The 57,671-nt window shown below is 60.8% G+C and carries 50 protein-coding genes and 3 tRNA genes (2 of these 53 cut by a window edge); 32 read left to right on the forward strand and 21 right to left on the reverse strand.

From position 1 onward, the window contains the following. From DNK10_RS17000 to DNK10_RS17015, 4 genes are all read left to right on the forward strand, one after another. Positions 1-187, forward strand: the 3' portion of a protein-coding gene (locus tag DNK10_RS17000) for a carbohydrate ABC transporter permease (protein WP_131181739.1). 677 nt of this gene lie to the left of the window's left edge; 187 of the gene's 864 nt are visible here — the last part of the coding sequence; its start codon lies beyond the left edge, outside the window; it ends in the stop codon at positions 185-187. Positions 188-194: 7 nt separating this feature from the next. Continuing rightward, a complete protein-coding gene (locus DNK10_RS17005; protein ID WP_131181771.1) occupies positions 195-995 on the forward strand; it encodes a carbohydrate ABC transporter permease in 801 nt (266 codons plus the stop codon). A gap of 11 nt (positions 996-1,006) precedes the next feature. Further along, positions 1,007-1,279, forward strand: coding sequence for a DUF2160 domain-containing protein (locus DNK10_RS17010; protein ID WP_131181738.1), 273 nt, complete (start codon positions 1,007-1,009; stop codon positions 1,277-1,279). A 67-nt stretch (positions 1,280-1,346) separates the two neighbouring features. Next, positions 1,347-3,089, forward strand: a complete 1,743-nt coding sequence (locus DNK10_RS17015) for an ABC transporter substrate-binding protein (protein WP_131192375.1) — start codon at positions 1,347-1,349, stop codon at positions 3,087-3,089. 37 nt (positions 3,090-3,126) lie between these two features. Here DNK10_RS17015 and folD read toward each other — a convergent pair whose 3' ends face one another. Continuing rightward, the gene (folD, locus tag DNK10_RS17020; protein ID WP_131181736.1) at positions 3,127-3,981 is read right to left on the reverse strand and encodes a bifunctional methylenetetrahydrofolate dehydrogenase/methenyltetrahydrofolate cyclohydrolase FolD; all 855 of its coding nucleotides are present in this window, start codon (positions 3,979-3,981) and stop codon (positions 3,127-3,129) included. A 267-nt stretch (positions 3,982-4,248) separates the two neighbouring features. Between folD and DNK10_RS17025 the strand changes: the two genes are divergently transcribed. The 9 genes from DNK10_RS17025 to DNK10_RS17065 all read left to right on the forward strand — a co-directional run bounded on the left by DNK10_RS17025 (position 4,249) and on the right by DNK10_RS17065 (position 13,182). Further along, positions 4,249-4,325 (forward strand) — tRNA-Arg (locus tag DNK10_RS17025). Positions 4,326-4,364: 39 nt separating this feature from the next. After that, positions 4,365-4,440, forward strand: a tRNA-His gene (locus DNK10_RS17030). Between the two features lie 60 nt (positions 4,441-4,500). Beyond that, positions 4,501-4,585: transfer RNA gene (locus tag DNK10_RS17035), tRNA-Leu, on the forward strand. 127 nt (positions 4,586-4,712) lie between these two features. After that, the gene (gene tig, locus DNK10_RS17040) at positions 4,713-6,023 is read left to right on the forward strand and encodes a trigger factor (protein WP_131192376.1); all 1,311 of its coding nucleotides are present in this window, start codon (positions 4,713-4,715) and stop codon (positions 6,021-6,023) included. Between the two features lie 94 nt (positions 6,024-6,117). Then, positions 6,118-6,759 carry an ATP-dependent Clp endopeptidase proteolytic subunit ClpP gene (gene clpP, locus DNK10_RS17045; protein ID WP_070887516.1) on the forward strand — a complete coding sequence of 214 codons (642 nt, stop codon included), beginning with the start codon at positions 6,118-6,120 and terminating at the stop codon, positions 6,757-6,759. A gap of 109 nt (positions 6,760-6,868) precedes the next feature. Continuing rightward, positions 6,869-8,149 carry an ATP-dependent Clp protease ATP-binding subunit ClpX gene (gene clpX, locus DNK10_RS17050; protein WP_131181734.1) on the forward strand — a complete coding sequence of 427 codons (1,281 nt, stop codon included), beginning with the start codon at positions 6,869-6,871 and terminating at the stop codon, positions 8,147-8,149. Between the two features lie 149 nt (positions 8,150-8,298). Continuing rightward, positions 8,299-10,695 (forward strand): endopeptidase La, encoded by a 2,397-nt coding sequence (gene lon, locus DNK10_RS17055; protein WP_131181733.1) that lies wholly within the window; start codon positions 8,299-8,301, stop codon positions 10,693-10,695. Positions 10,696-10,831: 136 nt separating this feature from the next. Continuing rightward, a complete protein-coding gene (gene hupB, locus DNK10_RS17060) occupies positions 10,832-11,104 on the forward strand; it encodes a nucleoid-associated protein HU-beta (RefSeq protein WP_003239952.1) in 273 nt (90 codons plus the stop codon). A gap of 218 nt (positions 11,105-11,322) precedes the next feature. After that, positions 11,323-13,182 carry a SurA N-terminal domain-containing protein gene (locus DNK10_RS17065; protein ID WP_131192377.1) on the forward strand — a complete coding sequence of 620 codons (1,860 nt, stop codon included), beginning with the start codon at positions 11,323-11,325 and terminating at the stop codon, positions 13,180-13,182. Between the two features lie 145 nt (positions 13,183-13,327). On the opposite strand, the gene DNK10_RS17070 is transcribed toward DNK10_RS17065, so the two are convergent. From DNK10_RS17070 to gloB, 7 genes are all read right to left on the reverse strand, one after another. Beyond that, positions 13,328-14,941, reverse strand: coding sequence for an ABC transporter ATP-binding protein (locus DNK10_RS17070; RefSeq protein ID WP_131192378.1), 1,614 nt, complete (start codon positions 14,939-14,941; stop codon positions 13,328-13,330). 1 nt (position 14,942) lies between these two features. Further along, entirely contained in the window at positions 14,943-15,962 is a 1,020-nt protein-coding gene (locus DNK10_RS17075) for an ABC transporter permease (protein WP_131181730.1), read from the reverse strand. Between the two features lies 1 nt (position 15,963). After that, positions 15,964-17,052, reverse strand: coding sequence for a microcin C ABC transporter permease YejB (locus DNK10_RS17080; RefSeq protein WP_131192379.1), 1,089 nt, complete (start codon positions 17,050-17,052; stop codon positions 15,964-15,966). After that, positions 17,053-18,903, reverse strand: coding sequence for an extracellular solute-binding protein (locus DNK10_RS17085; RefSeq protein WP_131192380.1), 1,851 nt, complete (start codon positions 18,901-18,903; stop codon positions 17,053-17,055). Then, positions 18,900-20,732, reverse strand: a complete 1,833-nt coding sequence (locus DNK10_RS17090; protein WP_131181727.1) for an extracellular solute-binding protein — start codon at positions 20,730-20,732, stop codon at positions 18,900-18,902. The genes DNK10_RS17085 and DNK10_RS17090 overlap by 4 nt, the downstream gene beginning before the upstream one ends. A 107-nt stretch (positions 20,733-20,839) precedes the next feature. Beyond that, positions 20,840-22,408, reverse strand: coding sequence for a lytic transglycosylase domain-containing protein (locus DNK10_RS17095; RefSeq protein ID WP_131192381.1), 1,569 nt, complete (start codon positions 22,406-22,408; stop codon positions 20,840-20,842). A 100-nt stretch (positions 22,409-22,508) separates the two neighbouring features. Further along, on the reverse strand, positions 22,509-23,282 hold the full coding sequence (gloB, locus tag DNK10_RS17100) for a hydroxyacylglutathione hydrolase (protein WP_131181770.1): 774 nt from the start codon (positions 23,280-23,282) through the stop codon (positions 22,509-22,511). Positions 23,283-23,356: 74 nt separating this feature from the next. Between gloB and DNK10_RS17105 the strand changes: the two genes are divergently transcribed. The 7 genes from DNK10_RS17105 (at position 23,357) to nudC (ending at position 31,264) form a co-directional block, all read left to right on the forward strand. Continuing rightward, the gene (locus DNK10_RS17105; protein ID WP_131181725.1) at positions 23,357-24,118 is read left to right on the forward strand and encodes a class I SAM-dependent methyltransferase; all 762 of its coding nucleotides are present in this window, start codon (positions 23,357-23,359) and stop codon (positions 24,116-24,118) included. A gap of 30 nt (positions 24,119-24,148) precedes the next feature. Further along, a complete protein-coding gene (rnhA, locus tag DNK10_RS17110; RefSeq protein WP_131181724.1) occupies positions 24,149-24,601 on the forward strand; it encodes a ribonuclease HI in 453 nt (150 codons plus the stop codon). Continuing rightward, a complete protein-coding gene (gene dnaQ / locus DNK10_RS17115) occupies positions 24,594-25,337 on the forward strand; it encodes a DNA polymerase III subunit epsilon (RefSeq protein WP_131181723.1) in 744 nt (247 codons plus the stop codon). Before rnhA ends, dnaQ begins: the two co-directional genes overlap by 8 nt. Positions 25,338-25,452: 115 nt before the next feature. Beyond that, positions 25,453-27,735 carry an Orn/Lys/Arg family decarboxylase gene (locus DNK10_RS17120; protein WP_131192382.1) on the forward strand — a complete coding sequence of 761 codons (2,283 nt, stop codon included), beginning with the start codon at positions 25,453-25,455 and terminating at the stop codon, positions 27,733-27,735. 189 nt (positions 27,736-27,924) lie between these two features. Continuing rightward, positions 27,925-28,737 (forward strand): crotonase/enoyl-CoA hydratase family protein, encoded by an 813-nt coding sequence (locus DNK10_RS17125; protein WP_131192383.1) that lies wholly within the window; start codon positions 27,925-27,927, stop codon positions 28,735-28,737. Positions 28,738-28,775: 38 nt separating this feature from the next. Continuing rightward, positions 28,776-30,434: a FimL-related protein gene (locus DNK10_RS17130; protein WP_131192384.1), complete on the forward strand. Its 1,659-nt coding sequence runs from the start codon at positions 28,776-28,778 to the stop codon at positions 30,432-30,434. After that, positions 30,434-31,264, forward strand: coding sequence for an NAD(+) diphosphatase (gene nudC / locus DNK10_RS17135; RefSeq protein ID WP_131192385.1), 831 nt, complete (start codon positions 30,434-30,436; stop codon positions 31,262-31,264). The genes DNK10_RS17130 and nudC overlap by 1 nt, the downstream gene beginning before the upstream one ends. Here the strand turns inward: nudC and DNK10_RS17140 are convergent. Beyond that, the gene (locus tag DNK10_RS17140) at positions 31,232-32,017 is read right to left on the reverse strand and encodes a TSUP family transporter (protein ID WP_131181718.1); all 786 of its coding nucleotides are present in this window, start codon (positions 32,015-32,017) and stop codon (positions 31,232-31,234) included. The genes nudC and DNK10_RS17140 overlap by 33 nt on opposite strands. Positions 32,018-32,115: 98 nt before the next feature. On the opposite strand from DNK10_RS17140, the gene DNK10_RS17145 reads away from it, so the two are divergent. Beyond that, a complete protein-coding gene (locus DNK10_RS17145; protein WP_131192386.1) occupies positions 32,116-32,763 on the forward strand; it encodes a hypothetical protein in 648 nt (215 codons plus the stop codon). A gap of 24 nt (positions 32,764-32,787) precedes the next feature. On the opposite strand, the gene DNK10_RS17150 is transcribed toward DNK10_RS17145, so the two are convergent. The 4 genes from DNK10_RS17150 to DNK10_RS17165 form a co-directional block, all read right to left on the reverse strand. Further along, complete coding sequence (locus tag DNK10_RS17150) at positions 32,788-33,555, reverse strand: SDR family oxidoreductase (protein WP_131181716.1); 768 nt, start codon at positions 33,553-33,555, stop codon at positions 32,788-32,790. Between the two features lie 27 nt (positions 33,556-33,582). Beyond that, complete coding sequence (locus tag DNK10_RS17155; RefSeq protein WP_131192387.1) at positions 33,583-34,650, reverse strand: phosphotransferase family protein; 1,068 nt, start codon at positions 34,648-34,650, stop codon at positions 33,583-33,585. 198 nt (positions 34,651-34,848) lie between these two features. Beyond that, positions 34,849-35,160: an SCP2 sterol-binding domain-containing protein gene (locus DNK10_RS17160; RefSeq protein ID WP_042552596.1), complete on the reverse strand. Its 312-nt coding sequence runs from the start codon at positions 35,158-35,160 to the stop codon at positions 34,849-34,851. A 58-nt stretch (positions 35,161-35,218) separates the two neighbouring features. Next, positions 35,219-35,917, reverse strand: coding sequence for a histidine phosphatase family protein (locus tag DNK10_RS17165; protein WP_131192388.1), 699 nt, complete (start codon positions 35,915-35,917; stop codon positions 35,219-35,221). 209 nt (positions 35,918-36,126) lie between these two features. Between DNK10_RS17165 and sohB the strand changes: the two genes are divergently transcribed. The 3 genes from sohB to DNK10_RS17180 all read left to right on the forward strand — a co-directional run bounded on the left by sohB (position 36,127) and on the right by DNK10_RS17180 (position 39,725). Beyond that, positions 36,127-37,146, forward strand: a complete 1,020-nt coding sequence (sohB, locus tag DNK10_RS17170) for a protease SohB (RefSeq protein WP_131181713.1) — start codon at positions 36,127-36,129, stop codon at positions 37,144-37,146. Positions 37,147-37,183: 37 nt separating this feature from the next. After that, positions 37,184-38,176 carry a YhdH/YhfP family quinone oxidoreductase gene (locus tag DNK10_RS17175; protein WP_131192389.1) on the forward strand — a complete coding sequence of 331 codons (993 nt, stop codon included), beginning with the start codon at positions 37,184-37,186 and terminating at the stop codon, positions 38,174-38,176. A gap of 124 nt (positions 38,177-38,300) precedes the next feature. Continuing rightward, positions 38,301-39,725, forward strand: coding sequence for an IS1182 family transposase (locus DNK10_RS17180; RefSeq protein ID WP_131192390.1), 1,425 nt, complete (start codon positions 38,301-38,303; stop codon positions 39,723-39,725). Between the two features lie 128 nt (positions 39,726-39,853). On the opposite strand, the gene DNK10_RS17185 is transcribed toward DNK10_RS17180, so the two are convergent. The 3 genes from DNK10_RS17185 to DNK10_RS17195 all read right to left on the reverse strand — a co-directional run bounded on the left by DNK10_RS17185 (position 39,854) and on the right by DNK10_RS17195 (position 42,916). Next, positions 39,854-40,351, reverse strand: coding sequence for a DUF934 domain-containing protein (locus tag DNK10_RS17185; RefSeq protein ID WP_131192391.1), 498 nt, complete (start codon positions 40,349-40,351; stop codon positions 39,854-39,856). Continuing rightward, positions 40,335-41,993: a nitrite/sulfite reductase gene (locus DNK10_RS17190; protein ID WP_131192392.1), complete on the reverse strand. Its 1,659-nt coding sequence runs from the start codon at positions 41,991-41,993 to the stop codon at positions 40,335-40,337. The genes DNK10_RS17185 and DNK10_RS17190 overlap by 17 nt, the downstream gene beginning before the upstream one ends. A 458-nt stretch (positions 41,994-42,451) precedes the next feature. Then, positions 42,452-42,916: an OsmC family protein gene (locus DNK10_RS17195; protein ID WP_131192393.1), complete on the reverse strand. Its 465-nt coding sequence runs from the start codon at positions 42,914-42,916 to the stop codon at positions 42,452-42,454. A gap of 117 nt (positions 42,917-43,033) precedes the next feature. Here DNK10_RS17195 and DNK10_RS17200 point away from each other — a divergent pair, with 117 nt between their 5' ends. From DNK10_RS17200 to DNK10_RS17210, 3 genes are read left to right on the forward strand one after another with little or no spacing between them, the layout of a single operon-like run. Next, positions 43,034-43,963 carry a ZIP family metal transporter gene (locus DNK10_RS17200; protein WP_131181708.1) on the forward strand — a complete coding sequence of 310 codons (930 nt, stop codon included), beginning with the start codon at positions 43,034-43,036 and terminating at the stop codon, positions 43,961-43,963. 57 nt (positions 43,964-44,020) lie between these two features. Then, positions 44,021-44,815, forward strand: a complete 795-nt coding sequence (locus DNK10_RS17205; RefSeq protein WP_131192394.1) for a substrate-binding periplasmic protein — start codon at positions 44,021-44,023, stop codon at positions 44,813-44,815. 39 nt (positions 44,816-44,854) lie between these two features. Further along, a complete protein-coding gene (locus DNK10_RS17210) occupies positions 44,855-45,157 on the forward strand; it encodes a DUF1883 domain-containing protein (protein ID WP_131181706.1) in 303 nt (100 codons plus the stop codon). A gap of 97 nt (positions 45,158-45,254) precedes the next feature. Here the strand turns inward: DNK10_RS17210 and DNK10_RS17215 are convergent, their stop codons facing one another. Genes DNK10_RS17215 through metH form a run of 3 tightly spaced genes read right to left on the reverse strand, consistent with a single transcriptional unit; the run spans position 45,255 to position 49,819 of the window. Beyond that, complete coding sequence (locus DNK10_RS17215) at positions 45,255-45,767, reverse strand: hypothetical protein (RefSeq protein WP_131192395.1); 513 nt, start codon at positions 45,765-45,767, stop codon at positions 45,255-45,257. A gap of 30 nt (positions 45,768-45,797) precedes the next feature. Next, positions 45,798-46,112: a DUF5629 family protein gene (locus DNK10_RS17220; protein WP_131181704.1), complete on the reverse strand. Its 315-nt coding sequence runs from the start codon at positions 46,110-46,112 to the stop codon at positions 45,798-45,800. After that, the gene (gene metH, locus DNK10_RS17225) at positions 46,109-49,819 is read right to left on the reverse strand and encodes a methionine synthase (RefSeq protein WP_131192464.1); all 3,711 of its coding nucleotides are present in this window, start codon (positions 49,817-49,819) and stop codon (positions 46,109-46,111) included. Before metH ends, DNK10_RS17220 begins: the two co-directional genes overlap by 4 nt. A 207-nt stretch (positions 49,820-50,026) precedes the next feature. On the opposite strand from metH, the gene DNK10_RS17230 reads away from it, so the two are divergent. From DNK10_RS17230 to DNK10_RS17250, 5 genes are all read left to right on the forward strand, one after another. Next, positions 50,027-52,306, forward strand: coding sequence for a fatty acid cis/trans isomerase (locus DNK10_RS17230; protein ID WP_131192396.1), 2,280 nt, complete (start codon positions 50,027-50,029; stop codon positions 52,304-52,306). Between the two features lie 139 nt (positions 52,307-52,445). Beyond that, on the forward strand, positions 52,446-53,477 hold the full coding sequence (locus DNK10_RS17235; protein ID WP_131192397.1) for an acyltransferase family protein: 1,032 nt from the start codon (positions 52,446-52,448) through the stop codon (positions 53,475-53,477). A gap of 59 nt (positions 53,478-53,536) precedes the next feature. Then, positions 53,537-54,121, forward strand: a complete 585-nt coding sequence (gene nfuA, locus DNK10_RS17240; RefSeq protein WP_070883354.1) for a Fe-S biogenesis protein NfuA — start codon at positions 53,537-53,539, stop codon at positions 54,119-54,121. A 206-nt stretch (positions 54,122-54,327) separates the two neighbouring features. After that, positions 54,328-55,329, forward strand: a complete 1,002-nt coding sequence (locus DNK10_RS17245) for a response regulator (RefSeq protein ID WP_131192398.1) — start codon at positions 54,328-54,330, stop codon at positions 55,327-55,329. A 5-nt stretch (positions 55,330-55,334) separates the two neighbouring features. Further along, complete coding sequence (locus tag DNK10_RS17250; protein WP_131181700.1) at positions 55,335-56,291, forward strand: sensor domain-containing diguanylate cyclase; 957 nt, start codon at positions 55,335-55,337, stop codon at positions 56,289-56,291. A gap of 4 nt (positions 56,292-56,295) precedes the next feature. Here DNK10_RS17250 and DNK10_RS17255 read toward each other — a convergent pair whose 3' ends face one another. Continuing rightward, a complete protein-coding gene (locus DNK10_RS17255) occupies positions 56,296-57,459 on the reverse strand; it encodes an MFS transporter (protein ID WP_242674727.1) in 1,164 nt (387 codons plus the stop codon). After that, positions 57,446-57,671: the 3' portion of a DUF1272 domain-containing protein gene (locus tag DNK10_RS17260; RefSeq protein ID WP_131192399.1), read on the reverse strand. It continues 26 nt past the right edge of the window; the window shows 226 of its 252 coding nt (coding positions 27-252); the start codon falls outside the window, past its right edge; it ends in the stop codon at positions 57,446-57,448. Before DNK10_RS17260 ends, DNK10_RS17255 begins: the two co-directional genes overlap by 14 nt.

Genomic DNA, 57,671 nt, shown 5'->3' on the forward strand with positions numbered 1-57,671 from the left:
CTTCGTGCTCACCGGTGGCGGGCCGGGCAACGCCACTACCTTCCTCAGTCAGACGCTGACCAAGATGGCCATCGGTCAGTTCGACCTGGGCCCGGCGGCGGCTTTCTCACTGGTGTACTTCCTGATCATTCTGCTGGTGTCCTGGCTGTTCTACACCGCCATGACCCATGACGACGAGCGCCGCTGAGGAGAACATGGGCATGCGCAAGGGGTTGCTGCTGACGCTCTATATCCTGTTCCTGCTGGTACCGGTGTACTGGTTGCTGAACATGTCGTTCAAGACCAACACCGAAATTCTCGGTGGCCTGTCGCTCTGGCCCCGGGAATTCACCCTGGACAACTACCGGGTGATTTTCACCGATCCGGCCTGGTACGGCGGCTACCTCAACTCGCTGTACTACGTCACCCTCAACACCCTGATATCCCTGGCAGTGGCTCTGCCGGCAGCTTATGCCTTCTCGCGTTACCGATTCCTGGGCGACAAGCATCTGTTCTTCTGGCTGCTGACCAATCGCATGGCGCCGCCAGCGGTGTTCCTGTTGCCGTTCTTTCAACTGTATTCATCGATCGGCCTGTTCGACACCCACATCGCTGTGGCCCTGGCCCACTGCCTGTTCAACGTGCCGCTGGCGGTCTGGATTCTCGAAGGCTTCATGTCCGGGGTGCCCAAGGAAATCGACGAGACCGCCTATATCGACGGCTACAGCTTCCCGCGTTTCTTCGTCACCCTGTTCATCCCGCTGATTCGCTCCGGCATCGGCGTCACGGCGTTCTTCTGCTTCATGTTCTCCTGGGTCGAGCTGCTGCTGGCGCGCACCCTGACGTCGGTGGATGCCAAGCCGATCGCGGCGGTGATGACCCGTACCGTATCGGCCTCCGGCATCGACTGGGGCGTATTGGCCGCGGCCGGAGTGCTGACCATCCTGCCGGGCGTACTGGTGATCTGGTTCATACGCAATCACGTGGCCAAGGGCTTCGCCCTTGGTCGGGTGTAAGGAGGCTACGCATGCAGTGGATGGCCTGGACTCTGCCGACCGCCGTGTTCTTCGCGTCGGTCGGATTGTTGCTGGTGCTCATGAGTGTGTGGGAGCTGCGTTCGCCGAGTGTCAGGCGCAAGGGCTTCCTGCCCATTGCCACGACCCGTGGCGATCGGCTGTTCATCGGTCTGCTGGGCAGCGCCTATCTGCATCTGCTGGTTATAGGTGCGACCGACTGGCCGGTATGGATCGCGTCCGTGGCGGCGCTGGCCTGGTTGCTGCTGGTGATGCGCCGGGGGTGAACGGCCCGGCCGGGCGCCGCCAAGGCGCGGCTGGTCGGGCTATGTCTGATAATCAATGGAGGTGTCTATGTTCGACGATAACAACAAGATTCGACAGGGCATGGCGTTGTCGGCGCTGCTGGCGTTGTGTGCCAGCGTGCCCCAGGCCTGGGCTGACGCGCACGAGGATGCGGCCCGCAGCTGGATCGGCAAGGAGTTCACCCCATCCACGCTGACCCCGGAGGAGCAGTTCAAGGAGATGCAGTGGTTCATCAAGGCCGCCGAGCCGTTTCGCGGCCTGTCGATCAAGGTCGTCTCCGAGACCCTGACCACCCACGAATACGAGGCCAAGGTGCTGGCCAAGGCCTTTACCGAGATCACCGGCATCCGCCTGACCCACGACCTGATGCAGGAAGGCGACGTGGTCGAGAAGCTGCAGACGCAGATGCAGTCCGGGCGCAACATCTACGATGGCTGGGTCAATGATTCCGACCTGATCGGCACGCACTTTCGCTATGGCAAGACGGTGTCGATCACCGACATGATGGCCAACGAGGGCAAGGACGTGACCTCGCCAACCCTGGATCTGCAGGATTTCATCGGCATTTCCTTCACCACCGGCCCGGATGGCAAGGTCTACCAGCTGCCCGACCAGCAGTTCGCCAACCTCTACTGGTTTCGCGCCGACTGGTTCGAGCGCCCGGAGCTGAAGTCCAAGTTCCAGGAACTCTACGGCTATGAGCTGGGTGTACCGGTGAACTGGTCGGCCTACGAAGACATCGCCGAGTTCTTCAGCAAGCACGTCAAGGAAATCGACGGCAAGCGTGTCTACGGCCACATGGATTACGGCAAGAAGGATCCGTCCCTGGGCTGGCGCTTTACCGATGCCTGGTTCTCCATGGCCGGTGGCGGCGACAAGGGGCTGCCCAACGGCCTGCCGGTGGACGAGTGGGGCATTCGCGTGGACGGCTGCCGCCCGGTGGGCTCCAGTGTTGCGCGTGGTGGCGACACCAATGGGCCGGCGGCGGTCTACGCGACCCAGAAATACGTCGACTGGATGCGCGCCTATGCGCCGTCCGAGGCCCAGGGCATGACCTTTTCCGAATCAGGGCCAGTACCCGCCCAGGGGCACATCGCGCAGCAGATATTCTGGTATACGGGCTTCACCGCCGACATGACCAAGCCAGGCTTGCCCGTGGTGAACGAAGACGGCACGCCGAAGTGGCGCATGGCGCCATCGCCCAAGGGGCCGTATTGGGAAGAAGGGATGAAGCTCGGCTATCAGGACGCCGGTTCCTGGACGTTCCTGCATTCCACGCCGGAGAAACAGCGCCTGGCGGCATGGCTGTATGCCCAGTTCGTGACGTCGAAGACGGTATCGCTGAAGAAGACCCTGGTCGGCCTGACGCCGATCCGCGAGTCGGACATCAACTCCCAGGCCATGACCGACGTGGCGCCCAAGCTTGGCGGATTGGTGGAGTTCTACCGCAGCCCGGCCCGCGTGCAATGGACGCCTACCGGCACCAACGTACCGGACTATCCGCGTCTGGCGCAGCTCTGGTGGCAGTACATCGCCGAAGCTGCCAGCGGCGACAAGACGCCTCAGGAAGCCCTCGATGGCTTGGCCGAAGCCCAGGACACCATGCTGGGTCGTCTGGAGCGCTCCAACGTGCTGGGCGAGTGCGGGCCCAAGCTCAATGAACCACGTGATCCGCAATACTGGTTCGATCAGCCGGGCGCGCCCAAGCCGAAGCTGGCAAACGAGAAACCGAAGGGCGAGACGATTGCCTACGAGGAACTGCTCAAATCCTGGGAGCAGGCACGCAAGTGAAAGAGCAGGGAGCGGCAGAGGCTGCCGCTCCCGATGCTCAGGCGTGCAGGTGTTCGGCCGCGTGCAGGGTGTTCTCCAGCAGGCAGGCGCGGGTCATCGGGCCGACGCCACCTGGAACCGGAGTGATCCAACCGGCGCGGGGCAGGGCAGTCTCATAGATCACGTCGCCAATCAGCTTGCCGTCGGTCTGACGGTTGATGCCTACGTCGATGACGATGGCGCCTTCCTTGATCCACTCGCCCTTGACCAGCCCGGGCTTGCCCGCCGCGACCACGACGATGTCAGCCTGGCCTACATGACCGGCCAGGTCCTTGGTAAAGCGGTGAGTCACGGTCACGGTACAGCCACCGAGCAGCAACTCCATCGCCATGGGGCGGCCAACGATATTGGAAGCACCCACTACCACGGCATGCAGGCCATAGAGGTCGACGCCAGTGCTGGCCAAAAGGGTCATGATGCCTTTGGGTGTGCAGGGGCGCAGCAGCGGCATGCGCTGGGCCAGGCGGCCGATGTTGTAGGGATGGAAACCGTCCACATCCTTGTCCGGGCGGATGCGCTCCAGTAGCAGGGATGAGTCGAGGTGCGCCGGTAGCGGCAACTGCACCAGGATACCGTCGATGGTCGCGTCTTCATTCAGTGAGTCGATCAGGCTCAGCAATTCGTCCTGGCTGGTTTCGGCGCTCAGGTCATAAGCGCGGGAAACGAAGCCGACTTCCTCGCAATCCTTGCGCTTGTGCGCGACATAAACCTGAGAGGCGGGATCGCTGCCGACCAGGATCACCGCCAGGCCGGGGGCGCGCAGTCCTTGCTGACGCCTTTCGGCGACGCGCTGGGCGATCTGCTGGCGGATATTGGCGGCAATCGCTTTGCCATCTATCAGTTGTGCGGTCATTGCGCTCGGTTAACCATTGAAAGGGAGTGAAAAAGGACGCGCATTCTCGCATGGCATTAAGGAAGGGCAAAGGCGCCAGACAGCAGATTTGGTGTAACTCCTTTATCTAACTGAATTTTTTAGATTTGGGTGTTGACGACTCAGGGGTGCCTCTATAAGATGCGCACCACTTGGCGAGCACAGCAAGTGACAGGGTAAAGCGGCAAAGGCAGCAACGAAAGTGGCCGCTCTAGCCGAAACTTGAAGTCTGCTCTAGTGGATGGATAAGTGCCCGTAGCTCAGCTGGATAGAGCATCCGCCTTCTAAGCGGATGGTCGCAGGTTCGAGTCCTGCCGGGTGCGCCACTAGGTGAATCGGCACAAGTAAAGCAGCAAAGCAATATGGTGGGCGTAGCTCAGTTGGTAGAGCACAGGATTGTGGCTCCTGGTGTCGAGGGTTCGATCCCCTTCGTCCACCCCATATTCTGAAACGCCAGGCCCTTAAAAGCCTGGCGTTTTTGTTTGTAAAAGGTATTGCCACGCGGACGTGGTGGAATTGGTAGACACACTGGATTTAGGTTCCAGCGCCGCAAGGCGTGAGAGTTCGAGTCTCTCCGTCCGCACCATCTTTAAGCGCCCCTCCCGTTTGCCACCTGCATCTAGGGTGACTTCTGCAACACCTCCCTCTAGAATGCATGCCCTTAAATGGGGTCGGTAAACGGCCGGCATACGTCTGTGCAACGAGGAATATCCATGCAAGTTTCTGTTGAAAGCACTTCCGCTCTCGAGCGCCGCATGAGCATTACTGTGCCGGCCGAGCGTATCGAGACTCAGGTCAACAAGCGTCTGCAGCAGACTGCACAGAAGGCCAAGATCCCTGGTTTCCGTCCTGGCAAAGTGCCAATGAGCGTGATTCGTCAGCGTTTCGAGGCTGATGCGCGCCAGGAAGCTGTAGGTGATGTCATTCAGTCCTCCTTCTATGAGGCCATTGCCGAGCAGAAGCTCACTCCTGCTGGTCAGCCTTCGGTCGAGCCGAAAGTGCTGGAGAAGGGCAAGGATCTGGAATTCATCGCTACCTTCGAAGTGTTCCCGGAAATCAAGGTTGGCGGCCTGGAAGGCATTGCCATCGAGCGTCAGCAGGCTGACGTGGCTGACTCCGATGTCGACAACATGCTGGATATCCTGCGCAAGCAGAATACCCGCTTCGAAGCTGTCGAGCGTGCTGCCGAGAAAGACGACCAACTGAACATCGACTTCGTTGGCAAGATCGACGGCGAGGCCTTCGCTGGCGGTTCCGCCACCAGCACCCAGCTGGTGCTGGGCTCCGGCCGCATGATCCCGGGCTTCGAAGACGCCCTGATCGGCGCCAAGGCTGGTGAAGAGCGGGTGATCAATCCGACCTTCCCCGAGGACTATCAGAACCTCGATCTGGCTGGCAAGACTGCCGAGTTCACCGTAACCGTGAACAGCGTCTCCGCTCCTCAGCTGCCAGAGCTGAATGACGAGTTCTTCACTCTGTTCGGCATCAAGGAAGGCGGTCTGGAAGGCTTCCGCACCGAAGTTCGCAAGAACATGGAGCGTGAGCTGCGCCAGGCGATCAAATCCAAGATCAAGAACCAGGTAATGGACGGCCTGCTGGCTGCCAACCCGGTCGACGTGCCGAAAGCGCTGATCGCCAACGAAGTGAACAATCTGCGCGTGCAGGCCGTTCAGCAGTTCGGTGGCAACATCAAGCCTGATCAACTGCCGGCCGAGCTGTTCGAAGAACAAGCCAAGCGCCGCGTGTCCCTCGGCCTGATCGTTGCCGAAGTGGTCAAGCAGTTCGAACTCAAGCCAGATGACGCCCGCGTCCGTGAGCTGATCCAGGAAATGGCTTCGGCCTACCAGGAGCCAGAGCAGGTCGTGGCGTGGTACTACAAGAACGACCAGCAACTGAACGAAGTTCGTTCGGTTGTACTGGAAGAGCAAGTTGTAGATACTGTTTTGCAGAAGGCCAATGTGACTGACAAATCGGTCTCTTACGAAGAAGCAGTCAAGCCGGCAGAAGTTCCGCAGGCCGCCTGATTCCTTCACCTCGTTCGAGAACACCATAAGCCAGCCTCAGTGCTGGCTTATGCGTCTTCGAGACATGACTTTTATTAGGGAGCGAGTGCTGGAAATGTCGCACAATCCTTTCATGCAGCAAATGTCCGATATCCAGGCCGCAGGCGGTCTGGTTCCCATGGTCGTCGAGCAGTCCGCACGTGGCGAGCGCGCCTACGACATCTATTCGCGTCTGTTGAAAGAGCGGGTGATCTTCCTGATCGGCCCGGTCGAAGACTACATGGCCAACCTGGTGGCCGCGCAACTGCTGTTCCTTGAGGCCGAAAACCCGGACAAGGACATCCACCTGTACATCAACTCGCCAGGCGGTTCGGTGACTGCCGGTATGTCGATCTACGACACCATGCAGTTCATCAAACCTGACGTGTCGACTACCTGCATCGGTCAGGCCTGCAGCATGGGCGCCCTGTTGCTGGCGGGTGGCGCTGCGGGCAAGCGTTACTGCCTGCCGCACTCGCGCATGATGATTCACCAGCCGCTGGGCGGTTTCCAGGGCCAGGCCTCGGACATCGAAATCCATGCCAAGGAAATCCTCTTCATTCGTGAGCGCCTGAATCAGGTGCTGGCCAATCACACCGGCCAGCCGATCGAAGTGATCGCCCGTGACACCGATCGCGACCGTTTCATGAGCGGCGAGGAAGCCGTCAACTACGGCCTGATCGACAAGGTACACAGCCGTCGCGAGCAAATCGGCTGAAGAGGGAGGCACGCTGACCGGCAATGATCGGTCAGCTGCACATCGGGCTTGAAAATGCCCCGGTTTGGCTCCATCTTGTGTTTTAAGCCTACGGTATTGGATTGATCGAATGACTGACACCCGCAACGGCGAGGACAACGGCAAGCTGCTTTATTGCTCCTTCTGCGGCAAAAGCCAGCATGAAGTGCGCAAATTGATTGCTGGCCCCTCGGTTTTTATCTGCGACGAGTGCGTCGACCTGTGCAATGACATCATCCGTGAGGAGGTGCAAGAAGCCCAGGCCGAGAGCAGCGCGCACAAACTGCCGGCCCCCAAGGAAATCAGCGCGATCCTCGATCAGTACGTGATCGGTCAGGAACGGGCCAAGAAGATTCTGGCGGTCGCGGTCTATAACCACTACAAGCGCCTCAACCAGCGCGAGAAAAAGGACGATGTCGAGCTCGGCAAGAGCAATATCCTGCTCCTCGGCCCGACTGGCTCGGGCAAGACGCTGCTGGCTGAAACCCTGGCGCGTCTGTTGAACGTTCCTTTCACCATCGCCGACGCGACCACCCTGACCGAAGCCGGCTACGTGGGTGAAGACGTCGAGAACATCATTCAGAAGCTGCTGCAGAAGTGCGATTACGATGTCGAGAAGGCCCAGATGGGGATCGTCTACATCGATGAAATCGACAAGATTTCCCGCAAGTCCGACAATCCGTCCATCACCCGTGACGTATCGGGCGAGGGCGTGCAGCAGGCACTGCTGAAGCTGATCGAAGGCACCGTTGCCTCCGTTCCGCCTCAGGGTGGCCGCAAGCATCCCCAGCAGGAGTTCCTGCAGGTCGACACGCGCAACATCCTGTTCATCTGCGGTGGCGCTTTTGCCGGCATCGAGAAGGTGATCCAGGGACGCTCCACCAAGGGCGGCATCGGCTTCAGTGCCGAAGTTCGCACCAAGGATGTCGAGAAGAAGATTGGCGAGTCGTTGCGTGAGATCGAGCCGGACGACCTGGTCAAGTTCGGTCTGATTCCCGAGTTCGTTGGCCGCTTGCCGGTCATCGCAACGCTGGAGGAGCTGGACGAGGCTGCGCTGGTGCAGATTCTCACCGAGCCGAAGAACGCGCTGACCAAGCAGTACGGCAAGCTGTTCGAGATGGAAGGGGTGGATCTCGAATTCCGTCCTGACGCGCTCAAGGCCGTGGCTCTCAAGGCGCTGGAGCGCAAGACCGGTGCCCGTGGCCTGCGCTCGATTCTCGAAGGTGTACTGCTCGACACCATGTATGACATTCCGTCGCAATCGGACGTCAGCAAGGTGGTCATCGATGAAAGTGTCATCGATGGCAGTTCCAAACCGCTGCTGATCTACGAAAACATCGAGCCGCCTGCCAAGGCAGCGCCTGACGCGTAACGCGTTTGTCATCTGTTGAAAGCAAGGGGCCTGCGGGCCCCTTTGCTTTTACCGACAGCAGTGCTTGTTTTTTCTTGGGGCTACCCCCATCTTAGGGCCAAGGGTACTCCCACCGTTTACGGCCGCAAGGCCGCCGTAGAGCCAAAATCATGAAGACAACCATCGAATTGCCTCTCCTGCCTTTGCGCGATGTCGTGGTCTATCCGCACATGGTCATCCCGCTTTTCGTAGGCCGCGAGAAATCCATCGAAGCGCTCGAAGCGGCGATGAATGGGGAAAAGCAGATCCTGCTGCTGGCCCAGAAGAATCCCGCTGACGATGAACCGAGTGAAGAAGGGCTCTACCGAGTCGGTACCGTTGCGACCGTTCTGCAGTTGCTCAAATTGCCCGATGGCACCGTCAAGGTGCTGGTCGAGGGCGAGCAGCGCGGCGAAATCGAGCAGTTCATCGAGGCTGACGGCTATAGCCGTGCCGAAGTCCAGTTGCTCGACGAGATCGACGCGCCAGAGCGTGAAGCCGAGGTGTTCACCCGCAGTCTGCTTAGCCAGTTCGAACAATACGTTCAGCTAGGCAAGAAAGTGCCTGCCGAGGTGCTGTCATCGCTTAACAGCATCGATGAGCCAAGCCGTCTGGTCGATACCATGGCGGCGCACATGGTGCTGAAGATCGAGCAGAAGCAGGAAATCCTCGAGATCGTCGATCTGCCGACCCGTGTCGAGCATGTGTTGGCCCTGCTGGATGCCGAAATCGACCTGCTTCAGGTTGAAAAACGCATTCGCGGCCGCGTGAAGAAACAGATGGAGCGCAGCCAGCGCGAGTACTACCTGAATGAGCAGATGAAGGCCATTCAGAAGGAGCTGGGTGACAGTGAGGAAGGGCACAACGAGCTCGATGAGCTCAAGCGCCGCATTGAGAATGCCGGGCTTACCAAGGAAGCCTACGGCAAGGCCCAGGCTGAGTTGAACAAGCTCAAGCAGATGTCGCCGATGTCCGCTGAAGCCACGGTGGTGCGTTCCTACATCGACTGGCTGGTGAACGTGCCGTGGAAGGCGCAAAGCAAGGTGCGCCTGGATCTGACTCGCGCCGAAAGCATTCTGGATGCCGATCATTACGGCCTCGAAGAGGTCAAGGAACGCATCCTCGAGTATCTCGCCGTACAGAAGCGCGTGAAGAAGCTCAAGGGGCCGGTTCTCTGCCTGGTCGGCCCGCCTGGCGTTGGCAAGACGTCTCTGGCCGAATCCATTGCCAGCGCCACCAATCGCAAGTTCGTGCGTATGGCCCTGGGCGGCGTGCGCGACGAAGCGGAAATTCGCGGCCATCGCCGTACCTACATTGGTTCGATGCCCGGGCGCCTGATCCAGAAAATGACCAAGGTTGGCGTACGTAATCCGCTGTTCCTGCTCGACGAAATCGACAAGATGGGCCAGGACATGCGTGGCGATCCTGCCTCTGCACTGCTCGAGGTGCTCGATCCGGAGCAGAATCACAACTTCAACGACCATTACCTCGAAGTCGACTACGACCTCTCGGACGTGATGTTCCTGTGCACCGCCAACTCCATGAACATCCCGGCTGCGTTGCTGGATCGTATGGAGGTGATTCGTCTGCCGGGTTATACCGAAGACGAGAAGGTCAATATCGCCGTCAAATACCTCGCGCCCAAGCAGATTCAGGCCAATGGCTTGAAAAAAACCGAGTTGGAGTTCGAGGACGAGGCGATCCGTGACATTATTCGTTACTACACCCGAGAAGCGGGTGTGCGGAGTCTGGAACGGCAGATCGCCAAAGTTTGCCGGCGTGCGGTCAAGCAGCATGCCAAGGAAAAACGCTTCCATGTGCTGGTCACGGCCGACTCGCTGGAAGACTTCCTGGGCGTACGCAAGCATCGCTATGGCCTCGCTGAGCAGCAGGATCAGATCGGTCAGGTAACCGGTCTGGCGTGGACTCAGGTCGGCGGCGAGCTGCTGACAATCGAGGCCGCGGTGGTGCCTGGCAAGGGCAATCTGATCAAGACCGGTTCGTTGGGCGATGTGATGCTCGAATCGATCACAGCCGCGCAAACAGTGGTGCGCAGCCGTGCGCAAAGCCTGGGTGTGGCGCCGGATTTCTACGAAAAACGCGACATCCACATCCACATGCCGGAAGGGGCGACACCGAAGGATGGCCCGAGTGCGGGCGTCGGTATGTGTACCGCGCTGGTGTCGGCATTGACGCAAATTCCAGTGCGCGCCGATGTCGCGATGACCGGAGAAATCACCCTTCGCGGTCAGGTTCTGGCGATCGGTGGCTTGAAGGAAAAACTGCTTGCGGCGCATCGCGGTGGAATCAAAACCGTGATCATTCCCCAGGAAAATATTCGCGACCTCAAGGAAATTCCGGAGAACATCAAGCAAGACCTGCAGATTAAACCGGTCAAATGGATTGACGAGGTCCTGCAAATTGCGCTGCAATACGCCCCGGAGCCCTTGCCAGACGCGGCTCCGGAGTTGGTTGCAAAGGATGAAAAACGCGAGTCTGATTCCAAGGAGCGAATCAGCACGCATTAGCCGGGTGGCTTCCTTGACACAATTTTAGAGCCCTTGCTATAAAGCGGTTCTTACCGTGTCGGCAGAGCCATCCAGCACCCGATTCGCTTCCATTAAAATCAAGAAACAAACTCAACCGAAATTAAGGGGACTTAGAGTGAACAAGTCGGAACTGATCGATGCCATCGCTGCATCTGCTGATATCCCGAAAGCTGTTGCTGGCCGTGCGCTGGACGCAGTGATTGAATCCGTTACTGGCGCTCTGAAAGCTGGTGACTCCGTCGTACTGGTGGGTTTCGGTACTTTCGCTGTCAAAGAGCGCGCTGCTCGCACTGGTCGCAACCCGCAGACTGGCAAGCCGATTAGCATCGCTGCTGCCAAGATCCCTGGTTTCAAAGCTGGTAAAGCCCTGAAAGACGCCGTTAACTAAGCGTCTTCGGGCCTTTGCCCGCCGGGTCGGCTAACCCCGGCTCGGTTGTGGGGCGGCAATAAGACCATCAGGTCTGTCACACCGGGGATTGTAGATTTGATGATCCCGATCCGCTTCGCACGTTACGAGAAGGCGCATCCCAGGATGCGCCTTTCTTCTATCCGGATTTTACCCACGCTGCGCGGCCATTTTTAGTACGTGGTCGTTCTGGGGGAAGCATGCTGCAAAATATCAGGGACAATTCACAGGGTTGGATTGCCAAAACCATCATCGGCCTGATCGTCGCCCTGTTGGCGCTGACCGGGGTCGATGCCATCTTCACCGGTAGTGGCAACAGTCAGAATGCCGCCAAGGTGAATGGCGAGGCGATTAGCCAGAACGAACTCAATCAGGCTGTGGAAATGCAGCGTCGTCAGCTGTTGCAGCAGCTCGGCCAGGAATTCGACCCTTCACTGCTGGATGAGAATCTGCTGCGTGACGCTTCGCTGAAAGGTTTGATCGAGCGCTCCCTGCTGCTGCAGGGCGCTGCGGATGCCAAATTCGCCTTTTCTCAGCCTGCACTCGACCAGGTGATCGTACAGACGCCTGAATTCCAGGTGGATGGCCGCTTCAATGCGGATCGTTTCGACCAGGTTATTCGTCAGCTCGGCTACACCCGCATGCAATTCCGTCAGATGCTCGAGCAGGAGATGCTGATCGGTCAGCTGCGTGCCGGTCTGTCCGGCAGCGGTTTCGTCACAGACGAAGAAGTGGCGGCATTCGCCCGGCTGGAGAAACAGACCCGTGACTTCGCGACTCGTACCATCAAGGTGGATACCGATGCGGTGCAGGTCAGCGATGACGACATCAAAGCCTACTACGATGCTCAGCAGTCTCAGTTCATGAGCCCGGAGCAGGTGGTTCTGGAATACGTCGAGTTGAAGAAAGATGCATTCTTCGCGGATATTTCGGTCAGCGACGACGAGCTGAAAGCCGCGTACGAGTCGGAAATCGCCAACCTGGCTGAGCAGCGTCAGGCGGCGCATATCCTCATCGAAGTCGGCGGCGACGTCAGCGACGAACAGGCCAAAGCCCAGATCGAAGACGTGCAGAAACGCCTGCAGCAAGGCGAAGACTTCGCTGCACTAGCCAAGGATTTCTCCCAGGATCCAGGTTCCGCCAGCGATGGCGGTGATCTCGGCTACGCTGGCAAGGGTGTATACGACCCAGCCTTCGAGGATGCTCTCTACGCATTGAACAAAGACGAAGTATCGGCGCCGGTACGCAGCGAATTCGGCTGGCACCTGATCAAGCTGTTGGGTGTGCAGGCTCCTGAAGTACCGTCGCTCGCCAGCATGCAGGAAAAGCTCGAGGCCGATCTCAAGGCTCAGCGTGTCGAGCTTCGTTTCGTCGAAGCGACCAAGCAACTGGAAGACGCCGCGTTCGAGTCCTCGGATCTGCTGCAACCAGCCCAGGAATTGGGTCTTAAGGTGCAGACCAGTGAGCCCATTGGTCGCCAGGGTGGCGAAGGTCTTGCCGGTAACCGCCAAGTGCTGCAGGCTGCCTTCAGCCAGGAAGTGCTGGAAGACGGTAGCAACAGCGGCGTCATCGAGCTCGACCCGAGCACCCTGGTGGTGATTCGCGTCAAGGAGCACCGCAAGCCGCAACAGCTGACGCTGGAGCAGGTGAGCGACAGCATCCGCGATCAGCTGACCCAGACCCGTGCCAGCGAGGCTGCCAAGGCCGCTGGTGAGGCATTGGTCGCCGAGCTGCGTGATGGCAAGGCGCAGGCGGAAGGTTCGGAGTGGCAAGTGGTGGAAGCCGCCACGCGCAATCAGGAAGGTGTCGACCCGGCTGTGCTGCAGGCGCTGTTCCGCATGCCCAAGCCTGCTGGTGAAACCTCAGAGTTCAGTGGTGTAACGCTGGGCAATGGGGACTTCGTGGTGGTACGCCTGAAAGGCGTCAGCGAACCTGAGGAAGCGCTGAGCGAAGAGGAGAAGACGATGTACCGTCGTTTCCTCGCCTCACGCAGCGGCCAGCAGGACTTCGCGGCTTTCCGCAAGCAACTGGAGAGCAAGGCAGACATCGAGCGCTTCTAAGCGCAACTGCCTGCTTCACTAAACAAAGGCCCCGATTTCGGGGCCTTTGTGTTTCTGCTGTGTGCTTCGGCTCGCTTATCTCAGAGCAAAGAAAAGGCCCCGCGTCGCAAGATGGCGGGGCCTTTTACATGCCGCCATGGCAGGCCTACGCGCTGCTAGCCGGCGACAGGAACGCAGCTTCCAGCAATTGCTGGGTGTAGGGGTGCTGCGGAGTCTGGAAGATCGACTCAGCGTCACCTTGCTCGACCACCTGGCCTTGCTTGACCACCATCAGCTGATGGCTGAGCGCCCGTACCACCGCCAGATCATGGCTGATGAACAGATAGGTCAGGTTGTATTTGGTCTGCAATGAGCGCAGCAGCTCGACTACCTGGCGCTGCACGGTGCGATCCAGTGCCGAGGTTGGCTCATCCAGCAGGATCAATGCCGGCTTGAGCACCAGGGCGCGAGCGATAGCGATACGTTGCCGCTGCCCACCGGAGAACTCGTGGGGATAGCGGTGGCGGCTTTCAGGATCCAGGCCTACTTCCAGAAGCGCTTCGATAATGGCCTGTTCCTGCTCGGCATCGTTGCCGATGCCGTGAATGCGCAGACCTTCGCCGACGATCATGCCTACCGTCATACGCGGGCTGAGGCTGCCGAAGGGATCCTGGAACACCACCTGCATCTGCCGCCTGAACGGACGCACCTGATTCTGCGACAAGCCATCCAGAGAATGCTTGTCGAAGCGAATACCGCCCTGGCTGCCGATCAGGCGCAAAATCGCCAGCCCCAGCGTGGATTTACCCGAGCCGCTCTCGCCGACGATGCCCAGGGTCTGGCCGCGTTGCAGACTGAAATTGATGCCGTCCACTGCCTTTACATGATCCACGGTACGGCGGAGCAGGCCTTTCTTGATTGGGAACCAGACGCGCAGATTCTCGACTTCGAGCATGGTCTCGGCAGTTTCCGTGTCCACCGGATTGCCATCCGGCTCCGCCGCCAGCAACTCGCGGGTATAGGGATGCTGCGGGTTGTTGAACAACGCTTCGCAGTCAGCTTGTTCGACCAGCTCACCGTTCTGCATCACGCAAACGCGTTGGGCGATACGCCGTACCAGGTTGAGGTCATGGCTGATGATCAGCATGGCCATGCCCAGACGCGCCTGCAGATCCTTGAGCAGTTCGAGAATTTTCAACTGCACGGTGACGTCCAGAGCGGTCGTCGGTTCATCGGCGATCAACAGCTCCGGCTCGTTGGCCAGGGCCATGGCAATCATCACGCGTTGACGTTGCCCCCCGGAAAGCTCGTGGGGCAGGGCCTTGAGGCGCTTCTGCGGCTCTGGAATGCCAACCAGCTCCAGCAGCTCCAGGGTGCGCCGGGTGGCTGCCTTGCCGCTCAGCCCCTTGTGCAGGGCGAGTACCTCGTTGATCTGCTTCTCGATGCTGTGCAGCGGGTTCAGGGACGTCATCGGCTCCTGGAACACCATGGCGATACGATTGCCACGGATACCACGCAGCTTCTTCTCGCTGAGTTTGAGCAGATCCTGGTCGGCATAGTGGATGCTGCCGTTAGGGTGCTGAGCCTGCGGGTAGGGCAGCAGGCGCAGGATCGAGTGAGCGGTGACCGACTTGCCGGAGCCACTTTCGCCGACCAGTGCCAGGGTTTCGCCGCGGCGAATGTCGAAGCTGATGTTGTTGACGACCTGCCGATGGCTGTCGCCATTGACGAATGCGACGGACAGGTCACGCACTTCGACGAGGTTTTCGGGATGGGACATCTTATTTCCTCGGGTCGAAGGCATCGCGGGCGGCCTCGCCGATGAATACCAAGAGGCTGAGCATGATGGCCAGCACGGCGAAGGCACTCACCCCTAACCAGGGTGCCTGCAGATTGGATTTGCCCTGCGCCACCAGTTCGCCGAGGGACGGTGAGCCGGCCGGCAGGCCGAAGCCGAGGAAGTCCAGAGCGGTGAGGGTGCCAATGGCGCCCGTGAGGATGAAGGGCAGGAACGTCATGGTCGAGACCATGGCGTTGGGCAGGATATGCCGGAACATGATCGAGCCGTTACGCATGCCCAGCGCGCGTGCGGCGCGCACGTACTCCAGGTTGCGGCCGCGCAGGAACTCGGCACGCACCACATCCACCAGGCTCATCCAGGAAAACAGCAGCATCAGGCCGAGTAGCCACCAGAAGTTCGGTTGCACGAAGCTCGCCAGGATGATCAACAGGTACAGCACCGGCAGGCCGGACCAGATCTCCAGGACGCGCTGACCGGTCAGATCCACCCAGCCGCCGTAGAAACCCTGCACGGCACCAGCCGCGACGCCGATCACCGAGCTGGCCAGGGTCAGGGTCAGGGCGAACAGCACGGAAATGCGGAAACCGTAGATCACCCGGGAAAGCACGTCGCGGCCCTGATCATCGGTGCCTAGCCAGTTGTCCGCCGAGGGCGGCGCGGGGGCAGGGACTTTCAGCTCGTAGTTGATGCTGGAGTAGCTGAACGGGATCGGCGGCCAGACCATCCAGCCATCCTTCTGCTCGATCAGATCCTGGATGTACGGGCTCTTGTAGTTGGCCTGCAGGGGGAATTCGCCACCAAAGGTGGTTTCCGGGTAGCGCTTGAGCACCGGGAAGTACAGTTCGCCGTCGTAGCTGACCACCAGGGGTTTGTCGTTGGCGATCAGCTCGGCACCCAGGGTCACGAAGAACAGGGCGAGGAAGATCCACAGCGACCACCAGCCGCGTTTATGGGCCTTGAAGCGTTCGAAACGGCGTTGATTGAGCGGGGAAAGTGCCATGTCAGCCCTCCCTGCTTTCGAAGTCGATGCGCGGATCGACCAGGGTGTAGGTGATGTCGCCAATCAGTTTCACGACCAGCCCCAGCAAGGTGAAGATGAACAGGGTGCCGAAGACCACCGGATAGTCGCGGTTGATCGCCGCCTCGAAGCTCAGCAGACCGAGACCGTCGAGGGAGAAGATCACCTCGATCAGCAAGGATCCGGTGAAGAAGATGCCGATGAAGGCCGCCGGAAAGCCGGCGATGATCAGCAGCATGGCATTACGGAAAACGTGACCGTAGAGCACGCGGGTGTTGCTCAGGCCCTTGGCTCGGGCGGTGGTCACGTACTGTTTGTTGATCTCGTCGAGGAAGCTGTTCTTGGTCAGCAGGGTGAGGGTGGCGAAGTTGCCGATCACCAGGGCCGTCACCGGCAGTGCCAGGTGCCAGAAATAGTCGAACAGCTTGCCGCCGAAGCTCAGCTCGTCGAAGTTGCTCGAAGTCAGCCCGCGCAGCGGGAACCAGTCGTAATAGCTGCCGCCAGCGAACAGCACGATCAGCAGGATGGCAAACAGGAAAGCCGGTATCGCGTAACCGATGATGATCGCCGAACTGGTCCACACATCGAACGCGCTGCCATGCCGTGTCGCCTTGGCGATGCCCAGCGGAATGGACACCAGATACATGATCAACGTGCTCCATAATCCAAGGGAAATGGACACGGGCATCTTCTCCACGACCAGATCGATGACCTTGGCGTCGCGAAAGAAGCTTTCACCGAAATCCAGCTGGGCGTAGTTCTTGAGCATGATCCAGAAGCGTTCCGGCGCCGACTTGTCGAAGCCGTACATCTTCTCGATCTCGGCGATCAGCTCGGGGTCGAGACCCTGAGCGCCACGGTAATTGGAACCGGCCGCCGCTACCTCACCGCCACCGCCGCCGGATATACGCCCCGTGGCACCGCCAGAGGCAGCATCGAATCCTTCGAGTTTGGCGATCATCTGCTCGACCGGGCCGCCAGGGGCTGCCTGGATGATCACGAAGTTGATCACCAGAATGCCGAACAGGGTCGGAATGATCAGCAGCAGGCGCCGCAGGATATAAGCCAGCATTCAGCGTTCTTCCTGCTCGGTGGTGGGCTTCTCTTCAGGCGTTACCACTTCGCCGACCGGCTTTTCCTGCCACCAGGTCATCAGGCCGTAATCGTACAGTGGCGATTTCTCCGGGTGACCGAAGCGCTTCCAGTAGGCCACGCGGTAGGCGTCGACGTAATAGTTCGGCACCACGTAGTTGCCCCACAGCAGAACGCGATCCAGGGCGCGGGTGTGAGTGATCAGCGACTCGCGCGAGTCGGCGCGGATCAGGCCGTCGACCAGTTGATCGATGGCCGGATCGCGCAGGCCGATAAGGTTGCGGCTGCCCGGGTTGTCGGCGCTGCTGGAGTGCCAGAACTCGCGCTGCTCGTTGCCCGGTGAGCTGGATTGCGGCCAGATCGCCGAGGTCATGTCGAAATCCCGCGAACGCAGGCGGTTGATGTACTGGGAAACGTCGACGCGGCGAATCTGCAGGTCGATCCCCAGTTCCGCCAGGTTACGCTTGAACGGCAGAATCACCCGCTCCAGGTTGGCCTGGTGATTGAGAAACTCGAACGCCAGCTGGTTGCCATTGGCATCGACCATCTTGTCGTTCTCGATGCGATAGCCAGCCTCTGTGAGTAGCTGATACGCGCGACGGGCCTGGTCGCGGATGATGCCGCTGCCGTCGCTGACCGGCGTCTTGAAGGGCTCGGTGAATACCTGCTCGGGGATCTGCCCGCGTAGCGGCTCCAGCAGTTTCAGCTCCGCTTCGCTGGGCAGGCCGGTGGCGGCCATTTCCGAGTTCTCGAAGTAGCTGTGGGTGCGTTTGTAGGCGCCGTAGAACAGCTGCTTGTTAGCCCATTCGAAATCGAACAGCAGCGCGATGGCTTCACGCACGCGCGCATCCTGGAACAGTGGCTTGCGGGTATTGAAGACGAAGCCCTGCATGCCGGCCGGGTTGCGGTTGGGGAAGGCCTCCTGCACGAAGCGTCCGGCGCGCAGAGCCGGTGAGTTGTAGCCGGTGGCCCAGTCCTTGGCCGAGTACTCGAGGTTGACGTCGAACTGCCCGGCCTTGAACGCCTCGAGGGCGACCGCCATGTCGCGGAAGTACTCGACGCGAATTTCGTCGAAGTTGTATTGGCCACGGGCCACGGGCAGATCCTTGGCCCACCAGTCCTTGACCCGCTCGAAGCGAATCGAGCTGTTCGGCGAGAAACCGGCGATGCGGTAGGGGCCGCTACCCAGGGGGATTTCCAGGCCGCCGCGGGAGAAGTCGCGGCTGGCCCACCAGTGCTTGGGCAGCACAGCCAGCTGGCCGAGAATCAACGGCAGCTCGCGGTTGCCGGCATGCTTGAAGTTGAAGCGCACGGTGCGCTCGTTCTCGGCCACGACTTCTGCGACATCCGCGTAGTAGTGCCGGTACATGGGGTCGCCATGCTCGAGCAGGGTATTGAAGGTGAAGATCACGTCCTCGGCGGTGACGGGTTCACCATCGTTGAAGCGCGCCTTGGGATTGAGGAAAAAGCGCACATAGCTGTCGTCCGCACCCTTTTCGATTTTTTCGGCCAGCAACCCGTACTCGGTGAATGGCTCGTCCGGCGAATGGTAGGTCAGGGTGTCGTAGATCAGGCCCAGGCGATCCGCCGAGTTGCCCTTGGGGATGAACGGGTTGAAGCTGTCGAAGCCATTGAGGCCAGGCAGGCGCAGGATGCCACCCTTGGGCGCATCGGGGTTTACGTAGTCGAAGTGTTTGAAGTTGGCCGGGTACTTCGGCGGCTCGCCGTAAAGCGTCAACGCGTGTTGCGGGGCGGCCTGGGTCAGGCTGGCAAGGCCGAGCAGCAGCAGGGCGCTGCCGTGCATCAGGAATGAGCGCAGTGGACGCGTCATCGGGCGTTCTCCGTGGTTTTCAGCCACCAGGTGCGCAGACCCAGCGTGTAGGGCGGCGTGGTGACGAATGCAAAGCGGTTGCGGTACGCCAGGCGGTGATAGTCGATGTACCAGTTGGGAATGGTGTAGTACTGCCAGAGCATCACTCGATCCAGGGCGCGGGTGGCGGCCACCTGTTCGTCGCGGCTGCGGGCAGAGAGCAGCTTTTCGAGCAAGGCATCGACCACCGGGTCGTTGATGCCGGCGTAGTTCTTTCCGCCTTTGACGCTGGCCTGGCTGGAATGGAAGTACAGCGACTGCTCCAGGCCCGGGCTGAGGGTTTGCGGCAGGGTCAGCAATATCATGTCGAATTCGAACTGATCCAGACGTTGCTTGTACTGGGCGCGATCCACCGTTCTCAGGTTGGCCTGTATGCCGATGCTCGCGAGGTTTTCGGTGAAGGGTTGAAGAATGCGCTCGAGATTGGGATTGACCAGCAATATCTCGAAGCGCAGCGCCTGTCCCTTGTCGTTCAGCAAGCGCTGGCCAGAGGGCTTCCAGCCTGCATCGGCCAGTAGACCGAGAGCGCGGCGCAAGGTTTCCCGGGGGATGCCACGGCCGTCGGTGACCGGCATCTGGAATGGCTCGGTGAACAGCTGGGGCGGTAGCTGGGCACGAAAGGGCGACAGCAGCAGCCACTCCGCGCCCTCCGGTTTGCCCTTGGCGGAGAATTCGCTGTTGGGGTAATAGCTGGCGGCGCGGGTGTAGGAGCTGTTGAAGAGGGTGCGGTTGGTCCACTCGAAATCGAACATCAGGCCCAGGGCTTCGCGAACGCGTACATCCTCGAAGGTGCCGCGGCGCATGTTCATGAACAGCGCCTGAGTCTGGGTGGGAATCTGATGAGGGATCTCCGCGCGAACCACGTCACCGCGGGTGGCCGCAGGAAAGCGGTAGTTGTTGGCCCAGTTCTTCGCCTGCTGCTCTATATAGAGGTCGAATTCCCCGGCCTTGAAGGCTTCGAAGGCGACGTGGCTATCGCGGTAGAAGTCCACTTCGACCCGATCGAAGTTGTACTTGCCACGGTTGACCGGCAGCGATGCCCCCCACCAGTCATCGACCCGTTCGAAGCTCAGGCTGCGCCCCGGGTTGACCCGGGTTATGCGATAGGGGCCACTGCCCAGTGGCGGCTCGAAGGTGGTGGCCTTGAAGTCACGATCCTTCCAGTAATGCTGCGGAAGTACCGGTAATTCGCCCAGACGCAGGATCAGCAGCGGATTGTTCGAGCGCTTGAGGACGAAGCGCACGCGGTGGCGATTGAGGATATCGACCCGCTGCACTTCCTGCAGGTTGGTACGGTACTGCGGGTGACCTTCCTTGAGCAGCAGCCGGTAGGAGAAAGCCACATCGTAGGCGGTGATCGGCTTGCCGTCATGAAAGCGTGCCTCTGGGCGCAGGTTGAACACCACCCAGCTGCGATCCTCGCTGTATTCGACGGAACGGGCAATCAGTCCGTAGCTGGAGGCAGGTTCGTCGCCGGAAGGATCGTATTGTCCGGTACCGACCATCAGCGGCTCGTTCAGCTCGTTGACGCCGTACTGCAGAAAGTTGGCCGTGGCGACCGGGCTGGTGCCCTTGAAGGTATAGGGGTTGAGTGTGTCGAAGCTGCCGGAGGCCATGATCCGCAGGGTGCCGCCTTTGGGCGCCTCCGGGTTGACCCAGTCGAAGTGGGTAAAGCTGGCGGGATACTTGAGCGTGCCGAACTGCGCATAGCCATGGCTTTCGCTGAGCGTTGCCAGGGCCGGGAAGCTGGTGGCCAGGCCGAAAATCAGCGAGAGGAGAGGGCGTCTCAAGTGCAATATCCGATCCGGGGCGGCAAAGGTTTCCGTACAGTAACAGCTTGTCTGTACAGGAAAAAGGCCGGCCCCGGCCACTTGCATCAAGTGTGTTGCAATGGACTTCAGTTAGGCAGGCGCAGGGTCAGTACCTGGCCCGGCTTGAGTGCCTTGCCGGTGCGTGGATTCCAGCTCTGCAGGTTCTTCATCTGCACGTTGAAGCGCTTGGCGATCAGGTGCAGCGAATCGCCTTTGCGCACCTTGTAGTAGGTCACGTCATCACGCTCCAGCTGAGCGATGGCCTGGGTAGCCGCCGTGCCCGTACCCTGCAGCTTGAGATTCTGACCGATCCGCAGAGCATTGCCCTTGAGCGCATTCCAGCGCTGGATTTCGCTGACAGAGACATTGTGCGCCTTGGCGATTTGCCACAGGTTGTCGCCCTTACGCACCTGATAGTTACGCGATGCGGATGCGACGGCGGTGTTGGTGGTGCGCTGCGGCGTCGAGTCCGGCACCGGCTGCCCCATGGCCGGCAGGCTGAGGTGCTGGCCGATTCGCAAGGTATTGCCAGCGAGCTGGTTGAGCTCCTTGATGCTGGCGACGCTCAGTTCGTAGCGCTTGGCGATGCCGTGCAGGTTATCGCCCGGGCGCACCACGTATTCCTGCCAGTTCTGCAGATCCTGAGGTTTGAGGGTCGACAGGTTGGCGGTCAGCAGTTCGACCTTCTCGGTCGGCACCAGCAGATGCTGCGGGCCGTCGACGGTGATGCGTTTCTTGAAGGCCGGATTGAGCAGGTAGAGTTCGTCTTCGTCCACTTCCGCGAGCGCGGCGATACGCGACAGATCCATGCGCTGCTTGAGCTCAACTTCTTCGAAATAGGGCTCGTTGGCGATCGGGCTCAGGCTCACGCCGTAGGCGTCGGGCGCCATGATCACCTGGGACAGGGCGAGCAGCTTGGGAACGTAATTCTGGGTTTCCTGGGGTAGCGACAGGTTCCAGTAATCGGTCGGCAGACCGAGTTTCTGGTTGCGCTCGATGGCGCGGCTGACCCGACCTTCACCGGCGTTATAGGCTGCCAGCGCGAGGAGCCAGTCGCCGTTGAACATCTCGTGCAGGCGGGCCAGGTAATTCATGGCGGCCTGGGTGGATGCGGTGACGTCACGACGACCGTCGTACCAACTGGTCTGACGCAAATTGAAGTGGCGCCCCGTGGACGGGATGAACTGCCACAGGCCCACGGCATTGGCCGACGAATAGGCGAAGGGGTTGTAAGCGCTTTCGATCATCGGCAGCAGTGCCAGCTCCATCGGCATGTTGCGTTCTTGCAGACGCTCGACGATGTAGTGGATGTACGGGTTGCTGCGTTCGCCGGACTTTTCGACGAAGGACGGGTTGCTGGCGAACCACAGGCGTTGCTGCTCGATACGCGGATTGACGCCGATGTTGTCTTGCAACTGGTAGCCCGCGCGCACCCGCTCCCAGACGTCCTTGGGTTGTTCGGCCTGCACCGGCCCATTGATCCACAGCGGTTCGTGCGGCGCTTTGCTGCTCAAGTCGACCGCGATGCCTGCGTCAACGGTCTGTTGATCCAGGCTTTGGCAGCCGCTGAGAACGGCAAGGATGGCCACGGCAAGCGCCGGGTAGCGCAAGGCCAATACCTTTGAATTCAATGAGTTGCAAGGCTGCGAAGGCATTGGTTGGTGGGGGCGTCCTGGATCGAAAGTCGGGGGATTCTAGAAACCGATCCAGGGGTGGTCAAGTTTTGATCAGAGTTTTTGCGGCCCAGTCGGCGCTTCAGAAGTGATCCTTCCAGGCACGTAGAGCTGCGAATACCTCGGCCTCGTCGTCTATCGTGCGCCCCTCGCGGCTGGCGATCATTTCTTTGACCGATGTTTCGGCGCCACGCAGAAACGGGTTGGTGGCGCGCTCCAGTTGTAGCTGCGAAGGCAGACTGATACGGCCTTGCTCGCGCCATTCGGTGACCTGTCGCAGGCGCTCGGCGATAGCCGGGTTCTCAGGTTCGACGGCCTGGGCGAAGCGCAGGTTGCTCAGGGTGTATTCGTGGGCGCAGTAAACAAGGGTATTGTCCGGCAGCGCGGCGAGGCGTTGCAGCGAGTGGTGCATCTGCGCGGGTGTGCCCTCGAACAGTCGACCGCAACCAGCGGCGAACAGGGTGTCGCCACTGAACAGCCAGTGATGATCGTCCTGGTAGAAAGCGATATGGCCGAGGGTATGGCCCGGTACGTCGATCACCTGCAGGGGCAGGCCAAGTACCTCTATACGCTCGCCATCGACCAGCGCCTGATCGCGGGCGGGGATGTTCTCTTTAGCCGGGCCATAGACGCGAGCACCGGTCTCGCGGCGCAACTGTTCGACGCCACCGACATGGTCGGGGTGGTGGTGGGTGATGAGAATGTCGCTCAACGTCCAGTCGGGATGTGCCTGCAGCCAGGCCTGCACAGGCGCCGCGTCACCGGGGTCGACTACGGCGACACGTTTGCGCTGCTCATCCTGCAACAGCCAGATGTAATTGTCTGAAAATGCGCTCAGGGCTTCGATCTTGATCATCAGGTGGTCGCCAAGCTGGGGACAAAGGTGCATCTTAGGTGTCATTGTTGAAGATGGCTACGCAGGTATTTCCCATGAGCGACAATCCTTTTGCCCAGGCGGACGCCGATTGGCTCCAGCTAATCGGTGCTGCCCGACAGTGGTTCACCAGCCCGTTGGGGCGTCTGCTGCTGGAACAGGAGCAACGCCTGCTGGATGAAGAGCTGGAACGCTTCTTCGGCGGCTATCTGGTGCATTACGGCCCTTGTGCCGAAACCTCTATCGAGACCCGGCAGATTCAACGCAGCGTGCGCCTTGGCGCGCCCTTCGAGGGGGTCGAGATCGTTTGCGAGGAACAGTCCTGGCCGCTGGTCGAGCATGCAGCCGATGTGGTGGTGCTGCAGCACGGCCTGGACTTCTGCCAGTCGCCCCATGGCCTGTTGCGGGAAGCCGCGCGCAGCGTGCGCCCGGGCGGGCATCTGCTGGTGGTTGGCATCAACCCGCTGAGTGCCTGGGGGGTACGCCATCTGTTCGCCCATGACATCCTTCACGACGCACGCTGCATCGCCCCCGGGCGTCTTGGCGACTGGCTCAACCTGCTCGGCTTCGCGCTGGAGAAACGGCGCTTCGGATGTTATCGTCCGCCGCTTGCTTCCGCTGCCTGGCAGGCTCGGCTGGGGCCCCTGGAACGCTGGGGCGGCGCCTGGCAGTCGCCGGGTGGCGGTTTTTACGTATTGGTGGCGCGCAAGCTGGTGGTCGGCCTGCGTCCACTGCGCCAGTCCCGTCGCGAACCGATGGGCAAGCTGGTGCCCATGCCGGTAGCCAAGGTCAGCCGTCGCGATAGCGAAGCGTCCTGAGCCGGCAACATCGATAGATAAAGGCGCTGCATGTCCGAACAAGTTGAGCTTTACACCGACGGTGCCTGCAAGGGCAATCCTGGCGTCGGTGGCTGGGGCGCATTACTGGTATTCCAGGGTGTGGAGAAGGAGTTGTGGGGCGGTGAGGCCGTGACCACCAACAACCGCATGGAGCTGATGGGCGCGATTCGCGGCCTGGCCGAACTGAAACGCCCCTGTGACGTGCGCCTGGTCACCGACTCGCAGTACGTCATGAAGGGGATCCAGGAATGGATGCCCAACTGGAAGAAGCGTGGCTGGAAAACCGCCGCGAAAGAACCCGTGAAGAATGCCGACCTGTGGCAGCAACTGGACGAGCAGGTCAGCCGACACAACGTGACCTGGCAATGGGTGCGCGGCCATATCGGCCACCCCGGCAATGAGCGAGCGGATCAACTGGCCAACCGCGGCGTCGAAGACATCAGGAGCATGAAGCGTGCGTAGAGTCGTACTGGATACTGAAACCACCGGTATGCCGGTGAGCGATGGCCACCGGGTCATCGAGATCGGCTGCGTCGAAGTCGAGGGCCGTCGCCTGACCGGGCGCCATTTCCACGTGTACCTGCAGCCGGATCGTGACATCGACGAAGGCGCCATCGCGGTTCACGGTATCACCAGCGAAGACCTCAAGGACAAGCCGCGCTTCAAGGAAGTCGCCGACGAGTTCTACGAGTTCATCAAAGGCGCACAACTGATCATCCACAACGCGCCGTTCGACGTGGGCTTTCTCAACAATGAGTTCGCCCTGATCGGTCAGCACGAGCGGGCGGATCTCGCTTCCTACTGCGACGTGCTCGATAGCCTGCAGATGGCCCGCGAGCGTCATCCGGGTCAGCGCAACAGCCTCGATGCGCTGTGCAAGCGCTACGGCGTAGACAACTCTGGCCGTGAACTGCACGGCGCCTTGCTCGACTCGGAGATTCTCGCCGACGTCTACCTGGCGATGACCGGTGGGCAGACCAATCTGTCCCTGGCGGGCGATGGCTCGGAGGGCGACGGCAATGGTCGTCAGCAGCCGACGCCGATTCGCCGTTTGCCGGCCGATCGGGCACGAGGCGCAGTGATCGCCGCCAGTGCCGAAGACCTGGCGGCGCATGCCGCGCGCCTGGCCGCGATCGAGAAATCCGCTGGCGCCCCGGCGTTGTGGGCGCAGCTGGAACAGGGCACTTCCGCCTCCTGAGCAGCGAATTGCGACCTTTTCGTATAGCTCCGCCTGCGAGGGGTTCCGTCCTTTCCGGCGAGCCTCTACCCTGAGGACACAGCGGGCCAATCCCGTATGACCTCAGGTGTAGCTGATGTACAAAGACCTCAAGTTCCCCGTACTCATCGTTCATCGTGATATCAAGGCCGATACCGTGGCCGGTGAGCGGGTACGAGCCATCGCCCAGGAACTGGAACAGGACGGTTTCACCATCCTCTCCACCGCCAGCTCGGCGGAAGGGCATATCGTCGCCTCGACCCATCATGGCCTGGCCTGTATCCTGGTCGCTGCCGAGGGTGCCGGGGAAAATCGCCATTTGCTTCAGGATATGGTCGAGCTGATTCGCATCGCCCGCCGGCGTGCGCCGCAACTGCCGATCTTCGCGTTGGGCGAGCAGGTCACCATCGAGAACGCGCCGGCCGAAGCCATGGCCGACCTCAACCAGTTGCGCGGCATCCTCTATCTGTTCGAGGACACCGTGCCGTTTCTGGCCCGACAGGTGGCACGGGCCGCACGTAATTACCTCGACGGCCTGCTGCCGCCATTCTTCAAGGCGCTGGTGCAGCACACCTCACAGTCCAATTACTCCTGGCATACACCGGGCCACGGCGGTGGCGTGGCCTATCGCAAGAGCCCGGTAGGGCAGGCATTCCACCAGTTCTTCGGTGAGAACACCCTGCGTTCCGACCTTTCGGTATCGGTGCCCGAACTGGGCTCGCTGCTCGACCACACCGGCCCGCTGGCCGCCGCCGAGGAGCGCGCTGCGCGCAATTTCGGCGCCGACCACACCTACTTCGTGATCAATGGCACCTCGACCGCCAACAAGATCGTCTGGCATTCGATGGTCGGCCGCGACGACCTGGTGCTGGTGGATCGTAACTGCCACAAGTCGATCCTCCACGCGATCATCATGACCGGCGCCATTCCGCTGTACCTGTCCCCGGAACGCAACGAGCTGGGTATCATCGGGCCGATTCCGCTGAGCGAGTTCTCCCGCGAGTCGATCCAGGCCAAGATCGATGCCAGCCCCCTGGCGCGCGGTCGTGAGCCCAAGGTCAAGCTGGCGGTAGTGACCAACTCGACCTACGACGGGCTGTGCTACAACGCCGAGCTGATCAAACGTACCCTCGGCGATTCGGTAGAAGTCCTGCATTTCGACGAAGCCTGGTACGCCTACGCCGCCTTCCACGAGTTCTACGCCGGCCGTTACGGCATGGGCACCACCCGTGAGGCGGGTGGCCCCATGGTGTTCACCACCCATTCGACTCACAAGCTGCTGGCGGCCTTCAGCCAGGCGTCGATGATTCACGTGCAGGAGGGGGGCGTGTGCAACGGCGCGGGCACCGGCGTGCGCAAGCTCGACCGTGACCGCTTCAACGAAGCGTTCATGATGCATATCTCCACTTCGCCGCAGTACGGCATCATCGCCTCGCTGGACGTGGCTTCGGCGATGATGGAGGGGCCGGCGGGGCGTTCGTTGATCCAGGAAACCTTCGACGAAGCCCTGAGTTTCCGCCGCGCGCTGGCCAATCTCGGCCAGAGTCTGAGCTGCGAGGACTGGTGGTTCAGCATCTGGCAGCCACCGCAGACCGAAGGTGCCGACGACGTGTCGACGCCGGACTGGCTGCTGCAGCCAGAGGCCGACTGGCATGGTTTCGGCGATGTGGCCGAGGACTACGTGCTGCTCGACCCGATCAAGGTGACCCTGGTGATGCCCGGCCTGACCGCAGGCGGACGCCTCGATGAGCGCGGTATTCCCGCGGCGGTGGTCAGCAAATTCCTTTGGGAGCGCGGCCTGGTGGTCGAGAAGACTGGCCTGTACTCGTTCCTGGTGCTGTTCTCCATGGGTATCACCAAGGGCAAGTGGAGCACGTTGCTGACCGAGTTGCTGGAATTCAAGCGCAGCTATGACGCCAACCTGCCACTGAACGCCGTATTGCCCTCCATCGCCCGTGAAGGCTCTGGCCGCTATCAGGGCATGGGCCTGCGCGACCTGTGCGATGCCCTGCATGACTGCTACCGGGAAAATGCTACGGCCAAATCGCTCAAGCGCATGTACACGGTGCTGCCACAGATCGCCCTGAAGCCGGCCGACGCCTATAACCAACTGGTACGTGGCGAGGTGGAAGAAGTGCTGGTCGATGAGGTGCAGGGGCGCATCGCGGCGGTGATGCTGGTGCCTTACCCGCCGGGCATCCCCCTGATCATGCCGGGCGAGCGCTTCACCACGGAAACCCGCTCGATCATCGACTATCTGCGCTTCGCCCAGGCCTTCGAACAGCGCTTTCCAGGCTTCGATGCCGACGTGCACGGGCTGCAGCGTCACGAGGGCGAGCAGGGCAGCTATTACACGGTGGATTGCATCGTCGAGGGGTGAACCCGGTTACAGGCGTCATGTTGGAACATTCGCTTGGGCGAGGCGTGCTGCACGTCACACCCGGCGTGATCGACTTTCAGGCGCTGCTTGCTATAGTTGCGCGGTTGTAAGCAGCTGCCGCCACGGGGGCGTTTGAGCCGCCATAAGAAGACTCCTAGCGCACAGCGCTTCTTGCCGAGGATGACCGCCATGTCCGAGTACCAGGCTTTTCGTGTCGAGTTGGTGGACAAGGTCGCCCATGTGGTGATCAACCGTCCGGACAAGATCAATGCCATGAACGCTGCGTTCTGGACGGAAATCATCGAGATCTTCCGCTGGGTCGACGAGACGGATGAGATCAGGGCTGTGGTGCTGTCCGGCGCCGGGCGACACTTTTCCTCGGGTATCGACCTCAGCCTGCTGGCGCAGGTCGGTACTCAGCTGGGCAAGGACGTGGGGCGCAACGCACAGACGCTGCGGCGCAAGATTCTCGAACTGCAGGCCTCGTTCAAGGCCGTCGATCAGTGCCGCAAGCCGGTGCTGGCGGCCATTCATGGTTATTGCCTGGGGGGCGCCATCGACCTGGTGTCGGCCTGCGACATGCGTTATTGCGCCGAGGATGCCCAGTTCGCCATCAAGGAGATCGATATCGGCATGGCCGCCGATGTCGGCACCTTGCAGCGTCTGCCGCGCATCATCGGCGACGGCATGCTTCGCGAACTGGCGTTCACTGGCCGTACCGTCTGCGCCGCAGAGGCCCGTGAGATCGGTCTGGTCAATCAGGTGTTCAGCGATTTCGATGTACTGCTCGCTGGCGTGATGGACATTGCTCGGGTGATCGCCGCAAAATCTCCGGTTGCCGTGCGCGGCACCAAGGAAATGATCCGCTATATGCGCGATCATCGCGTCGACGACGGGCTCGAGTACGTCGCGACCTGGAATGCCGCCATGCTGCAATCCGCCGATCTGCGTGTGGCCATGGCGGCCCACATGAGTAAGCAGAACCCCGAGTTCGCTGATTGATTGCGGCTTTATCACCTGTGCGGGAGGCACAATAGCGAATGGTTTCTGGAGCATCGTCACTGGGGCTGGTTCGCGACGAACTGTTCGCCACGATCGAAGAGGCCGAAGCGAGCCTCGAGCAGTTTATCGTCGAGCGCAATAATGGCGGCTTGCTGCAGCAAGCCGTGGACAATCTTCAACAGGTGCGCGGCACGCTCAACCTGATTGAACTCACCGGTGCCGAGTTGCTCGCCCAGGAAGTGCTCGATCAGGCCACCGATATTCCCGCAGGCGTGGGTTCGGAGCGTGACATCCAGTTGGCGGCGCTGAGCAATGCTCTGCACGTGCTGCGCCGTTACCTCGAAAGCCTGGACGTGCATCGCCAGGAAATGCCCGAACTGCTGCTGCCGGCGATCAATGATCTGCGCCAGGCCTGCAAGCAGCCGCCATTGCCGGAAAGTTTCTTCTTCAGCGTACGACTCGATCAGACCAGGCCGCGCATGATCCCGCCGGCTCTGGACGCAGCCGCCAAGGAAAATGAAGGTCGCCGCCTGCGACAGATGTACCAGGTGGGGCTGCTTGGCTTCATTCGCGAACAGAATCCCGCAGCCAGCATGAAGCTGATGGGGCGGGCGATGAAGCGTCTTGACGGGCTGTTCGCCAACGAGCCGCGTGGTCGTCTGTGCTGGCTGAGTGCGGCGGCCCTCGAGGCGCAGAACGATGGCCAGCTATTGCCGCGTAAATCGCGCAAGCAACTGTTCTCGCGGATCGACCGGGAATTGCGACAGATGCTCGTCAATGGCGCGTACGAGCCGCCACGCAGCCTGCTCAAGGAATTGTTGTATCTGGTGGCACTATCCGGTGGCCGAGGGGCGCTGGCTGGTGAGGTACGCGAGTTGTTCGGTATCAACGCGCTGCCGTTCACCGATCACCTGCTGGAAGAGGAGTATCAGCGTCTCTCCGGGCCCGGCAAGGCCGTGATGCGTTCGCTGAGCTCGGCCATTCGCGAGGAGTTGGCCAGCGTCAAGGATCTGCTCGATCTGATCGAACGCGGCACCTTGCAGGAGGATGGATTGACCAGCCTGCATGCTCTGCTGGGCAAGCTGAGCAAGACGCTGGCCATGGTCGGCCTGAGCTCTGCCGGCAACTCCCTGGCCAACCAGTTGCCCACTGTCGCCGGCTGGTGCAAGGGCGCTGCGGCCGAGCCAGATGAGTTGATCACCCTGGCGGATGCCGTGCTCTATGTCGAAGGCATGGTCGCGACGCTCGAGCGTGGCGAACGAGTGACCACGCCACGCCCGGAGCCGGAGACTTGCACCTTCGCTCAGCATCAGCTCTTCGAAGCGCGAGTCGTGGTGCTGGACGAAGCACGAGCCGGCCTGGCCCTGGCCAAGCGTGCGATCACCGCTTACCTCGAAGCGGCTGGCGATCGCATGCACCTGTCCAACGTGCCATTCAGCCTGCAGGCGGTGCGTGGCGGCCTGTGGTTTCTCGGCCAGGAGCGTGCGGCGGCGTTGGTCGGCGCCTGTGCTGACTATATCCAGACGCAGATGCTCGATGCCGAGCAGATGCCTGCCGAGGCCCGCCTGGAAGTGCTCGCCGATGCACTGAGCAGCCTTGAATATTACCTGGAGGCCGATACCGAGCTGGCACAGCCGAGCGTGCTGGATCTGGCCGCCGAGAGCGTGCGCGCCCTGGGCCTAGAGGTGGCGGCCTGATGCCCCAACGCTGGTTGCCCGAGCTGCTCGATAGTCGGCAGCCTGGCGGCCTGGTGCTGGCTCACCACCGCCAGCATTTTCTGGCCGATGCCAATGGCCTGCTGTTTCCCCGAGACTGGTTGAAGAATCAGGGGCTGCCGGTGATTGCCGAGCATGGCCTGGGGCAATTCCGTGGCGAGCCGCTCTATCTTCTGGAACTGGAGCACAAGGCCGAGCTGCCGGGATGCAGTTGGCAGGGCCTGCGCCAGGTCATGCTGGAAGGTGATGCCGAGCTGTTCCAGATGCTTGGCTATGCAGCACAGATCGGCACCTGGGCCAGTGACAACCGTTTCTGCGGTGGCTGTGCCACTGCGATGGAAGCGGTCGCTGGCGAGCGCGCGATGCATTGCCCGCGCTGTAATCTGCGCCAATACCCGCGTTTGTCGCCGAGCATGATCGTGTTGGTCACCCGTGGCGACGAGGTTCTCCTGGCCCGCTCACCGCGCTTCGTCACCGGTGTCTACAGCACCCTGGCCGGCTTCGTCGAGCCCGGCGAGTCGGTGGAGCAGTGCGTCGCGCGGGAAGTGCGCGAAGAAGTGGGCGTGGAGGTTTGCGACATCGAGTACCAGGGCAGCCAGAACTGGCCGTTTCCGCACTCTCTGATGCTGGGCTTCCATGCCCGCTATGCCGGTGGTGAGATCGTCAGGCAGGAAGAGGAGATCGAAGACGCGCGCTGGTTCTCCATACACGAGTTGCCGCCTCTGCCCGCGTCTCGATCCATCGCCCGTTACCTGATCGATCTCTATGTGGCGCGCCGCTTAGGCGCCAGTGAACCAGTGCTGCCAGACTAGCCGCGTAGTCAGCCCCAAGACCACCAGGATGAACACCGGGCGGATGAACTTCGAGCCACCGCCAATCGCCGTGCGCGCGCCAAGGAAGGCGCCGCCCATCAGCGAAAAGCCCATGCACAGCCCCAGTACCCAGGCCACCTGGCCGGCCGCGATAAACACCGCCAGCGCGCAGGCATTACTGATGAAGTTCATCGAGCGTGCCACGCCACTCGCGCGAACCAGATCCAGCGGGTACAGCAGCAGCGTGCTGACCGTCCAGAATGCGCCGGTTCCGGGGCCCGCCACGCCATCGTAAAACCCCAGACTGAGGCTTTGCGGCCACTGACGCTTCCTGGCGATAGGCAAATCGGCATCCAGCGGTGCGCTGGGCGTTTTTCCGAACAGCAGATAGAGACCGCAAGCGAAGACCACCACCGGCAGCATCTGGTTGAGCCATTCGGCAGGCATCCAGTGCACCAGTACGGCCCCGGTAATGGCACCAATGGCGGTGCCGATCATTGCGTTGCGCCACTTGGCCGGGGCGAACAGCTTGCGCCGATAGAAGGCGTATCCCGCGGTGCCGGAGCCGAACGTAGCGCAGAGTTTGCTGGTGCCCAGTACCAGGTGCGGTGGCAGGCCGGTGGTGAGCAGGGCAGGAATGGTCAGCAGGCCGCCGCCCCCGGCGATGGCGTCGATGAAGCCGGCGATGAAGGCGACCAGGGCGAGCAGTAGCAGCGTCGTGGGGTCGACGGCCATTTCGAAGGGGAAAGACATAAAAGGCGACCTGTATCCGATTGTGCGGTGTCGGCGCTATTCGCAGAGGAAAGCGCTGCGCATAATGCCGACATTTTCATGCACAAGGAATTGATTCCATGCAGTACAACGGTCTCGCCTGGGTGACGGCTCTGCTGGCGTTGCTGGTGGTCTTCGTCGCGTTACGTATCCTGTTCGGCGGCCGCTGGTTTCTGGCCTGGCTGCGTGGCACCTGTGGCCTGGTTTTTCTTGGCGTGGCCGTGTTGGTCGGGTTGCTGGCCTATGACCTCAGCCGTTACGAGCCATGGCCTGCCGACAAGCCACTGCTGATCCTGAGTTTCCATCGCACAGGCAACCTCTACCAAGTCGATATCCGCGAGGACGGCGCCGAACGCAGCGTCACCCTGGAGGGCGATCTGTGGCAGCTGGATGTACGTCTGTTGCAATGGAAGGGACTGGCGGAGCTGATCGGCCTGCAGCCGGGCTATCGCCTGGAAAGGCTCAATAGCCGCTTCCTGGCCATCGAGCAGCAAGCCCAGGCCCGTTACACCCAGGTGGAGCTGACCCAGAGCCTGTATGGCGTCGATCTGTGGCGCTGGCTGCGCCTGAGTCAGCGCGATCTGTTCATGTTCGACGCCCAGGCCCGTCGAGTGACTTATCTACCGATGGCTGACGAAGCGGTGTTCAACATCAGCCTGACGCCCACCGGCTTGCTGGCCCAGCCGATGAACCAGGCCGCTCACAAGGCGCTGCAGGATTGGCAGTGAGGCGCTGAGCCTCACACGCCGTTCTCAGGACAGGAAGCCGCCGTCGACATTCAGCGATACGCCGGTGGTGTAGCTTGACGCATCGCTGGCCAGATACAGCACCGCGCCTGCCATTTCGCTTGGGTCAGCCACCCGCTTGAGCGGAATGCGTTGCAGGGCGAAGTTGAGGATCGCCTCGTTCTTGGTCAGTGCCGACGCGAAGCGGGTATCGGTGAGGCCCGGGAGCAGGGCATTGCAGCGGATGCCGAACTGCGCGCATTCCTTGGCGAACACTTTGGTCATGCTGATCACCGCGGCCTTGGTGACCGAGTAGATGCCCTGGAACTCGCCAGGCGATACGCCATTGATCGACGCCACGTTGATGATGCTGCCGCCGCCACTTTCCTTCATCAGTTTGCCGCCCTCGATGGACATGAAGTAGTAGCCGCGGATATTCACGTCGACGGTTTTCTGGAAGGCACCGAGGTCGGTATCCAGCACGTTGCAGAACTGCGGGTTGGTGGCAGCGTTATTGACCAGAATGTCGAGGCGACCGAAGCGCTCGCGAATCTGGGCGAATACCGCCTGGATCTGCTCCATCTCACCGATATGGCAGGCCATCGCTACGGCCTTGCCGCCTTTGGCATTGATGGCGTCTGCCACGGCCTGGCAACCGTCCAGCTTGCGGCTGGCGACGATCACCTGGGCGCCTTGCTGGGCCAGCAGATGAGCGATTGCTTCACCGATCCCGCGGCTGGCACCGGAAACGAAGGCAATCTTGCCATCGAGGTCGAACAACTGGGTCTTGGACATGGCATGAGCCTCTTGGAATGGGTGGCGTCAAAGTGACGAGCGAGCGATGACCCCCAAGGCCATCTGTTCCAGCAATGCGTTCATCTGCACGAAGGAGGCGAAGCGTTTGTCGGCGGTCTGACCGTGGTAGTAGCGGTAATAGATCTGCTGGACGATTCCGGCGAGGCGGAACAGGCCGTAGAGGTAATAGAAGTCGAAGCACTGGATCTCGATTCCAGCCCGCTCGGCGTAGTAATCGACGAAGGCCTGGCGGGTCAGCATGCCGGGGGCATTGCTCGGTTGGCGGCGCATCATCTGCACTGCAGGTGGATCGCCTGCCTCGATCCAGTAGGCCAGCGTGTTGCCCAGATCCATCAGCGGATCGCCAAGCGTGGTGAGCTCCCAATCGAGCACGCCGATGATGCGCATGGGGTCGCCCGGATCGAGGATCACATTGTCGAAGCGGTAGTCGTTGTGCACGATTGCCCGGCGCGGGTGGTCGGCCGGCATCTTCTCCCGCAACCAGGTTCTGACTTCCTGCCAGAGCGGTGCATCCGGCGTGCGGGCGTTATCGTAGCGCTCGCTCCAACCGCTGATCTGACGCGCGACGTAGCCCTCCGGTTTGCCAAGGTCAGCGAGGCCACAGCTGTCGTAATCGACCTGGTGCAGCTCTACCAGCCGGTCGATGAAACTCTTGCACAGGGTAGTCGTCTGCGCGGACGTAAGCTTCAGTTCGGCGGGCAGATCGGCGCGCAGGATGATGCCCTCGACCCGTTCCATGACGTAGAACTCGGCGCCGATTACCGACGGGTCGGTGCAATGCACGAAGGCTTGCGGACAATAGGGGAATACGTCCCTCAGCTTGTTGAGGATGCGGAATTCGCGGCCCATGTCATGGGCGGATTTCGCCTTGCTGCCAAACGGCGGGCGACGCAGCACCAGCTCCTGATCGGCATAGCGCAGCAGATAGGTGAGGTTCGAGGCCCCGCCGGGAAACTGGCTGATCTGCGGTTCGCCGCTCAAGCCGGCGATATGGGCCTTGAGATAGGCATCGATGGCGCGGGCGTCGAGCTCCTCGCCCTGGCGAATGGCGCTGGATCGGTCGGTAAGTGTCATCCCTATCCCTTTTTAGTTGTCGTTGGCGGTGATGATCTGGCCAATCTAATCAGCCCGGCCCTGGGCTACAAGCAGATCGTCCGCTTATCGACATCGTTGTTGGTGGCGGATCAAGGCCGCTGATACGCCGTCGGCAGGCGAAAAAAAACCGGAATCGCAAGACTCCGGTTTTGGCTGTTGAATCCGTCCGCGTCGTTCTCAGACCGGGAACAGTTCGCTCAGCTTGAGCGCCAGCATCATGTCGCCTTCGGCGCGCAGCTTGCCGGCCATGAACGCCTGCATGCCATCGGTTTCACCGGTGGTGATGCCTTTGAAGGTTTCCTTGTCCATGATCAGCGTGACGTTGGCATCCGGGCTGTCGCCCTGTTTGACGTCACAGGTGCCGTCCTTGACGATCAGATAGTGGTTGTCGGCATCTTCGATGTTGAACTGGAAGACCAGATCCAGGCCCTCGGCGGCGCTGGGGTTGAACTTGGCCTGCATGGTTTGGACGATGTCTGCGACGCTCATGGTGGTTTCCTTTGTTTTCAGGTTGTTCTGCACCCTCACGGGTACCGTTTGCCGAGGCTCAGCGATAAGTGATGAGCGACGGCGTATTCAACAGCTGCAGATGGGCGTGACTGTTGAACGAAGCCAGGGTCACCCGCTCGCCCTGAAACTTCAGGCAGCTTAGCGAGGTGTTGGCGATTTGCCAGTTCATTGCAAAGGCGCTGGCGACCGGCATGCCGGTCAGCAGGTGCAGCAAAGCCGTGATGGTGCCGCCGGAGGTGAACACGGCGATCTGCTCTCTGGACGTTGCCCGAGCGAGCAGGCGCTCCAGGCCACCGCCCACCTGGTCGAGAAAAGCCTGCCAGCTCTGCAGTGCCGGGGCGTCGTAGTCGCCACCGACCCAGGTCTCCAGCAGGCGCACGAACAAGCGCTGGAATTCGGCACGGTTGTGCGCCGCGTTACGCATGATTTCGACGGCTTTCGGTTCATGGGCCTGCAGGGCCGGGAGCAGGGTGCGGATGACCCCTTCGGCATCGAACTCGTCGAATGCAGGATCGGCTTCCAGCGCGGGGGCTTCGTCCAGTTGCTCCAGTACCAGGCGGCCGGTATGGGATTGCCTGAGCAGGCTGCCGCTGATGGCGCGATCGAGATGTAGGCCGGTTTGCGCCAGGTGACTGCCGAGCAGTCTGGACTGGCGTTCGCCCAAGGGCGAGAGAACGTCGTAATCCTCTGCACCGAACGAAGCCTGGCCATGTCGAATCAGGTAGATGCTGCCCACGTCCGCTGCAACCCTGGAACCTTGAATGTTTGGCGAGGGTAGGAGGGTTGGCCTGAGGCTGTCAACGAAAAATCATACGTTTGTTTGAATTCGTCAGGACGCGCCCGTCGAAAGCCGTGAACCTATCTGGCCGTGGTCAGGCGCCGCCGGTATGCTTGGGCAACGCAAGGCCTCTACGGGAGGCCATCGATTGGAAATAGGGGAAATGTGTGGAGTTTCTTGCTGATTACGCAGGGTTTCTGGCCAAGACGGTAACCCTGGTGGTGGCCATCATCGTCGTTCTGGTTGCGCTTGTTGCCATACGCAGCCGTGGCCGCCGCAGCGGTGGCCAATTGCAGGTGACCAAACTCAACGATTTCTACAAGGCGCTGCGTCAGCGCCTCGAGCAGTCGATTCTGGACAAGGATCAACTCAAGGCGTTGAGCAAAGAGGAAGCCAAGTCGGCCAAGCAGGCGAAGAAGAAGCCGCAACAGAAGTCCCGGGTCTATGTGCTGGACTTCGACGGTGACATCAAGGCTTCGGCTACCGATGGTCTGCGTCATGAGATCACTGCGCTGCTGAGCCTGGCCACACCTCAGGATGAAGTGGTGCTGCGCCTGGAAAGTGGTGGCGGCATGGTGCACAGCTACGGGCTGGCCTCCTCGCAGCTGGCGCGCATCCGCCAGGCCGGTGTGCCGCTGACGGTGTGCATCGACAAGGTCGCGGCCAGCGGCGGCTACATGATGGCCTGCATCGGCGAGAAGATCATTTCCGCGCCGTTCGCCATCCTCGGTTCGATCGGCGTGGTGGCCCAACTGCCCAACGTCAATCGTCTGCTGAAGAAGCACGATATCGATTTCGAGGTACTGACCGCCGGTGAGTACAAGCGTACCCTGACGATTTTCGGCGAGAACACCGAGAAGGGGCGGGAAAAATTCCAGGAAGACCTGGAAACCACCCACGAGTTGTTCAAGAACTTCGTTGCCCGTTATCGCCCGCAACTGGAGATAGACGAGATCGCCACTGGCGAGGTGTGGCTGGGCATGGCGGCGCTGGAGAAACAGCTGGTCGATGAACTGAAGACCAGCGATGAATACCTGGCCGAGCGTGCCCGTGAGGCCGATCTGTTCCAGTTGCACTTCGTGCAGAAGAAATCCCTGCAGGAACGTGTCGGTCTGGCTGCCAGTGTGGCGCTGGATCGCTTTGCCCTGACCTGGCTGAGCCGTCTCGGTCAGCAGCGTTTCTGGTAACCCGCACCTTCCGCCGCGGCGGATGAAGGAGGTTTGGATGACGAGTTTTTTCGCTCTGCAGGCAGCGCCTGACGCAGGTGGCACCTTTGAACAGCAGGTGGTCGAGCGCAATATTGCCGATTTGCCCGCGGGCGAGCTGCTGATCCGCGTTCAGTACTCTTCTCTCAACTTCAAGGATGCGCTATCGGCCAGTGGCCAGCGCGGTGTCAGCCGTCATTACCCGCATACGCCTGGCATCGATGCAGCCGGCGTGGTCGAGCATTCCAGTGCTGCCGAGTTCAGCGAGGGGGATGAGGTGATCGTCACGGGTTACGACCTGGGCATGAACACCGCCGGCGGTTTCGGTCAGTACATCCGCATTCCGGCGGGGTGGGCGATCAAGCGGCCTCAGGGGCTGTCGCTGCGCGAAGCGATGATTCTCGGTACGGCGGGTCTGACCGCTGCGTTGTGTGTCGACAAGCTGGAGCGCGTCGGGCTTTCTCCGGATGATGGCCCGGTGCTGGTGACCGGTGCGACAGGCGGCGTTGGCAGCATCGCCGTGATGTTGCTGAGCTCCCTGGGTTACCAGGTGGCTGCCGCGACCGGCAAGGCGAAACAGGCCGATCTGCTGACCCGCTTGGGCGCCAGACAGATCGTTCCACGTCTCGAGTTGCAGAGCGGTTCCGAGCGGCCCTTGCTCAGGGAACAATGGGCTGCTGCGGTGGATACGGTCGGCGGTGAGATTCTCTTCAACGTGCTCAAGTCCACCCGATATGGCGGTAGCGTCGCCTGCTGTGGGTTGACTGCTGGCGTCGAGTTCCAGGCCAGCGTGCTTCCGTTCATCCTGCGGGGCGTGAATCTGCTGGGTGTCGATTCGGTCGAGCTGCCGCTGGTGGTCAAGGCGTCGATGTGGGACAAGCTGTCGCTGCAATGGAAATTACCGAATCTCGATGATCTGGTAACCGAGGTTGGCCTGGCAGAGTTGCCCGAGGCGATCACTCGAATTCTGCAGGGTGGGCAGGTCGGGCGGGTGTTGGTCAGGCTGGATTAACGTCTGCGTGGCCCTGAGTGAGCTGCATGAAAAAGCCCCGCCAATTCAGACTGTGTGAAAACCTAGCAGTCTGAAGGCGAGTTGAAGACAATGCCTCTATCGGTTGATAGGGGCATTGTCGTTTATGGGCTATATCCAGGGCGAAGGTCGCGAGCAAAGCAGCCTGTTTCCGGTCACGCTGGAGGAGCTGATCTCAGAGGATCATCTGGTTCGGGTGATCGAAGCCTATGTGGCGAGGCTGGATCTTCAGGCGTTGGGCTTTAGCAAAGCCAAGGCCCATCGCACTGGACGTCCTGGCTATGACCCGGCCGATCTGCTCAAGCTTTACCTGTATGGTTATTTTCAGCGTATTCGTTCATCGCGCCGTCTGGAGGCTGAGTGTCAGCGCAATGTTGAAGTGATGTGGCTGCTGTGCCGGCTGGCGCCGGACTTCAAGACCATCGCCGATTTTCGCAAGGACAACGGTGCAGCGTTCCAGGCGACTTGCCGGGCTTTCGTGCAGTTCTGCCGCCAGGTTGGGTTGATCACCGGAAACCTGGTCGCCATCGATGGCAGCAAGTTTCAGGCCGTGGCCTCGGCACGCAAGCAGATCAGCCTCAAAAGGCTCAAGGAACAGCAGCAGCGCCTGGAGCAACATATCGCCCGCTACCTGGCCGAGCTCGACAGTAACGATGCACAAGAGAGCCAGGCACCGGTTGATCGTACGGCGGTCAAGTATGCGTTGCAGCAACTACAAGATCGGCACGCGAACAACCTGAGCGCCCAGGCGTTGATGGAGGCTCAGGGGCTGGAGCAGTTCGTGGTGGGCGAGGCGGATGCCAAGCTCATGCACCATCCGACCCAGAAGGCTTGTGTAGCCTACAACGTGCAAACCGCCGTGGATGCCGAGCACGCGTTGATTTTGCACCATGAGGTGACTCACGCGGGCTCGGATCAGCAGCAGCTCGAGCCGATGGCCAAGGCCGCCAAAGCGGTGTTGCAGCAGGATGAACTGGCAGTTACCGCTGACGCCGGTTACTCCAACGGTGCTCAGTTTCAGGCCTGCGAAGACGCAGGCATCACCGCTTTCGTGCCGCCCAATCGCACGGTGAACAGCCAGGGCGATGGGCAATGTTTTGATCGCCGTGCTTTCCGCTACGACGAGTCAAGCGATTGTTATCAATGCCCCGCCGGTAAGCTGCTGTCACTCAAGCAGTACAACCGTGGTGATCGAGTCTACGCGGCTCAGGTCGAGGACTGCACCCATTGTCCATTAAAGACGCAATGCACCCGGGCCAATAGGCGCCTGTTGACGCGTCACGCCCACGAGGCCTCCTTTGAGCGCATGGCGCATCGCATGAGCGAACATCCCGAGATGATGAGCAGGCGCCGCAGCATCGTCGAACACCCCTTTGGCAATCTCAAACAGTGGCTAATGGGCAACGGCCGCTTCCTGATGCGTCACTTCAGTGGAGCGCGTGCGGAAATGTCACTGGCGGTGCAGGCTTACAACCTCAAGCGAGCCATCAAGGTGCTGGGGGCGCGCCGGATGATCGAGCTGCTCGCCTGAAAAGCCCGGTGGCGACCTTCTGAATCGCACAAAAGAAAACGCCCCGAACGATGTCAGGGCGTTTGCCGGGGGCCAATATCTACATCAGCGGGTTTTCACACGCTCTGAATTGGCGGGGCTTTTGCTTTTCAGGCGCGGCGTCTGAACAGGGGGTCAGGCTGGTCGCTGGAGGCCTGATACACCTCGGCGAACTCCTCGAAGGCTTTCAGCGCGTCTTCGGGATCCTTGTCTTCGCGCAGGGCGAAGGCATCGAAACCGCAGCGCTTGAGCGCCCACAGCTGGTCGCGCAACACGTCGCCAATGGCGCGCAGCTCGCCCTTGAAGCCGTAGCGGGTGCGCAGCAGATAGGCGGAGGAGGAGTGGCGACCGTCGGTGAAGGCCGGGAAATTCAGGGCGATGACCTGAAAGTCGTCCAGCGAATCGACGATGGATTCGATCTCTTCCTCGGCATCCAGCCATACGCCCAGGCCACCATCGCGAGCTTTCAGCGCGTTGCCATGCTCCAGCCAGAGCGCCAGTGGGACGATCAGGTCGTCGCAGTTGGACAGCTCTTCGAAGGTGGTTTCCTTCGGCAGCAGGTGCCAGCTTTCGTCGACGATCTGGCCGTTCTTAATGATTCGCTGCATATACGCGCTCCTTGAACGGGGCGACACCGATACGGCGGAAGGTGTCGAGGAAACTCTCTTCTTCGGTGCGTTGTTCGACGTAGACGTTGACGATCTTGTCGATCACGTCCGGCATGTCGTCCTGAGCGAAGGATGGGCCGAGGATCTGGGCCAGGCTGGCGTCACGACCCGAGCTGCCGCCAAGGGACACCTGGTAGAACTCCTGGCCTTTCTTGTCCACGCCGAGGATGCCGATGTGGCCCACGTGGTGGTGGCCACAGGCATTCATGCAACCGGAGATATTGAGGTCGATGTTGCCGATGTCGAACAGGTAGTCGAGGTTGTCGAAGCGACGCTGGATGGCTTCGGCGACCGGAATCGACTTGGCGTTGGCCAGGGAGCAGAAGTCGCCACCCGGGCAGCAGATGATATCGGTCAGCAGGCCCACGTTCGGTGTGGCGAAGCCCTGCTCGCGCAATTCGCCCCACAGGGTGAACAACTGCTCTTGCTCGACATCGGCGAGGATGATGTTCTGGTTGTGGCTGTTGCGCACCTCGCCGAAGCTGTAGCGGTCGGCCAGCTCGGCGATGGCGTCGAGCTGCTTGTCGGTCACGTCACCCGGCGCTACGCCAGTTGGCTTGAGCGACAGCGTTACGGCGACATAACCCGGTTTCTTGTGGGCGAAGGTATTACGCTCGCGCCAGCGGGCGAAGCCTGGGTGCTCGTTGTCGAGCCCGGCGAGGAGGGCGTCCTGATCCTGCAGCGCCTTGTAGGCCGGATCGACGAAGTGAGCGGCGACGCGCGCCACTTCTTCATCGGTCAGGGTGGTCGGGCCGTCTTTCAGGTGTGCCCACTCGGCATTCACACGTTCGGCGAACACCTCGGGGGTCAGCGCCTTGACCAGGATCTTGATGCGCGCCTTGTACTTGTTGTCACGACGGCCATAGCGGTTGTACACGCGCAGGATGGCGTCGAGGTAGCTGATCAGGTGCTTCCAGGGCAGGAATTCATTGATGAAGCTGCCGACGATCGGGGTGCGGCCCAGGCCGCCACCGACCGATACGCGGAAACCCAGTTCGCCGTCGTCGTTGTTCACCGCTTCCAGGCCGATGTCGTGCACCTCGATGGCGGCACGGTCGCCGACCGCGCCGTTGACGGCAATCTTGAACTTGCGCGGCAGATGGCTGAATTCCGGGTGGAAGGTCGACCACTGACGGATGATCTCGCACCAGGGGCGCGGATCGATTAGCTCGTCCTTGGCGACACCTGCGAACTGGTCGGTGGTGGTGTTGCGGATGCAGTTGCCGCTGGTCTGGATCGCGTGCATCTGCACGGTGGCCAATTCGGCGAGAATCTCCGGAACGTCTTCCAGCTCGGGCCAGTTGAACTGGACGTTCTGACGGGTGCTGATGTGGGCATAGCCCTTGTCGTAATCGCGGGCGATCTGCGCCAGTTTGCGAACCTGAGCGGACGACAGCAGGCCGTAAGGGACGGCGATGCGCAGCATGGGCGCGAAACGCTGAATGTACAGACCGTTCTGCAGGCGCAGCGGACGGAATTCTTCACCGCTCAGTTCGCCACTGAGATACCGGCGGGTTTGATCGCGGAACTGCTTGACGCGGTCCTCGACGATTTGTTGGTCGTACTGGTCGTAAACGTACATGGAGAATCCTGTTATCAGGCTGCTTGCCAGATCGGTGAAAGGCTACTGCGCGCAGCTGTGCGGTATGGAAGTCAGCGTCGAGACGGTTGACCGCTCGTTTACTGAGTTCGTCCCTGGCTAGCCGACGCTCGCAACGTTCTCGATGATCTGTTACAGCAAATCTGCGCGCACGGCCGCGCACTCCAGGCGGAGCCGAGGGAAGATACCAGTTCAGGTTTATGCGCAAAAGTGAAGTTTTAATATATGAAAAGAACTTTTAGTGCTAAGTCAGGAAGCATGCATAACTGCGCCGGTCGGTGGAATGAAAAAGCGTCTCCTGAGCCAGGATCAATTGCTTGCCAGTGCAGGGTTGTTATCGAGAACGGCTCGCAATAACCCGGAAAAACAAGACCTTGCAGATAAGATGAGTGCTGATCGGTATGCTCATCACAGGGCCTGATGGAGTTGGCGACTCGTGATTAAAGGATCGGTTCGCAGCGCACTGGGCAGAGCACCGAGTTCGCCAGAAAACAGGCATCGTGCGCCGAGTGATGTAGCGCGTGCACCTCGGCTTCGTCGGGCAGTTTGGCACCACTGAAAAATACCTGTGGGCGCAGCACTATATCGGTCATGGCCAGACGGCTTTGCTCATTGCGTGCCAGAGTGCCCTGGGCCTCATCTTTATAACGATCGACCTGAAAACCCTGCTTCGCCGCCAGCGACAGGAACCACAGCATATGGCAGCTCGAGAGCGAGGCGACAAAGGCTTCCTCGGGGTCGACAGCGCTGGCATCGGACATGGGCTGCGGCACTACATCGGGAGAGGAGGAAGCGGGTACTTCCAGGCCGCCGTCGAACTGCCAGTGATGGGCTCGGCTGTAACGGTTATCGAGAAAAGGTTGTTCGCCGCGTAGCCAGATGATGATGGCACTGTGTTGAGCCATGCTGATAATCGCTCCGCAAAAGTTAAGGTGAAACGCGCAGAATCATTAGAGTGTCGCAGCTATATAAGCGCGTCCTTAAGGCTTCGCTCAGGTTTTTTTAGACGTATGAGAGGTTCCATGCAAACACTTCCACAGTCGAACAACAGTTTCCTGCAGGCCTGGCTAACGCAGGCGCGAGCCTCGCCCTGGATTGCTGCCGGGCTGGGAGTCGCGCTGCTGGTAGTGTTGCTGCTACTGATAAGCAGCCTGTTCAATGTCTTCGATGAGGGGCACCCGGAGCGCATACGCAATGCGCTCTATGGTGGTGGAGCGGGATTCGCCGCAACGGCATTGGGGGCAATGGCTGCCTTGGCGTTGGGCACCATCAGCGTGAAAACCCAGGACAGCCTGTTGGGTTTCGCTGCCGGCATGATGCTCGCCGCGAGCTCCTTCTCGCTGATTATTCCGGGCCTGGAGGCTGCCGAGAGCATCACCGGTAGCGGCATGCTCGGCGCCGCGACAGTGGTGGTGGGGTTGACCCTTGGCGTTCTGCTGATGCTTGGCCTCGATCATTTCACTCCGCATGAGCACGAGAGCACTGGGCGGCTTGGGCCGCAGAGCGAGCGTCTTAACCGGGTATGGCTGTTCGTGTTCGCCATCACTCTGCACAACCTGCCGGAAGGTATGGCCGTTGGCGTTGGTTTCGCGGGCGACGACATGACAGTGGGGATTCCTCTGGCGACCGCCATCGCCATCCAGGACATTCCCGAAGGGCTTGCCGTAGCGCTGGCGCTGCGCAGCACTGGCCTGTCGGCGTTCCATGCGGCGCTGATCGCCGCTGCCAGTGGGCTGATGGAGCCGCTGGGAGCGTTGGTCGGCGTTGGCATGTCCAGCAGCTATGCGCTCGCTTATCCCGTCGGCCTGGGCTTGGCGGCAGGCGCGATGCTGTTCGTGGTCTCCCATGAAATCATTCCGGAAACCCATCGCAACGGTCATCAAACACCTGCGACTCTAGGGCTGATGGGGGGCTTTGCTGTGATGATGTTCTTGGATACGGCACTGGGCTGATTGGCGTTTGCCTATACCTGATGCACACTGCGCCGGTCGATCAGATATGGGGTTCGCGTGCGGATAAGTGATGTCATTGCCCGCAGTCGTCGGGCTGGCTGTGCACTCCTGCTGACCGGCGCGCTGGGCGGCGCAGGCAACGTGCAGGCCGAACCGTTGAATGTTTATGTCGGCCAGGGGCAAATGCCATTTGCCGACGGCACGGCTGTGCGAGCGGGGCTGTTTGGCGATCTGATGCGTGAATTGTGCGTGCGCACCGAGCAGCAGTGCGTTTTTCGCAGCGTGCCCTGGCGCCGAGTGCTGAGCCTGGCGAGCGACGATGAGCACGGGATCGTACTGAATCTGGGGCGTACCGCAGAGCGTGAGGATGATTTCGTCTGGTTGCTCGACGTGTTACCCACTCCCTATGTGTTGGCCAGCGTGGGGCGTTCTTTCGACAGCCTGGCAGATGCATTGAAGGCCGGCCCGGTAGCGGTCATGGCGGGTACGCCGCGAGCTGACGATATCAACGCCATGCGCACGGGTGAGCAGCGGGTGGTCGAAGTCACCGACCCTGAGCAGGCCGCTCAACTGTTGCAGAGTGGCCGTGTGGTTGCCTGGTACGAAATCGATCTGCGGGCCATCTATTTGTGGCGCGAACTGGGTTACGGCGCGCCTCTGCTATTTGGCAAACCGCTCAGCCGCACACGCAGTCATATCGCCGGCAGCCTCAGGCTCGAAGGTGCAGAGGGCTTAGGTTCGCGGATGAGCGACGCCTTTGCTGAGATGCGCAGAGACGGCACTTGGCAGCGCATATTGACGAGCTATCTTGGGTTGGAGAAGTCACAGGCTTTGCTGTCCGACGGCTGGTGAGTCATGCTATCGCCCTGAAAATACCGCGTGGAGCGTCTGATGAAGTACATACACCAGCGTGAGCACCTCAACGAAGACGATCTGGTCGTTATCGAATGCTCGCAACCCTGCAATATCCGCCTGATGAACGACGCGAATTTTCGCAGTTTCAAGAACAGCGGCCGGCATACCTACCACGGCGGTGCTTTCGATAAATTCCCGGCCAAAATCACCGTGCCTAGCAGCGGTTTCTGGAATATCACCATCGACACCGTGACCCGCAAGGCGATCAGCGTCACCCGCAAACCGACCTTGAAGCACTCGATCAAGATCGTGCGCAGATCCTCGTCCCAGCTGTCGTGATCCTCAACGGATGACCCTGGCTTTGTAGGAGCCGGCTTGCCGGCGATAGCGATAGCCAAGGATCGCCCGCAAGGCTAGGCGCCCCCGCGGCTCCTAATCAGTTGCGCACTTGCAGAGCATCGAACAAAGTGTCGTATAGCGCCTCGATGGATTCTATCCTTGTGAAGCTTGCACGCGGTACGACCCGGATATGAGGGCGCTCCGCCTTGATGCCTTCCATGTTTGCTTTGGTATGTCTGGCGGTTTTGAACGCTTCCAGGCTCGCCAGCGGTTTGCCCGCCAAGCCGCCAAAGAACAGAAAAGGCCCCAGCGTCAGGGTTGCCTCGTCAAACTGAATCCAGATCACGCAGCCAGAAGGTTTCAGCCCCAGGGCGAGGTGTACCTTCTGGTTTGCGGTGGCCGCTGACAATGCTGAGGTCTTGAGCTGAATGTGGCGAACGACACCGCTGACTTCCAGAACGATGTCGTGACCCGAGCGGTCGATCAGTGAATGGGATACTTCCAGGGTCGCTCCGTGCTTGAGCCATGACAGCTTGAGCATTTCCCCGATGAAAAGGTGTTCGATCAGCTTTTCACGGTATACGGATTGATGGGTATTCAGGAGGCTCATCGGTAGCGGGCTCGTCAGCTGGCGTGGCTGTTAATCCGCCTCTACGCCTATGGCCGTCAGGCAAATCAGGCGGTGTTCGCCCAGCATCCAGCTGTCATCGGCAGCTCGATACTCGGCTTCCATCACCGCGTTATAGCTGAACTGCCAGCGTTTGCGCTCGCGACCGTCCTGCACTTCGATGTGCAGGACGGTGGCTTCGCTGGCGAATGGCTCATCCGCTTCGGCGGCAGTGTCGGCCTGGTCGAGCAGGGCATCGTCGAGCCTGAAGTCGAAAGCATGCAGGCCGTCGATTTCCAGCATGTCGGCGGTTTCCAGCTGGTCGAGCAGGTAAGGTTGATCACTCATTCGTCATACCCCAGGTTGGGTGCCAGCCAGCGTTCACTGACGGCAATGTCCTGCGCCTTGCGCTCGCTGTACTGCTCGATCTGATCCTTGTCGACCTTGCCGACGGCGAAGTATTGCGCCTCTGGGTGGGCGAAGTACCAGCCGCTGACGGCTGCGGCCGGGAACATGGCGTAGTGCTCGGTGAGGAATACGCCGCTGCGGCCAGCCTTGTGGTACTCGGCCTCGGGGTCGAGCAGGTTGAACAGGGCCTTCTTCTCGGTGTGATCCGGGCAGGCCGGGTAGCCGGGAGCAGGGCGGATGCCCTTGTAGGCTTCCTTGATCAGATCTTCGTTGCTCAGGTGCTCGTCTGGCTGGTAGCCCCAGTATTCCTTGCGCACGCACGCGTGCAGCCACTCGGCACAGGCTTCGGCGAGGCGGTCGGCCAGAGCCTTGACCATGATCGAGTTGTAATCGTCGCCCTTGGCCTCGTAAGCATTGGCCACTTCCTCGGCACCGATGCCGGCGGTGGTGATGAAGCCCCCCACGTAATCCGTGATGCCACTGTCCTTCGGCGCGACGAAGTCGGCGAGGGACAGGTTCGGCTTGCCGTCCGGCTTGATGGTCTGTTGACGCAAGTGGTGCAGGGTGGCCAGGGGCTGGCCATCGTCGCCGTAGACTTCGATGTCGTCGTCGCGCACCTGGTTTGCCGGCCAGAAACCGAACACGGCGCGGGCCTTGATCAGTTTCTCGTCGATCAGCTTTCTGAGAATCACCTTGGCATCGTTGAACAGGCTGGTGGCGGCTTCGCCAACCACTTCATCGGTCAGAATGCGCGGGTACTTGCCAGCCAGATCCCAGGAGATGAAGAACGGCGTCCAGTCGATGTACTCGGCCAGCACATTGAGGTCGATGTCATCCAGCACCTTCACGCCGGTGAAGCTCGGCTTCGGCGCGGTATAGCCGATCCAGTCGAACTTCGGCTTGTTGGCGACGGCCTTGTCGTAGGGCAGGCGCTCGGTGCGCGAGGCGCGGGCCGAGGTGCGTTCGCGCACCACCACGTAATCGTCGCGAGTGCGCTGCACGAAATCGGGTTTGAGTTCCTTGGACAGCAACTGAGTCGCCACACCCACGGCTCGCGAGGCGTCGGTGACGTAAACCACGGCATCGTTGCTGTACTGTGGGTCGATCTTCACCGCCGTGTGTGCTTTGGAGGTGGTGGCGCCACCGATCATCAATGGCAGCTTGAAGCCCTGGCGCTGCATTTCCTTGGCAACGTGCACCATCTCGTCCAGCGATGGCGTGATCAGGCCGGACAGGCCGATGATGTCGCACTTTTCTGCGATGGCGGTTTGCAGGATCTTCTCCGCCGGCACCATCACACCAAGATCGACGATGTCGTAGCCGTTACAGCCCAGCACCACGCCGACGATGTTCTTGCCGATGTCATGCACGTCGCCCTTGACCGTGGCCATGAGGATCTTGCCCTTGGCCTCCGGCTTGTCGCCTTTTTCCAGTTCGATGAACGGGATCAGGTGCGCAACGGCCTGCTTCATCACGCGGGCGGATTTGACCACCTGGGGCAGGAACATCTTGCCCGAGCCGAACAGGTCGCCAACGATGTTCATGCCGCTCATCAGCGGGCCTTCGATGACCTCAATGGGGCGCGCACATTGCTGGCGGCACTCCTCGGTGTCTTCGACGATAAAAGCGGTGATGCCTTTGACCAGCGCGTGTTCCAGACGCTTGTCGACCGGCAGCGAGCGCCATTCCTCGTTTTCGACTTCCTTGGTCGCGCCGCCGCCACGGTAATTGTCGGCAATGGCCAGCAGTGCGTCGGTGCCACCCGGGGTGCGGTTGAGCACCACGTCCTCGACCCTGTCGCGCAGCTCTTTGGGAATCTCGTCGTAGATCTCCAACTGGCCGGCGTTGACGATACCCATGGTCAGGCCATTCTGGATCGCGTAGTAGAGGAACACCGAATGGATCGCTTCGCGCACCGGGTTGTTGCCGCGGAACGAGAAGGACACGTTGGATACGCCGCCAGAGGTCAGCGCATAGGGCAGATGGTCGCGGATATAGGCACAGGCCTCGATGAAGTCCACCGCGTAGTTGTTGTGTTCCTCTATACCGGTGGCGACGGCGAAGATATTCGGGTCGAAGATGATGTCTTCCGGCGGAAAGCCCACTTCATTGACCAGAATGTCGTAGCTGCGCTGGCAGATTTCGCGCTTGCGGGCTGCGGTGTCGGCCTGGCCGACTTCGTCGAAGGCCATCACCACCACGGCGGCGCCGTAGCGTTTGCACAGCTTGGCGTGATGCTTGAACTGCTCGACGCCTTCCTTCATGGAGATCGAGTTGACGATGCCCTTGCCCTGGATGCACTTCAGACCGGCCTCGATCACTTCCCACTTGGAAGAGTCGATCATGATCGGCACGCGGGAAATGTCCGGCTCGCCGGCGATCAGGTTGAGGAACCTGACCATCGCCGCCTTGGAGTCGAGCATGCCCTCGTCCATGTTGATGTCTATCACCTGGGCGCCGGCTTCCACCTGCTGCAGGGCGACTTCCAGGGCCTCGGTGTAGTTCTCTTCGCGGATCAGCCGGGCGAACTTCGCCGAGCCGGTGATGTTGGTGCGCTCGCCGACGTTCACGAACAGCGACTTGCGGTCGATGGTGAACGGCTCCAGGCCGGACAGGCGGCAGGCTTTGGGGATATCCGGGATCTGCCGCGGCGGATACTTGGCGACCGCTTCGGCGATGGCCTTGATGTGCCCCGGTGTGGTGCCGCAGCAACCACCGATGATATTGAGGAAGCCCGAGGCGGCGAATTCCTCGACCACTGCAGCCATTTCCTCCGGAGTCTCGTCATACTCACCGAAGGCGTTGGGCAGGCCGGCGTTGGGGTGCGCCGAAACGTGAGTGCCGGCCTTGTTCGACAACTCTTCCAGATAAGGACGCAGGTCGGCGGCGCCGAGGGCGCAGTTGAGGCCCACGGAAATCGGCTTGGCATGGGCGACCGAGTTCCAGAAGGCTTCGGTGGTCTGCCCGGACAACGTGCGGCCGGAGGCGTCGGTAATGGTACCGGAGATCATGATCGGCAGCTCGACGTCGTCTTCGTCGAACACCTGTTGCACGGCGAAGATCGCCGCCTTGGCATTGAGCGTGTCGAAGATGGTCTCGATCAGGATCAGGTCGGCGCCGCCCGCGATCAGGCCGCGGGTGGCTTCGGTGTAGTTGTCCACCAGTTCGTCGAAGGTGACGTTGCGGTAGCCAGGGTCGTTGACGTCCGGAGAGATCGAGCAGGTACGGCTGGTCGGGCCGAGCACGCCAGCGACGAAGCGCGGGCGATCCGGGGTTTCCCGGGTCTTGGCATCTGCCACCTCACGGGCCACACGGGCGCCAGCCAGGTTCAGCTCATAGGCCAGCTTTTCCATGCCGTAGTCGGCCTGGGACACCTGGGTGGCGTTGAAGGTGTTGGTTTCCAGGATGTCGGCACCAGCATCCAGGTAGGCGCGCTCGATCTCGGCAATGATCTGCGGCTGGCTGAGCAGCAGCAGGTCGTTGTTGCCCTTGACGTCGCTCGGCCAGTCGGCGAAGCGCTCACCACGGTAATCCGTCTCTTCCAGCTTGTAGCTCTGGATCATGGTGCCCATGCCGCCGTCGAGAATCAGGATGCGATCCTTGAGGGCTTGCTGAAGTGCTTGGAGGCGGGCGCTACGATCTGACAGGGGCATGGAAAAGGCTCTGAACGGGAGGCTACGACAAGAGCTGCGATCATAACAAAAGTTGGCGCTTTTTCTGCGCTGCACCCTTGTGCATGAATTATGTTCATGTTGACCTGGCAGCCAGGTTCGTTACTTTTTGGCATATGCAGGCATGGCGATGGCACAAACGAGACGGTTAAAATGGCCGGCTATTTTTGTGGAATTGCGACCATGCATTACCGGCTGCTGTTGAGTGTTTGTCTTGCCTTGATCAGCCCGCTGGTGATGGCGCAGTCCGTTTCCTACAGCCGCGATATCCAGCCGATATTTACCCAGAACTGCGTGGCCTGCCATGCCTGTTACGACGCGCCGTGCCAGCTCAATCTGGGCAGCGGCGAGGGTGTCGTGCGGGGCGCCAGCAAGGCCACGGTTTACGACGGCACGCGCAGCAAGACCCAGGCCACCACACGGCTGTTCATCGACGCCCATGGTGAGCCGGCCTGGCGCCGCAAGGATTTCCACTCGGTGCTCGAGCAGCAGGGCGGCCAGGCTGCGCTGATGGCGCGCATGCTCGAACTGGGCCACGCCACACCCTTGCCGGCCAACAGCAAGTTGCCGAAGGAACTGGCCATCGGTATCGACCGGGTCAACCAGTGCTCGTTACCGGGGGAGTTCGATGCTTTTGCCGGCAAGAACCCCATGGCAGGCATGCCATTCGCCGTGACCGGGCTCACCGAGCAGGATTATCAGACCGTGCAGCGCTGGCTGGAGCAGGGGGCTCCAGTCGATGAGCAGGCACTGCAGCCCAGTGCTGGCGAAGCACGGCAGGTCGCTGAGTGGGAGCGCTTTCTCAATGCACCAGGTGACGAACAGAACCTGGTAAGCCGCTGGCTGTACGAGCACCTGTTTCTCGCTCACCTGCATTTCGAGGGTGGCGAGCCCGGGCATTTCTTCCAGATGGTGCGCTCGCGCACACCGAGCGGCGAGCCGGTGGACATCATCGCCACACGGCGTCCCAATGATGACCCCGGCACCACTGTCTATTACCGCCTGATGCCGATTCAGGGCGTGATCGTTCACAAGACCCATATCACCTATCCGCTCAGCGCAACGAAACTGGCGCGGATCAAGTCGCTGTTTTTCGGCAACGACTGGCAGGTGAGCCTGATGCCGGGCTATGGGATACAGCGCCGCTCCAACCCGTTCGAAACCTTCGAGGCGATTCCGGCCCAGGCGCGCTATCAGTTCATGCTCGATAACGCCGAATACTTCGTGCGCACCTTCATTCGCGGGCCGGTGTGTCGCGGACAGATCGCCACCGACGTGATCCGCGATAATTTCTGGGTGGTATTCCAGGATCCACAGCACGACCTGTACATCACCGACCCTGCCTATCGCGGTGAAACCACGCCGTTGCTGTCGATGCCTGGCCAGCTCGACGAGATCGGCGACCTGCTTGGCTTGTGGCGCGCCTATCGCAACAAGCGCAACGACTACGAAGCCTTGCGTACCTCGGGCTATGCCGAGGCTCCGGCACCTGACTGGTCGCATATCTGGCGCGGCAACGATAAAGCGCTGCTGTCGATCTTCCGCCAGCACGATAGCGCTTCGGTGCGCAAAGGGTTGGTCGGCGAGATTCCGCAAACCCTCTGGTGGATGGACTATCCGCTGCTGGAGCGTGCCTATTACCAGTTGGTGGTGAATTTCGACGTGTTCGGCAACGTCTCGCACCAGGCGCAGACGCGCTTGTACTTCGACCTGATCCGCAATGGCGCCGAGCAGAACTTCCTGCGCCTGATGCCCGCCGGCGCGCGCTCGGGGCTGTTCAGCGACTGGTACCAGAACAGCGGCAAGCTCAAAGCATGGATGGATTACTACCCGCTGGACAAGAAAACCCCGAGTGGTCTACCGCTGGCCGGCGAGAATCCCAAGCGGCAATTCGGCGAGCAGTTGCTGCAGCGTTTCAGTACGCTCAATGCGCGGCCCGATCCGATCAACCGCTGTACGGGTGAGCACTGCTATCGCGACGGCCTGCCTGCCGATCTGCGTCAGGCGGAGCAGGCGCTGAGCCGCCTGGCATCACGGCCTGCCTCGCAACTCAAGGTGATCCATCAGTTGCCCGAAGCCACCTTGCTGCATGTCGAGGCAGGCGATGGTCGCCGTGAGGTCTACAGCCTGTTGCGCAACCGTGCCCATAGCAACGTGGCGTTCATGTTCGGTGAGGCATTGCGCTACCAGCCACGCCTGGACACTCTGACTATTTACCCGGAAGTGATGACCAGCTACCCGAACTTCATGTTCTCGGTGTCGGCCACTCAAGTGCCTGATTTCGTCGCGTCACTGGAGCAGGTGAATGATGCCGCTACCTTAGAGAGAGTGGTCGAGCGCTGGGGTATCCGTCGTACCCATCCGCAGTTCTGGCGCTATTTTCACGATCTGACGGCGCATATCCGCGAACACGATCCGCTGGAAGCGGGCGTGCTGGATATGAATCGTTACCAGAACCTCTGATTTCATGGCGAGCCGGCAGGCGTCATGCTGGCCCGGGTATTTCTCTCGACCTTTCTCCCGCCGCTGCGGTCGGACGCTGTGGCAGCCTGATTCAGGGCTGCCCCGTACCGGTTTCAACGAGAGGGAGAGTAGCGGTTTTATGCTGATTTCAGTGCAGGCATTACGGGCGTTGGCAGCCTGGGTAGTAGTCTTTCACCATGTCATGCAGGTGTTTTTCGATTTCAAGGCAGATAGCTTCATGGGCTCTCTGTTCGCCGACAAGGGCGCCGTGGGCGTCGATATCTTCTTTATCATCAGCGGGCTGGTGATCTATCTCTCCACTCAGGGCAAGGCCATCACGCCATGGCGTTTCATGCTCAACCGTGCACTGCGTATCGTGCCGGCATACTGGCTGTATTCGCTGATTGCCGCGCTGATCATCGCTTTCGCCAATCCAGTGATGCCGACCCAGGAGTTCGAGCTGCAGCATCTGATGATGTCGCTGCTGTTCATTCCCGCGCAGAACCCCGCTGGTTTCGGCCTGTATCCCACGCTCAATGTCGGCTGGACGCTGAACTACGAAATGTTCTTCTACCTGCTGTTCGCGCTGGCATTCATCGTGCCCGAGCGCTTCCGGCTGTTACTTATCACCAGCACATTGCTGGTCTTCGGACTGCTGGCGACGCAGCCGTGGATCAGCGATTTCTACCGCAACAGCATCGTCTACGAGTTCCTCTTTGGTGTGCTGCTGGGCATGGTCTACAGCCGTGGCTGGATTCGCCAGGGCCTGTGGCTGCCGCTGTTGCTGATCGCCGGCTCGCTGCTGACCATCTATCACCTGGACAACTCCATGCGCCTGTTGCACTGGGGCGTGCCGAGCGCATTGATCGTCGCGGCCTGTATCGCCATGGAACCTTGGTTCAAGGACAACCGTCTGTTGGCGCGGATGGGCGATTGCTCGTATTCGGTGTACCTGCTGCATGTGATCGTACTGTCGCTGGGCTGGTACCTGCAGGCCAGCCTGGATCTCAACCCGTATCTGGTGATTGCCACCTGCATGCCGCTGATCGCCCTGGCATCCTGGGGCAGCTACGAGCTGATCGAGAAGCGTTTTTTCGTGCATGCCAAGGTCTGGATCAGTGAGCGAGCAGGTAATGATCGGCTTCAGGCACTATCCCGAGTAAAATGGTAGGACTTTATCCAGGGGCGCCATTTGGCGTACACTTCACCACATGACCGTGAGGAGTTGCCATGAGCACTATTACCATTACCGATGCCGCCCATGATTACCTGGCAGACCTGCTGAGCAAGCAGAACACTCCGGGAATCGGCATCCGCGTTTTCATCACCCAACCGGGAACCCAGTACGCGGAAACCTGCATCGCCTATTGCAAGCCTGGCGAGCAGAAGCCCGAAGACCAGGCCATCGGCCTGGCCAGCTTCACCGCCTGGATCGACGCCGTCAGCGAGCCGTTCCTGGAAGACGCCGTCGTCGATTACGCCACCGACCGCATGGGTGGCCAGCTGACCATCAAGGCGCCGAATGCCAAGGTGCCGATGGTCAATGAAGACAGCCCGCTCAACGAGCGCATCAACTACTACCTGCAGACCGAGATCAATCCGGGTCTGGCCAGCCATGGCGGCCAGGTAACGCTGATCGACGTGGTCGACGAAGGTATCGCCGTGCTGCAGTTCGGTGGTGGCTGCCAAGGCTGCGGCCAGGCCGACCTGACGCTCAAGGAAGGTATCGAGAAAACCCTGCTCGAGCGCATTCCCCAGCTCAAAGGCGTGCGTGACGTGACCGATCACAGCAATCGGGAAAACGCGTACTACTGATTGGCGTGTTTGCAGGCACACAAGGCGACTTCGGTCGCCTTGTTGGTTTTCAGGGTGTGCCCGTTCACAAAGCAGGATTAAAGTAAAAGCGTGATGGCGTTTTGCTACAATTTGCCTGAAACGCTCTAGGATGGGGCCATCGTTGCCGGCATTTTCACCGCAACGTAATAAAGCCGGAAACAGGCTCACCTTCTTGGGGCGTATTGATGCCGAAAGCATCTCTTCTCGTGTGCGACGATTCGAGCATGGCTCGCAAACAGCTATTGCGAGCCTTGCCCGCGGCCTGGCCGGTGACGGTCAGCCAGGCCAGCAACGGACAGGAAGCTCTAGAGCAGCTGCGCACCACGCATTTCGATCTGTTGTTGCTCGACCTGACCATGCCGGTGCTCGACGGCTATGGCGTGCTGGCCGCGCTCAAAGCGGAGGGCCGTGCCCAGAAAGCCATCGTGGTATCCGGTGACGTGCAGGAAGAGGCCATACGCCGCGTGCAGGAACTCGGTGCACTGGCCTTCCTGAAGAAACCGGTCGACCCGGAGCTGCTGCTTCGGACGCTAGGCAAGCTGGGTTTTCTAGATGTGCCTGCCGCACTCACGGCACCGGCTGCAGTTGCACTGAGCGAGCCCACGGTGTCGTTCCGCGATGCCTTCCGTGAGGTGGTCAACGTCGCCATGGGCCAGGCAGCAGCGCTGCTCGCCCGGGTACTGGGCGTGTTCGTGCAGTTGCCGATCCCCAACGTGAATATCCTCGAAGTCAGCGAGTTGCATATGGCTCTGGCCGACGCACAGCGTGGCAACGGGCTGACCGCGGTATGTCAGGGCTATATCGGCGGCGGCATATGCGGCGAGGCGCTGTTGATCTTCCACGATTCGGAAGTGGCCGACATGGCCAGGCTGATGCACTGGCAGCAGCAGAGCTGCTCGTCCATGGAAATGCTCCTGGACATGTCCAGCGTGCTGATCGGCGCCTGCCTGAGCGGTCTCGCCGAGCAGCTCGACCTGAGCTTCTCTCAGGGCCACCCCCAAGTGCTGGGTGAACATGCCTCCATCGATGAGCTGATCCGCATCAACGGCCAACGCTGGCGCAAGACCCTGGCGGTAGAAGTCAGCTACAGCATTGAAGGGCATAACATCCATTTCGACCTGCTGTTGCTGTTCACCGAAGACTCGATGCCGCTGCTGAACAGCAAACTCGACTACCTGATGGGATGACAGACATGGGCGCGAACATGGATTTGAACGAATTCCACTGGCTGCTGGCGATCGTGCAGAGCATCGACGTCGGTGTGGTGGTGCTGGATCGCGACTACCGGGTCGAGGTGTGGAACAGTTTCATGGTGAACCATTCCGGACGCACGGCGCGCGAGGCGTCCGAGCGCTCGTTCTTCGAACTGTTCCCGGAGGTCGAGGAAAGCTGGTTCCGCCGCAAGGTGGAAAGTGTCGCCACCCTCGGTACGCCAGCCTTCACCATCTGGGAGCAGCGACCCTACCTGGTGCGTTTCAAGAACTACCAGCCGATCACCGGTCTGGAAGATTTCATGTATCAGAACACCACCATCCTGCCGTTGCAGGCCACCAACAGTAGGATCGAACACCTGTGTCTGATCATCTATGACGTCACCAGTGTCGCGGTGAACAAGCGCCAGTTGCAGTCGATGAACGATCAGTTCAAGCACCTGTCGCGTACGGATCGGCTGACCGGCCTGAACAATCGCGGGCATTGGGAAGAAGAACTCAAACGCGAGCATGCCCGCCACCGGCGTTATGGCAGCAGCGCCTCGCTGGTGATCTTCGATATCGATCATTTCAAGAAGGTCAACGATACCTACGGCCACCAGGCGGGCGATAGCGTGATCCAGAGCCTGGCCAAGGTGGTGCGCGAGCAGATTCGCGACACCGATATCGCCGGGCGCTACGGTGGTGAGGAGTTCGTGGTATTACTGCCGGATGTCGATGCGGCGGGCGGGCGCATCTTCGCCGAACGCCTGCGTGGCGTGGTCGAGCGCCTGCAGATCAGCCACGAGGGGCAGGTGATTCCCTTCACCATCAGTCTGGGCGTGGCGGATCTGAGTCGGCCCAGCCATGACCATCAGCAACTGATCGAGTGGGCCGATCAGGCGTTGTACAGCTCCAAGCGCAACGGCCGCAACCAGGTGACCGTTTTCGGCGCTTGATGGCTCAGCCTGTTACCGGTGGACGCGTAGCCGAGCGGGCCAGCAGGGCCACGACGGCGATTGCCAGCACCGGCAGCATGGCCAGATTCACCAGGTTCCAGCCCAGCCCGGTGATCAGCGCGCCGGAAGCGAATGCGGCGCAGGCCGCAACGCTGCCGTTAGCCAGTTCCATCAGTCCCTGTGCCCGTCCACGCTCCTCGGCACTGTGGGCGCTGACAAGCAACGTAGTGCCGGCTACCAGCATGAGATTCCAGCCGATCCCCAGTAGCAGCGAGGAAATCAGGAAATACATCTGTGCCTGGCCTATCAGTGCGACCAAGGCGCTGCAGCTCAATAGCGCGATGCCGGTCGCTGCTACACGTCGACCGCCGAGGCGATCCACCAGCGGGCCAGCGATCAATGCTGGCAGAAACATGCCCAGCATGTGCCACTGGATCACCTGTGCAGCACTTTCCACGGACAGGCCGCAAAAACTCATGGCCAGTGGTGTGGCGTTCATCACCAGGATCATCAAACCATGGCCAATGGCGGTAATGATCAGCGCGGAGCGAATTGCCGGACGCGCCAACAGTGTCCGCATATCGCCACGCGGAGCGACCGGGATCGCTCCTTCACGCAGTGCACTCAGCAACAAAAGCCCCAGTAGCGCCAACACGGCCAGCAACAGATAGGCCCCAACGAAGGGGGTACTCAGCGCATTACGCGCCCACAGTGTCAAGGTAGGCGCAAGTAGCGCGGCGCAGACACCACCACCGATCACCCAGGCTGCAGCGCGACCTTTATGGGCCTCATCCACCGTCTCCAAGGCTGCGAAACGGTAGTACATGGCCGAAGCCTGGTAAACGCCGATCGGCAGGGCTCCCAGGCAAAACAGATTGAAGTCTGCCAGCCAGACGCCCAGGGCGCTGATCAGCCCACCAAGGATGCCGGCTGCGGCCCCGAGCGTCAGCCCGGGACGTCGGCCGTGACGCTGCATGAACAGTGACAATGGATGAGTGGCCATCAGGTTACCCAGCACCAGCAGAGCCAGAGGCAAGGTTGCCAGACTGTTGTACGGCGACAGTTGCATACCGATCAGCGCAGTGAGTGTGATGCCGATCAGCGAGCAGCTCCAATACAGCGCCTGAGCGAAAAACAGGATCAGCAGCGCACGGTTACGCAATAGCAGCATCACACCCTCCCGCTTTGAGTACCCGCAACGTCGACGGCGGATTGGCAGACAGCTTCTCGGCCGGGCGGATTGGCCGGCGCAGCAGTTCGCCCATGCAGTTCGGGCAGCGGCCATGCAGGTGGGTGTCGGCGCACTCACTGCAGTAGGTGCATTCGAACGAGCAGATGCGCGCTTCGCTGGACTCCGCTGGCAGGTCGCGGTCGCAGCAT

Origin of the sequence: Phytopseudomonas daroniae, assembly GCF_004327275.1 — a bacterium.
Classification (GTDB): Bacteria; Pseudomonadota; Gammaproteobacteria; order Pseudomonadales; family Pseudomonadaceae; genus Aquipseudomonas; species Aquipseudomonas daroniae.

Excerpts from the sequence above, each read along its gene's own strand:
- DNK10_RS17005 (WP_131181771.1), top strand. The coding sequence starts at position 195 with ATGGGCATGCGCAAGGGGTTGCTGCTGACGCTCTATATCCTGTTCCTG.
- DNK10_RS17010 (WP_131181738.1), top strand. The coding sequence starts at position 1,007 with ATGCAGTGGATGGCCTGGACTCTGCCGACCGCCGTGTTCTTCGCGTCG.
- DNK10_RS17015 (WP_131192375.1), top strand. The coding sequence starts at position 1,347 with ATGTTCGACGATAACAACAAGATTCGACAGGGCATGGCGTTGTCGGCG.
- folD (WP_131181736.1), bottom strand. The coding sequence starts at position 3,981 with ATGACCGCACAACTGATAGATGGCAAAGCGATTGCCGCCAATATCCGC.
- tig (WP_131192376.1), top strand. The coding sequence starts at position 4,713 with ATGCAAGTTTCTGTTGAAAGCACTTCCGCTCTCGAGCGCCGCATGAGC.
- clpP (WP_070887516.1), top strand. The coding sequence starts at position 6,118 with ATGTCGCACAATCCTTTCATGCAGCAAATGTCCGATATCCAGGCCGCA.
- clpX (WP_131181734.1), top strand. The coding sequence starts at position 6,869 with ATGACTGACACCCGCAACGGCGAGGACAACGGCAAGCTGCTTTATTGC.
- lon (WP_131181733.1), top strand. The coding sequence starts at position 8,299 with ATGAAGACAACCATCGAATTGCCTCTCCTGCCTTTGCGCGATGTCGTG.
- DNK10_RS17065 (WP_131192377.1), top strand. The coding sequence starts at position 11,323 with ATGCTGCAAAATATCAGGGACAATTCACAGGGTTGGATTGCCAAAACC.
- DNK10_RS17070 (WP_131192378.1), bottom strand. The coding sequence starts at position 14,941 with ATGTCCCATCCCGAAAACCTCGTCGAAGTGCGTGACCTGTCCGTCGCA.
- DNK10_RS17075 (WP_131181730.1), bottom strand. The coding sequence starts at position 15,962 with ATGGCACTTTCCCCGCTCAATCAACGCCGTTTCGAACGCTTCAAGGCC.
- DNK10_RS17080 (WP_131192379.1), bottom strand. The coding sequence starts at position 17,052 with ATGCTGGCTTATATCCTGCGGCGCCTGCTGCTGATCATTCCGACCCTG.
- DNK10_RS17085 (WP_131192380.1), bottom strand. The coding sequence starts at position 18,903 with ATGACGCGTCCACTGCGCTCATTCCTGATGCACGGCAGCGCCCTGCTG.
- DNK10_RS17095 (WP_131192381.1), bottom strand. The coding sequence starts at position 22,408 with ATGCCTTCGCAGCCTTGCAACTCATTGAATTCAAAGGTATTGGCCTTG.
- gloB (WP_131181770.1), bottom strand. The coding sequence starts at position 23,282 with ATGATCAAGATCGAAGCCCTGAGCGCATTTTCAGACAATTACATCTGG.
- DNK10_RS17105 (WP_131181725.1), top strand. The coding sequence starts at position 23,357 with ATGAGCGACAATCCTTTTGCCCAGGCGGACGCCGATTGGCTCCAGCTA.
- rnhA (WP_131181724.1), top strand. The coding sequence starts at position 24,149 with ATGTCCGAACAAGTTGAGCTTTACACCGACGGTGCCTGCAAGGGCAAT.
- DNK10_RS17120 (WP_131192382.1), top strand. The coding sequence starts at position 25,453 with ATGTACAAAGACCTCAAGTTCCCCGTACTCATCGTTCATCGTGATATC.
- DNK10_RS17125 (WP_131192383.1), top strand. The coding sequence starts at position 27,925 with ATGTCCGAGTACCAGGCTTTTCGTGTCGAGTTGGTGGACAAGGTCGCC.
- DNK10_RS17130 (WP_131192384.1), top strand. The coding sequence starts at position 28,776 with ATGGTTTCTGGAGCATCGTCACTGGGGCTGGTTCGCGACGAACTGTTC.
- nudC (WP_131192385.1), top strand. The coding sequence starts at position 30,434 with ATGCCCCAACGCTGGTTGCCCGAGCTGCTCGATAGTCGGCAGCCTGGC.
- DNK10_RS17140 (WP_131181718.1), bottom strand. The coding sequence starts at position 32,017 with ATGTCTTTCCCCTTCGAAATGGCCGTCGACCCCACGACGCTGCTACTG.
- DNK10_RS17145 (WP_131192386.1), top strand. The coding sequence starts at position 32,116 with ATGCAGTACAACGGTCTCGCCTGGGTGACGGCTCTGCTGGCGTTGCTG.
- DNK10_RS17150 (WP_131181716.1), bottom strand. The coding sequence starts at position 33,555 with ATGTCCAAGACCCAGTTGTTCGACCTCGATGGCAAGATTGCCTTCGTT.
- DNK10_RS17155 (WP_131192387.1), bottom strand. The coding sequence starts at position 34,650 with ATGACACTTACCGACCGATCCAGCGCCATTCGCCAGGGCGAGGAGCTC.
- DNK10_RS17160 (WP_042552596.1), bottom strand. The coding sequence starts at position 35,160 with ATGAGCGTCGCAGACATCGTCCAAACCATGCAGGCCAAGTTCAACCCC.
- DNK10_RS17175 (WP_131192389.1), top strand. The coding sequence starts at position 37,184 with ATGACGAGTTTTTTCGCTCTGCAGGCAGCGCCTGACGCAGGTGGCACC.
- DNK10_RS17180 (WP_131192390.1), top strand. The coding sequence starts at position 38,301 with ATGGGCTATATCCAGGGCGAAGGTCGCGAGCAAAGCAGCCTGTTTCCG.
- DNK10_RS17185 (WP_131192391.1), bottom strand. The coding sequence starts at position 40,351 with ATGCAGCGAATCATTAAGAACGGCCAGATCGTCGACGAAAGCTGGCAC.
- DNK10_RS17190 (WP_131192392.1), bottom strand. The coding sequence starts at position 41,993 with ATGTACGTTTACGACCAGTACGACCAACAAATCGTCGAGGACCGCGTC.
- DNK10_RS17195 (WP_131192393.1), bottom strand. The coding sequence starts at position 42,916 with ATGGCTCAACACAGTGCCATCATCATCTGGCTACGCGGCGAACAACCT.
- DNK10_RS17200 (WP_131181708.1), top strand. The coding sequence starts at position 43,034 with ATGCAAACACTTCCACAGTCGAACAACAGTTTCCTGCAGGCCTGGCTA.
- DNK10_RS17210 (WP_131181706.1), top strand. The coding sequence starts at position 44,855 with ATGAAGTACATACACCAGCGTGAGCACCTCAACGAAGACGATCTGGTC.
- DNK10_RS17215 (WP_131192395.1), bottom strand. The coding sequence starts at position 45,767 with ATGAGCCTCCTGAATACCCATCAATCCGTATACCGTGAAAAGCTGATC.
- DNK10_RS17220 (WP_131181704.1), bottom strand. The coding sequence starts at position 46,112 with ATGAGTGATCAACCTTACCTGCTCGACCAGCTGGAAACCGCCGACATG.
- DNK10_RS17230 (WP_131192396.1), top strand. The coding sequence starts at position 50,027 with ATGCATTACCGGCTGCTGTTGAGTGTTTGTCTTGCCTTGATCAGCCCG.
- DNK10_RS17235 (WP_131192397.1), top strand. The coding sequence starts at position 52,446 with ATGCTGATTTCAGTGCAGGCATTACGGGCGTTGGCAGCCTGGGTAGTA.
- nfuA (WP_070883354.1), top strand. The coding sequence starts at position 53,537 with ATGAGCACTATTACCATTACCGATGCCGCCCATGATTACCTGGCAGAC.
- DNK10_RS17245 (WP_131192398.1), top strand. The coding sequence starts at position 54,328 with ATGCCGAAAGCATCTCTTCTCGTGTGCGACGATTCGAGCATGGCTCGC.
- DNK10_RS17250 (WP_131181700.1), top strand. The coding sequence starts at position 55,335 with ATGGGCGCGAACATGGATTTGAACGAATTCCACTGGCTGCTGGCGATC.